Consider the following 51,460-nt stretch of genomic DNA (forward strand, 5'->3'; position numbering starts at 1 on the left):
CCCCGCCTCGTGCGACCAGAGCACCGTCCCGTCATCCACGTCCACCAGCGCGATCGAGGCCCGGTCCCCGATCCCCGCCGCGCGGACGAGCGCGTCGAGTTCCTCCCGTGCCCGGGGCCGCGCGGCCGGGGGCCCGTCCAGCGCCGACGCCGGCGTCGCCCCGGGGCGCACGGGCGGCCGCAGCGCCGTCGGCGCCCCCTGCGCCCAGGCCAGCCCGGCTACCGCCGATAGCCCGCCCGCCAGGAGCCCGCGCCGCGTGATCCCGCCCGATGTCGTCATGCCCGTCCTCCGCTCGGCCTCGGCGGCGGACCCTAGTCCGAGCCGGGGGCGACGCAAGACCCCCGCCACGTCTTCCGATCAAGGCTTCGGGACCTCAGCGCCGCCAGGCCCCCTGCGCCCGGATCGCCGTGGAGGACGCCGTGCTGAGCGGCAGGTTCAGCACCACCCAGGCCGGAGGCTCGCGCCGCGCCAGCCCCCGCGCCTCGCTCTCGTTGAGCTGAGCCCCCCGATAGGCCCGCGCCGCCGGGGCGAAGCGCGCGCTCAGCTTCTTCCCCGGCCGCGCCATCACCGCCACCGGCACGCCCTCCATGATGTGCCGCCAGTCCCGCCACTGGTGGAGTTGCGCGAGGTTGTCCGACCCCATGATCCACACGAAGCGCACGTCCGGCCGGAGCCGTCTCAGCCGCGCCAGGGTCTCGGCCGTGTAGCGCGTCCCGAACCGCGCCTCGATGTCGGTGACCTTGATCCTCGGGTTGCCGATCAGCGCCCGCGCCGCCGCGATGCGCCGGGCCAGCGGTGCCGGCCCCTCCTTCTTCAGTGGGTTCCCCGGGCTCACCACCCACCAGACCCAGTCGAGCCCGAGCCGTGCCATCGCCGCCTCGCTGATGCGGACGTGCCCCTCGTGCGGCGGATCGAAGGAGCCGCCGAGGAGGCCCACAGTCTGCCCTCGCCCGACCAGCGGCGTCACGGCACGAACCGCATGAAGGCGAAGCGCCGACCGTCCGGCGCCCAGCAGGGCACGTTGATCGTCCCCTGCCCGCCGAGCAGCCGCACCACCTCGCGGCTCTCGCCGCCCTCCTGCGGCAGCACCCGCAAGGACACGTCGAGGTTCGACGGATGCCCCCGCGTCCCTGGCGGATACGCGAGATACAGCACAAGCCGCCCGTCCGGCGAGGGATGCGGGAACCGGTCCAGCGTCTCGCCGCCCGTCATCCTCTCGCGCCCCGACCCGTCCGGCCGGATGCGCCAGAGGTCCACGCGGCCTTCCCGCTCGCCGTTGAACCAGATCCAGGCCCCGTCCGCCGAGTAGTCCGGCCCGTCGATATGGTCGAAGTCCTCGGCCACGCAGACCTCGTCCGACCCGTCCACCCGGCAGGTGAACAGCGACACGGGCCCCTCGTCGCGCCGCACGCCGGCATAGGCGATCCGGCTTCCGTCCGGCGACCACGAATGCCACCAAGACGGCACCCGTTCCGTGACCCGCCGGGGCTCCCCTCCCCGACCGGCATGACGTAGATGCAGGCCTTCTCCGTCTCGCTCTTGCCGCAGAAGGCGATCCACCGCCCGTCCGGCGAGATCCCGTGGTCGTTGTTGAGCCGCCCGATCCGCCCCGTGGACACCGGCTCCAGCGCGGGCCGGTCCAGCGGCACCCGCCAGAGCCGCCCCTCGCCGTTCACCAGCAGGAACCCGTCGGGATGCCAGTTCGGCGCCTCGATGATCCCGTCCTGCGACAGCACCACCGAGGTCTCCCCCGTCCCCAGGTCGTGCAGGCAGAGCTCGCTCCGCATCAGGCCCCCGGCCAATACCCGAACCGCGCGAACCTCGCCTCACGCCGCTGCCCGGTCAGGTCCATGGCGAACATCCCCACGAAGGCCCCGGTGAAGGAGCCGTGCTCCCCTCGCCCACCCTCGTCCGAGATGACCGAGGCGTCCAGCACCGGCCCGATCTGCCGCCACTCCCCGCCCTGCCGCCAGAGGAACCGCTGCGAGGCCCCGTCCACCTCGACCCGCATCTCCACCGGCCCGGGCCGCACCGGCACCGGCTCGGCGGGATAGGTGAGCCGCCCGTCCGGCCAGTCCCCCGGGCAGGAGGCGACCACGAGCGCCGGCCCGCCGTTCTCGTAGGACAGCCACAGACCATGCAGCTTGAATCGGTTGTAGTAGGTCACGAGGCCCGCCGCCTGCTGGTAGGTCTCGGGCTCGAAGGCCACCACCGCCTCGGCGGCGTAGGTCAGGTGCTCCTGTCGCCGCGCGACGAGGGCCTGCTCGAACCAGCTCCCGATGCTCTCCCGCCCGATCAGCACCAGCGCGTCGGGCTCGCAGCGGAAGATGCGCTCGGGCTGCGGTGTCCTCAGCCACTGGAAGTCCCCGGGCAGCGTCGCCCAGGAGCCGTGCACCGATGGCACGGGCGGCGCGGGCTCCACCTCCACCGGCGAGGGCACCTCCGCCCTTGGCACCGTCCCGCCGGCGGCGAGCCACAGCCAGCCGTCCCGCCAGACGACTTCCTCCAGCCCGGTCTCGCGCCCGAGCGGGCAGAACCGCCCCGCCCCGTCCGGCCCGGGGATCGGGCGGCCCATCAGGAAGCTGTGATAATGCCGCCCCAATGAGTCTCGACGTATTGCCCGTGCCCGGTCCGCTGGATCGGCCCGTCCGTCCCCTTGGCGGTGATGACGTGCTTCGCGGGATGCGTCTCGTAGGGCCCTCGGATGTCGCGTGCCCGCGCCATGGTCACGGCATGGTCGTAGCCCGTGCCCCCTTCGGCGGTGGTCAGGTAATACCAGCCGTCCCGCTTGAAGAGGTGCGGCGCCTCGGTCAGCCCTCGGTCGGTGCCGGGAAAGATGTTCGTGACCTCCCCGACCAGCCCCCTCTCCGGCGACCACTCCTGCAGGAGGATGCCGTCGAAGGCGTCATGCGCCGGGTTGCAGCCCGACCCCTTCCCCCGGTGGTTCCACCTCATGTTGACGAACCACTTGCGCCCGTCGTCATGGAACAGCGACGGGTCGAAGCCCGAGCTGTTCACGTGCCACGGGTCCGACCACGGCTCCTCCACCCTCTCGGCGCAGGTGATGTAGTTGGGCGCGTCCTTGAAGCTGCCGTCATAGCGCTTCACGTCCGTGTAGACGAGCCAGAACCGCTCCCCGTCATGGCTCAGGCAGGGCGCCCAGACGCCGCAGCTATCCGGCTCCCCCCGCATGTCGAGGAGCCCCGCCCGGTCCAGCGGTCGCGCCGCCAGCCTCCAGTTCACGAGGTCGCGCGAATGGTGGATCTGCACCCCCGGGAACCACTCGAAGGTCGAGGTGGCGAGATAGTAGTCCTCGCCCACGCGCAGGAAGGACGGGTCCGGGTTGAAGCCCGGCAGCACCGGGTTGCGGATCATCTCACATCACCGTCTCGGAGGACCGCGCCCAGAGGTTGATGTCCTCCTCGTTGGCGAAGCGGTCGATCTCCGCCAGCTCCTCGGCAGTGAACTCGAGGTTCTCCACTGCCTTGGCGCAGTCCTCGACCTGGCTCGCCCGCGACGCCCCGATCAGCGCCGAAGTGATCCCGCCGTCGCGCAGCACCCAGGCAAGCGCCATCTGCGCCAGCGTCTGCCCGCGCCGCTGCGCGATGGCGTCGAGGTTGCGCAGGTTCTCGATGGCCCCCGGGGACAGCATCCTGGGATCGAGGCTCTTGTGTTGCGCCGCGCGGCTGTCCTGCGGGATGCCGCTCAGGTATTTCGCGGTCAGCATCCCTTGGGCCAACGGCGTGAAGGCGATGCTCCCCACCCCCAGCCCTTTCAGCGTGTCCTTGAGCCCGTCCTTCTCCACCCAGCGGTTCAGCATATTGTAGGAGGGCTGGTGGATCACCAGCGGCGTCCCGAGATCCTTGAGGATCTTGTAGGCTTCCCGCGTCCGCTGGGAGTTGTAGCTCGAGATGCCGACATACAGCGCCTTCCCCGACCGCACGATCTGGTCGAGCGCCCCCATCGTCTCCTCGAGCGGCGTGTCGGGGTCGAAGCGGTGCGAATAGAAGATGTCCACGTAGTCGAGGCCCATCCGCTTCAGCGACTGATCGCAGGACGCGATCAGGTACTTGCGGCTGCCCCATTCGCCATAAGGCCCCTCCCACATGAGATACCCCGCCTTCGACGAGATGATGAGCTCGTCCCGGTAGCTTTTGAAGTCGGACCTGAGGATCTCTCCGAAGGCCTCCTCGGCGCTGCCCGGAGGCGGCCCGTAGTTGTTGGCGAGATCGAAGTGCGTGATCCCGTGGTCGAAGGCCGCGCGCAGGATGTCCCGCTTGGTCTGGTGCGGCGTGTCGTGCCCGAAGTTGTGCCAGAGCCCCAGCGAGATCGCCGGAAGCTGCAACCCGGAGGCTCCACAGCGCCGGTACTTCATGCGGGAATAGCGATCCTCGCGCGGGACATAGCTCATCGGGCATCTCCTCCTTCAGCCGTGGCGGGACTTTGGCCACAGCCAAGGGGGTCTGTCCAGCAAGCCCGCTCACGTCCCCGGCGTCACTCGGCCACGAGGGGCGTGACGTCCTTGCCGCCGGGCGCCTGGGTTGGGGGCGAGTCCTCTCGCGCCTCGGCCTGGGTGCGGAAGGGCGCGGTCTCCAGCGCCGGGCCGGTCGTGGCCTTCTGCGGCGTCTCGTCCTGCTTGGTGCCCGGATCGCCTGACAGGAAGCTCGACAGCGTCTGCAGGCTCTCGACGTTGTCGCAGACCGCCTTGACGACGACGAGGAACGGCACCGCCAGGATCGCCCCCGCGACGCCCCAGAGCCAGGTCCAGAACGCCAGCGTGATGAGCTGCGCGACCTGGTTCAGCTCGAGCCGGCGCCCGACCAGGAGAGGCGTCACGATGTTGCTCTCGATTCCCGACAGCACGATCAGCGCGAGCGGCGGCAGCGCCGCGTCCCAGAGGCTGTCGAAGGTGACGACCGACACCGCCCCGACCAGCGCCACGGTCAGGATGTTGCCGACGAAGGGGATGTAGTTCAGGAGGAACGTCATCAGCCCCCAGACCACCGCCATCGGCATCCCTAGCAGCCAGAGCGAGAGCCCCGCCAGCACGCCCAGCCCGATGTTGATGACGGTGATCGCCCCAGGTAGCGCGAGATCTGCCGCTCCACGTCGCGGATAATCGTCAGCGCCTTCTTCTTGTCGCGCAGGCGCGGCGCCGCCTCGACGATGCGGCGGTGATAGAAGTCGCCCGAGGCCAGCAGGAACAGCGTCAGCAGCAGCGCCGCGAAGAGCGAGCCCGAGGCCGAGGCGAGCCCGCTCACGGCGGACTGCACCATGCTTGGCTTGTCGTCCACCACGGCCACGACCTGAACGTCGTTCGGGCTCGCGGTGGCCTCGCCCCCGTTGCTCGCCGCCGCCGCGGCATCCGTCACCTCGGCCGTGGCCTCCTGGATCGAGGAGAACCGGTCCATGACGACGTCGAACTTCTCGCGCACCTCGGTCGCGACCTGCGGGGCATTGCTCACCATCTCCCCGATGGGGCCCGACAGGAAGTAGCCCGCCAGGACCAGCGCCAGTGTGATCCCCCCCACGACGCCCACGGCCGTGACGCCGCGCGGGATCTTCAGCCGCTCCCCCGCCCGGACCACCGGCAGCAGCGTCAGCGTCAGCACGACGGCGAGAACGATCGGCAGCAGCACGCTCCGCGCGAAGTAGACGGCGGTGAACAGCGCCATGAGGAAGGTCCAGGTCAGCACCCGCCGGATGCGCCGAAGCTCGACGTTGCTGTCCTCGGCGACCTCGAGCTGCTGCTCCTCGACGTCCTCCGCCACCTCGTCGGCCATGCCGCGACCTCCCCAAGCCTCCTGAGGCAACGCGACGCGCCGGGGCGGGTTCCGGGGCCGCCTCCGGGCTGATTGCGGCGCGGGGACGCCTCATGTAGGGGAGGGACAAATCCCGAACGCGCCGACCAGAGGAGGCCCGCCATGGCCAGCTATCAATACGTCTACCACATGGACCAGGTCTCCAAGACCTATCCGGGCGGCAAGAAGGTCTTCGAGAACATCCGCCTGAACTTCCTGCCCGGCGTGAAGATCGGCGTCGTCGGCGTCAACGGCGCGGGCAAGTCCACGCTGCTGCGCCTCATGGCCGGCTGGGACAAGGACTTCCAGGGCGAGGCCTGGGCCGCCGAGGGCGCCAAGGTCGGCTACCTGCCCCAGGAGCCGATCCTCGACGAGATGCTCAACGTGCGCGGCAACGTGATGGAGGGGGTCAAGGCCAAGCAGGCGATCCTCGACCGCTACAACGAGCTCGCCATGGAATACTCCGACGAGACGGCGGACGAGATGGCCGCGCTCCAGGACCAGATCGACGCCCAGAACCTCTGGGACCTCGACTCCCAGGTCGACGTCGCCATGGAAGCGCTCCGCTGCCCGCCCGACGACGCCGACGTTGCCTCGCTCTCGGGCGGGGAGCGTCGCCGCGTGGCGCTCTGCAAGCTGCTGCTTGAAGCCCCGGACATGCTCCTCCTCGACGAGCCCACGAACCACCTCGACGCCGAGACGATCGCCTGGCTCCAGAACCACCTGATCGAGTACAAGGGCACGATCCTGATCGTGACCCACGACCGCTACTTCCTCGACGACATCACCGGCTGGATCCTGGAGCTCGACCGCGGCCGGGGCGTCCCCTACGAGGGCAACTACTCCGCCTGGCTCGACCAGAAGGCCAAGCGCCTCCTCCAGGAGGCCCGCGAGGACAAGGCCAAGCAGAAGACCCTGGAGCGCGAGCTCGCCTGGATCCGCCAGGGCGCCAAGGCGCGCCAGGCCAAGCAGAAGGCCCGGATCAACAAGTACAACGAGATGGCCAACACCTCGGAGCGCGAGCGCGTCGGCACCGCCCAGATCGTGATCCCGAACGGCCCGCGCCTGGGCTCCAAGGTCATCGAGGTCGAGAACCTCGCCAAGCACATGGGCGACAAGCAACTGATCGAGGACCTGAGCTTCTCGATCCCGCCCGGCGCCATCGTCGGCGTCATCGGCCCCAACGGCGCCGGCAAGACCACGCTCTTCCGGATGCTCACCGGACAGGAGCAGCCCGACTCCGGCTCCGTCACCTTCGGGGACACGGTCAAGCTCGCCTATGTCGACCAGTCGCGCGACTCGCTCAACCCGGAGGCCAACGTCTGGGAGGAGATCTCGGGCGGCGCGGAGCTGATCGCGCTGGGCGACGCCACCGTGAACAGCCGCGTCTACTGCGGCGCCTTCAACTTCCGGGGCACCGACCAGCAGAAGAAGGTGGGCATCCTGTCGGGCGGCGAGCGCAACCGCGTCCACATGGCCAAGCTGCTCAAGTCCGGCGGCAACGTCATCCTTCTCGACGAGCCGACCAACGACCTCGACGTGGAGACCCTCCGCGCCCTGGAGGACGCGCTGATGGACTTCGCCGGCTGCGCGGTGGTGATCTCGCACGACCGCTTCTTCCTCGACCGCATCTGCACCCACATCCTCGCCTTCGAGGGCGACGCGCACGTGGAGTGGTTCGAGGGGGACTTCACGGCGTACGAGGAGGACAAGAAGCGGCGGCTGGGTCCGGACGCGGTGGAGCCGAAGCGGGTGAAGTTCAAGAAGTTCGTGAGGTGAAGTAAGGCCTGTTCATATGGCGAACAGTCAAGCTCAAGGGAACGCTCCTAATAGCCGTTCGCCGGAACAAGATGTGCCGTTCCGGCATCCTCAACTCAATGAGCCGATGCTCAACTTCTTTAGAAGTGAGGGGCTTCGGCTTATTGAGTCTACACTCTGGGTCTCAGATCTAGAATCTGAAGAACTCGACTATATTGCAGACTCCCTACCTATTCATCCGAGTTCGCAGTATCGCGTTTGCGTCATTCAACTTAACAATTTTACGACCTGCGTGCCCAATCTTCAAGTTATTCATGGCGAAGAATTTGCAATATCAAGGCATAATATAAACTTAACTTTGAACGGGCGGTATCTTTGGCTTGCAGCAGGATTTTCGAATGAGTCGGACCTCAATCAAACGATAGGTATCGTCGAGAGTTCCGTAATAATCGCGCTGAGAACATTGCTCGGGAACAACTCGGCAGTTCAGAAGGTTTACAGGTTTCGCTATGATTTGGAGACGAGATTGTCGCACCTCATGGGCAACATGTTACTTGCGTGGCCAGATCATATTTCCGGAGTTGGCGATCCAACCGCCTTAATTAGAAGCGGCGCGATCTTTCCATCTTTTCAACGACCCTCGTTCAATGCTGCAACGCAGATATTGTTGATGCAGGCCCTCGAAACACAAGATGTTGCCCAGCGCTTCATCTTTCTATGGTTTGCAGTAGAGTCCGAAATAGGAAGAGGCAAAGATCGCGAGAATTTCGCCAACAGGGTTGCAAAAAATTCAATTGAGAGGCTGATTCTATCGAAGGAAATGCTCGACCTGTTTGCTCTAAGAAATAAGTACGCTCACGAGGGTATTTCTGAAATCGAAATATCAGATGTCTACTCTCTACAGGGCATTCTGAAGCTCCGATCCCTAGAAGGGACCGGAGCAGCCGGGCAGTATCTGAAATACTTGACAAGTCATGTGTTCGGGAAGCGACGACCGAAGAAACCCTAAGGTGAGTGAACCTTGACTGTGCTGGGAGCCCCGCACCCGACGGCGCTGCGACACTCTAGGCAGTCAATTACCTGTTGCTTATCTTTCCTCCGACCCCACCCCGGAGGCCCCCATGTCCAGCTTCCTTGACTCCCTCGTCTCCCCCGCCCTCGCCGAGGCCCAGGCCAAGGGCGCGCTCGACAACCTCCCCGGCGCCGGGAAGCCCATCCCGCCCGAGACGCTCGCCCGCAGCGCCTGTGACGACCTCTACGCGCGCGCCCTGAGCGAGAGCGGCGCCGTCCATCCCCTGCCGAAATTCAGAGCCGGTTCGCCGTGGCTCGCTCCCCTTGGACTCAGGCCTTCTTGCGCTTCGCCCTCAGCTCTTCGTCCGCCTCTTCACCGCTGGCACCACCTCCGCCTCTCGCTTCAGCCGCGCCGCCTTCAGCCGAGCCACTTCGGCCTGCCTCTGCTCGGTCCGCGCTTCGGTGATCTCCCGCGCGACGCGGGTCGACTCCTCAGCGCGGCGCTCGGCAGGGGTGAGGACGCGGCGGTGGGGCGGGACGGCCTCGGCGGCCAGGGGGCGCCCACCCTGCGCGAGGGCGTCGGACATCATGATGTGGAGCGTGTCGGTGCGGGATGTCATGGCCAGGTCCTTTCAGGCACTGCCCCGTCGGAGCGGGGGCCCGAAGCCAAGATCGCCGTCGCGGGGGGATGCGCGGGATCTCGGACCCGCGCTCCGATCTGGACATAGCCCGACGCCCCTGCCCTGCAACCTGCCGCTGTCTTGACCTAGGGTCATGCGGCTTTCCCCCGGTTAGAGCTTGCCGGACCGGGGCCGCGCCTCCATATGCGTCGGGCGAACGTTATACTCCCTCGATCCGCTGTCTCCCTCACCGGCTGCAGTTCCTCGTTGCGACACTGACCAAGCCGGGCTGCCGCATGTCGCGGGCAGCGACCACACAGGAGACTTCACGATGGCCACTGGCACCGTGAAATGGTTCAACGCCACCAAGGGCTTCGGCTTCATCGCCCCCGAGGGCGGCCGCAAGGACGTGTTCGTCCACATCTCCGCCGTCGAGCGGGCAGGCCTCACCGGCCTTCAGGACAACCAGAAGGTGACCTTCGACATCGAATCCGGCCGCGACGGCCGCGAATCGGCGACGAACCTCCAGCTCGCCTGATCCAGGCCAGCCGAGGGCGCGCTTCGGCGCGCCCTCTCCGGCGGCTTCCCCCGCCGGCCCCTAGACCCTATCTCCCCTCCGACCGATCCCGGAGGCGCCCATGTCCAGCTTCCTCGATATCCTCGTCGAACGCGCCCTCGCCGAGGCCCGGGCCAAGGGCTCCGTCGACGACCTCCCTGGCACGGGCAAGCCCATCGACCCCGCCACGCTCGCCCGCAGCGCCTATGACGACCTCTACGCCCGCGCATTGTCGGAGAGCGGCGCCGTCCATCCTGTCGCCGAGATGCAGCAGAGGATCAACGAGGCCCAGGCCCGCCTGACGCAGGTGACCGACCCCGAGGTCCAGCGCGCCGTCCGCAAGGAGATCGCCGGCCTTCAGACCCGGCAGGCGGTCGAGATGGAGCAGCTCCGGCGCTACACCTGACGGCCGGGGTCAGGCGCCCACCCAGCCCTCGATTCCTGCCGCCTGCATCGCCCCGGCCTGCCGCTTGACCTCGCGCCCGCCTGCGAACTTCACCATCGTCGGGATGCCCCGGATGCCGTAGCGCCCGCCGGCGCCCGGCTCGGCCTCGGTGTTGAGCTTGACGAGCCGCGCCCGCCCCCTTGAGCCGCCCCGCCGCACGCTCGAACTCGGGTGCCATCATGCGACAAGGGGCGCACCAGGGTGCCCAGAAGTCCACCACCAGCGGCAAGTCGTCGCTGCGCGCCGCCTTCTCCAGCGTCGCGAGGTCCACCTCGACCGGCTTCTCGGGCAGCAGCCCCGCCCCGCAAACCGCGCATTTCGGACCCGCACCCAACCGTTCGGGCGGGAACCGGTTGACTTGGCCGCAGGACAGGCAGGTGAGCTTCATCCCCGTCATGGGCATCCTCCTTCCGTCACATGCGTCGATATAGGCAGGATTCCGCCATGTCGAAGCGAGCCCGGATCGGCCCCGCCCCGGCCTCATGACCGCCCATCTTCGGCCGCAGTCGCAACGCAAGGCTTCCGCAGGTCCGACGAGAAACGCTCGGGCACGAGGGACAGGTCGACGGCAGAGGAGGGCGCGCCGGAGCGCGCCCTACCTCCCTCCCCATGACCCTGCTCACGTCGCCTGACGAGATCGCTCGACGGCACGCCCTGCTGGCGCGGCCTGCGCACGCAGCCCTCGCCGCCTTCGTGACCGACCTGCGCGCGACGCTTCCCTGCCTCGTTCCCGACATGGACCCCCTCGACGGCGGCACCAACGCCCGCGTGCTCCTCCTCCTGGAGAAGCCAGGCCCCGGCGCCGCGCGCACCGGCTTCGTCTCCCGTGACAACCCGAGCCCGACCTCCGCCGCGATCCGCGGGTTCCTCCGCAGGGCCCTCCTCCCGCGGGAGCAGACGCTGCTCTGGAACACGGTTCCCGCCTGGAATGGCACGATCCGGGTCACGGGTGCGGAGATGACGGCAGGCCTCGACCACCTCGATGCGCTCCTGCGACTCCTGCCCCGGCTCGACACCGTGATCCTCGCGGGTGCCCGCGCCGCGCGGGCCGAGGCGCTGCTGCACGGAACGGGACTGCGCCTTGTCCGCTCCGCCCATCCCTCTCCGCAGGTCCGCGCGGCCTTCCCTCAGCGCTGGGCCGAGATCCCCGACGCGTGGGCTCAGGCCCGGGAGGACTCCGCCGGCGGTTGACGAAGCCCCGAAGGACCTCCCGCTGTGACGGCTTTGCCAGAGGGAGCCGGACAGCGTCGACCCTGCGACATCTGGGTCGTTGCCTCGGAACGCCGTTCTGGCGAGGATGACCCTAGGGTAGGAGGAGGTGGCAACCATGCGCTCCGTGGTTGTATTCAATCTTGTCGGATTCTGCGTGGCGATCGCCGGCTTGACGTTCTTCGGAATGGCCTGGCCGACGGCAGTGGCCATCTGGCTGCTCAGCGGGCCGATCGGCGTCCTGGTCGGGATCGCCTGGGCCTTGACGCACTCGGCCGAGGGGACTATGGGGCCGGCGGCGTCTCCCGTCCGGTAGCGGAGCGGCGGACAGGTTCGGCTTGATTACGAACCAGGACTCGGGCATAAACGTCACTGCGACGTTACCTGCCTCGACCACTGTCTCCTTTACGGCCCAGGGCATCGACCAGCACTGACGAGCCGGTCCGCTGCATCCCGCGAGCGGAAACTACCAAATGGAGAACAGGATGCCCGTCGGCACCGTCAAATGGTTCAACACCACCAAGGGCTACGGCTTCATCGCCCCCGAAGGCGGCAAGAAGGACGTCTTCGTCCACATCTCGGCCGTCGAGCGTTCGGGCCTGACCGGCCTCAAGGACAACCAGAAGGTTACCTTCGACATCGAATCCGGCCGTGACGGCCGCGAGTCGGCCATCAACCTTCAACTGGCCTGACCGGGAGGCGGCAGGCGCCCATGACGCGCCTCGCCGCGTTCTCGATTCTGGCGCTGGCGGCGCTGTCCGCCTGCGTCGAGCCGCCAGTCGGGGCTTCGGGCCCTTTCGATAGCGGCGCCCGGCAGGTCCTCACCACGCAACCCCGGCCCTATCCGTCGCGCGGGATCCCAGTGGCCGAGGCTACGGCCAGTGGCGCCGAGCTCCGCTACGTGGGCGGCATCCTCACCCGCCTCCAGCGTCAGTCCTTCGCAGAGAACCGGGAATACTGCGGCTACATCGGGCTTGACCCGACAGGGCACTGGATGACCACACCCACCATGCAGGGGAACGAGGCCTCCTGCCCTCTGCCCAGCATCCCTGCTGGGATGCGGCTCGTGGCATCCTATCACACGCATGGGACCTACAGCCCCTACTATGCCTCCGAATGGCCGACCACGCAGGACATGGCCACGGATGCCTCGGACGACATCGACGGGTACATCTCGACGCCCGGCGGGCGGCTCTGGCACGTGGACACCGACACGATGAGCGTGCACGAGCTTTGCGGACGCGGCTGCCTTCCGCAGGACCCCAACTACGTCGCCGCCGAGGATGGGCCGCTCCGCCGCGTCATGAGCTATCAGGAGCTCCTCATCTGGGAGAATACCCCGGTCGCGGTCTACTACTGAGCCAGCAGCTCCAGCACCCGGGGCCCGATCCTCTCCACGATCCGCTCCACCCCTTCGGCATTCGGGTGGATCCCATCGGCCTGCATGTCTCGCGTCATCGCCGCAGGGAGATCTCCGCCTTCCTTCAGCGCCGCGAAGAAGTCGGGCTCCAGCAGCGTCCCGAACTCCTCGGACAGCGCCGGATACATCTCGTCGAATGCCGTCTCGTAGTCCGGCCCGAACTGGCCCGAGGCGTCGATGCCGACCAGCAGCACCGGCAGCCCTAGCGCCTTCACCTTCTCCAGGATGGCGTGGAGGTTCGTGCGGCTCACCTCCGGGTCGATCCCCCGCAGGAAGTCGTTGCCCCCCAGCTCGACGATCACCGCATCGGCCTCCGGCGACAGAGCCCAGTCCGTGCGGGTCAGCCCGTCCGCCGTGGTGTTGCCCGAGACGCCCGCGTTCTGCACCACCACGTCCGCTCCATGCGCGTCGAGCCAAGCCTGGAGCCGGGGCACGAAGCCCTGGTCCGTCGCCAGCCCATAGCCCGCCGTCAGGCTGTCCCCGAGTGCCACGACCGTCGCGGGCTCGGCCGCGGAAAGCGCCGGCCCTGCCATCACGACAGCGAGCAGGACGTTGCGCAGCCTCCGGCTCCAACCATATCCCCGGGCAAGCTCCGACCGAGGATTCCCGATGCCCGACCCCGCCCTGTCGCTCTCCGACGCGCGCCTCACGCTGCGCGGCAACGCCGGGCCCGTGGAGATCCTGAGGGGCATCACGCTCTCGGTCGCGATGGGCGAAAGCGTCGGGCTCGTGGGGCCAAGCGGGTCGGGCAAGTCGTCTCTCCTGATGCTCATGGGGGGGCTCGAGCAGGCCACGCGGGGCGAGGTCCGCGCGCTGGGCCAGGACCTCACGCGGATGGACGAGGACGCCCTTGCCCGCTTCCGTCGCGACAACATGGGGGTGGTGTTCCAGTCTTTCCACCTCATCCCGACGATGACCGCGCTGGAGAACGTGGCGACGCCGCTGGAGCTCGCGGGCCAGCGCGACGCCTTCCCCCGCGCCCGGGCCGAGCTGGAGGACGTGGGCCTGGGCCCTCGCGTCGACCACTACCCCAGCCAGATGTCCGGCGGCGAGCAGCAGCGCGTGGCGCTCGCCCGGGCGCTGGCGCCCCGCCCGCGCCTCCTGCTGGCCGACGAACCCACCGGCAACCTTGACGAGGCCAACGGGCAGGCCATCGTGGATCTCCTCTTCGGCCTTGGCCGCCGGACCGGCGCGACCCTGGTCCTCGTCACCCACGACGAGAAGCTTGCCCGCCGCTGCGACCGCGTGGTCCGCCTCCGGGACGGCCGCCTCGACGACAGCCTCGTCCGGGCCGCCGAATGACCATCGCCGCCCGCCTCGCCTGGCGCGAGCTGCGCGGCGGCCTCAAGGGAGGCCTGCGCGGCTTCCGCATCTTCCTCCTCTGCCTCGCGCTGGGCGTCGGCGCCATCGCCGCCGTCGGCACCATCCGCGCCGCCATCGAGGCCGGGATCACGCAGGAGGGCGCCCGCCTCCTCGGCGGCGACGCCGAGGCCGAGCTCACCTACCGCTTCGCCACCGAGGACGAACGCGCCTGGATGACGCGCCACGCCACCCGCGTCTCCGAGGTCGTGGACTTCCGCTCCCTCGCCGTCGCCAACCCCGAAGGCCGCGCCGAGCGTGCCCTGACCCAGGTCCGCGCGGTGGACGACCTCTATCCCCTGATCGGAGAGGTCACGCTCGACCCGCCCATCCCCCTCCCCCGGGCGCTCGACGGCGGTCGCCTCCCCGGCCTCGTGATGGAGCGCGCCCTCGCCGACCGCCTCGCCCTCGAGGTCGGCGACACCGTGCGCCTCGGGACGCAGGACTTCACCCTGAGCGCGATCCTCCTCCGCTACCCCGACAACTCCAACGCGGGCTTCGGTCTCGGCCCCCGCACCATCGTCCGCACCAGCGCCCTCGCCAATTCCGGCCTCCTCGCCCCCGGCACGCTCTTCGACACGCTTTACCGCCTCGATCTGCCTCCGGGCACCGACCTCGACGCCCTCGCGCGCGAGGCGCAGGTCCAGTGGCGCGACAAGGGCGGGCGCTGGCGCGACGCCCGCGACGGCGCCGGCGGCACGCAGGACGTGGTCGAGCACCTCGGTCGCTTCCTCGTCCTCGTGGGCCTCTCGGGCCTCGCGGTGGGCGGCGTGGGCGTCTCGGCCGCCGTGGGCGCCTACGTCGCCGCCAAGGCCGAGGTCATCGCCACCCTCCGCACTCTGGGCGCCTCCCGCCGCACCATCTTCGCGAGCTACCTCCTGCAGGTCGGCGCCCTGGGCCTCTTGGGCGTGCTCCTCGGCCTCGTCCTCGGCGCCGGGCTGCCGCTGCTCCTCGCCCCCTGGATCGGGGCGCGGCTCCCCATCCCCGCCGCCTTCGCCCTCTACCCCGGCCCGCTGTTCGAGGCGCTGGTCTACGGCACCCTCGCGATGCTCCTCTTCACCCTCTGGCCGCTCGCCCGCGCCGGTGACATCCGCGCCGCGACCCTGTTCCGCGACGCCCTCGCCGGGGGCCGCCGGTTCCCGCGCCCGCCCTATCTCCTCGCCACCGCGCTGATCCTCGCGGCCCTCCTCGGCACGGCGTCGTACTACTCCGGCGCGTGGCAACTCACCCTCTGGACCGCCACCGGGATCGGCGGGGCGCTGGCTCTCCTCACCCTCGCCGCGCTCCTCGCCCGCACCCTCGCCCGTCGCCTCTCCGGCCGCACCCGGGGCCGCCCCGCCCTCCGCCTCGCCCTTGGCGCCATCGGCACGCGCGGCGGCGAGGCCGTGCCCGTCGTGCTCTCGCTCGGCCTCGGCCTCTCGGTCCTGGCCTGCGTGGGCCAGATCGACGGCAACCTCCGCCGCGCCATCACTGGCGACCTGCCCGAGGTCGCGCCGTCCTATTTCGTCCTCGACATCCAGCCCGACCAGATCGACGACTTCCGCACCCGCCTCGCCGCGAACGCCGCCGTGGACCGCGTCGAGGCCGCCCCCATGCTCCGGGGTCTCATCACGAGGATCAACGGCCGCCCCGCGCGCGAGATCGCGGGCGACCACTGGGTCCTCCAGGGCGACCGGGGCATCACCACCTCGGCCGAGCCGCCCCCCGGCACCACCATCACCGCTGGCAAGTGGTGGCTCCCGGACTACGCCGGCCCGCCCCTCGTCAGCTTCGCGGCCGAGGCCGGCGCCGAGATGGGCCTGAAGCTCGGCGACACCCTCACCGTCAACGTGCTCGGCCGCGACATCGACGCGAAGATCGCCAACTTCCGCGAGGTGGACTTCCAGCGCGCGGGCCTGGGCTTCATCCTCAGCCTGAGCCCCTCGGCGCTGGCCGGCGCCCCCTATAGCTGGATCGCCACCATCTACACGCACGAGGACGCCGAAGGCCCGCTTCTCCGCGACCTCTCCACCGCCTATCCCAACATCACCGCCGTCCGTGTCCGTGACGCCGTGCAGGAGGCGCAGCGCATCATCGAGGGCGTCGCCGCCGCCATCCGCGTGGCCGCCCTCGCGACGCTGGTCACCGGCGTCCTCGTCCTCATCGGAGCCGCCGCCGCCGGAGAGCGCGCCCGCGCCTGGGAGGCCGCGATCCTCAAGACCCTCGGCGCCGAGCGCCGCCTCATCCTCGGAAGCTTCGCCCTCCGCGCCGCGCTCCTGGGCCTCGCGGCGGGGGTCGTGGCGCTGGCCGCCGGCCTCCTCGGCGCCTGGGCCGTGATGGTCCTCGTCATGGAGGCCGACTTCCGGGTGGTCTGGAGCAACGCCCTCGCCATCGTCGCGGGCGGCTCGCTGGCCACGCTCCTCGCCGGCCTCCTCTTCGCGCTGAGGCCACTGGCTGTCCGCCCGGCCCGCATCCTACGCGCCCGCGAGTGAGCCTCACAGCGCCCGGTCGAGGTGCGTATAGCCCCCATCCGGAAAGACCCACTGCCCCGTCGTGTGGCTCGATCGTTCCGAGAGCAGGAAGACCACGGTCTCCGCGATCTCCCGCGGCGTCGTGAAGCGGTGGCCCAGCGGGATAAGGGAGGTCAGGCGTCGTTCCTCTCCGCGCGGGTCGGCATGAGCGTCCAGCAGGCGCCGGTAGAGCGCCGTCATCACCTCCGCCGGCACGACCGCGTTGACCCGCACCCCGAAGGGCGCCAGCTCCGCCGCCCACTCGCGCGTAAGGCCAAGCTGCGCCGCCTTGGCCGCCACGTAGGCCGAGGTCCCCGTCTGCCCTGTCAGCGCGGTCTTGGAGCTTACATTCACCACTGCTCCCTTCGCGGCCTTCAGATCGGGGAGCAGCAGGTGGACCAGCGTATAGTAATGCACGAGGTTCTGGTCGAGGCTCGCCCGGAACGCCAGTGGCCCCGCCTCCAGGCCCACCCGGTCGTTGGACCCGGCGTTGTTCACCAGGCCATCCACCCGGCCCCAGCGCGCACGCACGTCCTCCACCGCCCGGACGCAGTCCTCGTCGCGGGCCAGATCCGCGCGGACCCATCCGGCCCGAGAGGACCTCGCCACCAACCTTGCAAGGAACTCGTCATCCGGCGTCCGGCGGGCGAGGACCACCGGCACCGCCCCTTCCTCCGCCAGCACCTCGCTGACCGCCGCGCCGATTCCCGACGCACCTCCGGTGACGATGACCACCTTGCCCGAAAGCCCCAGATCCATCCCGTTCCTCCCTCTTCGGCCGCAAGGGAGGCCACGAGGCCAGGCCCTGTCAACGGTAGGGGCTCACAAATCCGCCGCCAAAACATCTTGAGCGGTCCAGGGATAGCGTGGTGGGCAAGCCGGCCGAACCCGTCCTGGGCCGCATCCTCGACGGGAACGATTCTCATGCCTGTCCTCCGTCCGATGCCCTCGGCCGCCATCGCCACGTTGGCCCTTGCCGCCGCACCCGCCGTCGCGCCGCGACCACACCGGTCCACCTCCATGCCGGCGCCCGGCCTCTGCCGCTTCTGTGCCCCTGGCGGTTGTGGCAGGCTCTCCGGGCCTGGAGACTCGGAGGCACGGGGGACAGCATGACGATCAGGAACTCGATGGCGCGCCTGGGCGTGGCGCTCGCGCTGGTATCGGTGGCGCTGCCACTCCAAGCCCAGATGCGGCCCCTGGCACGGCCCGCCGACCTCGCCATCCCCTCCCCCGAGGAGGTTGTCACCCCAGCCTCGGCCACGCCCGCCGTCGCTCCCGCCGCTCCGACCGTGGGGCCCGAGACGAACCTCCCCATCCCCCGATTCGTGTCGCTCAAGACCGACGAAGGGAACGCGCGCCGGGGCCCGGCGCTCGACCAGCGCATCGACTGGGTCTTCGTGCGCGAGGACATGCCCCTCCTCATCACCGCCGAATACGGCCATTGGCGGCGGGTCGAGGACCGCGACGGCGAGGGCGGCTGGGTCCACTACTCGCTCCTTTCGGGCACCCGCACCGTGATCGTGGACGAGGACCGCATGCCGCTCCGGTCGCGCCCGGAGGACAACGCCCCCGAGGTCGCGCTCCTCGAGCAGAACGTCATCGCACGGCTCGAGACCTGCGAGGTGGACTGGTGCCGCGTCAGCGCCGGCGGTTACGGCGGCTGGGCGCCCAAGACTTCGCTATGGGGCGTGGGCGCGGACGAGGTTCTCGACTAGGGCCTGTCGCCGGGCTAGAGCGCCGCGCATGAGCGCCGTCCCTCACCACGACTCCCTGTCGGATACCCGCCTGAACCTCTCCGCCGGCGTCGCCTCCGTGACGGTGGCGCTGATCCTGGTGGCCCTGAAGCTCTGGGCCCTGGCCGAGACGGGCGCCCTGTCGATCGCCGCGACCCTGGTCGACTCCGCGCTCGACCTCCTGATGTCGGCCACGGGCCTCGCGGCCATCGTCTATGCCGCCAAGCCTGCCGACGAGGACCACGCGTTCGGACACACCTCGGCCGAGGATCTCGCCGCCTTGGCCCAGTCGGCCTTCATCCTGGTTTCGTCGAGCGTCATCGCCGTAGCGGCGCTCCGCCGGCTCTTCGCCGAGACCCCTCCCGAGATTGCCTCCGAAGGCATGGGCGCGGCGGTGCTCGGCGCCACGATCGCGCTCACCATTGCCCTGGTGCTGTGGCAGCGTCGCGTGGCCCGGGCCACCGGCAATGCCGTGGTGGCCGCGGACTCGCTCCACTACCTCGGCGACCTCCTCCCCAACCTCGGTGGCCTCTTCGCGCTCTGGGCCTCGGCGGCCCTTGGCCTCACGCAGGTCGACTCGGTCGTCGGCCTCGCGGCTGCGGCCTTCATGGCGGTGGGCGCCGGCGGCATCGGCAAGCGCGCCTTCGACGCGCTCATGGACCGCCGCGCCGACCCCGATGTCATCGCCGGAATCGCCGCGATCGCCGCGAGCTTTCCCGGCGTGCGGGGCTTCCACGACCTCAAGACCCGCACCGCCGGAAGCCGGGTCTTCGTGAACCTCCATATCGAGCTCGACGGCGACCAGACCCTGGACGAAGCCCATGCCATCGGTGCCGCTCTCCGGCGGGAAATCGTCAAGGCTTATCCGCGCGCCGACGTCCTCATCCACAAGGACCCCGTCGGAGTGGAGCGCCATCCGGAGGATCCCCGGACCTAATGGACCGGCTGCTGATGCTGGGGCCCGGAGTTGTGCGATCCGGCCACCTCGCGCCGCCAGCCCGGCAGCCAAGGCACCTGCGGGGCGACGCCCCCTTGGTTACGCTCGGGGCTCCACCGCGGGGAGGCCGGTCGACGTCCTTCGGCGCCGCTTCCTTCCATCTCGACGCCGAAAGCTCGACCGGGGTCGACCGCGCCTTCGCCGCTCTAACGAGTGGCAGAAGCTCTCCCATCACTATCATCCTCCTGTCGCGTGGCGACGACGCCAAGGCGCTGGCCGCGCTCGTCCGCTTCCAGCCCGACGGCACCACACACATCCAGGGCCCGATGGCGTGGCCGAGCGCGCCGTCCCCGTTTGGCTCCAGGCCGGTTCGCGCATTGCTGTTCCCGTTTGCGCCAACCCCGAAGGCTCGGGCCCGAGCCTCGCCGAGAGCATCGAGTTCCGGAGCCCGCTCGCGTTCGTCACCGTGGGCGACGCGGCGCTCACGAGGAGATCAACCGCTTCTTGGCCGAGGAGGCGGTCGCGCCGAGCCGCCGCAAGCCCAGCGATCGCCTGCCCATCGAGGCCACCATCGGCCGCGAAGGCTCGCGAGGCTACCCGCCGTGCGCCGACTCTGCTGAAGGACGTTTCGAATGCCCTTCCCCACTCGCTCGGGCGGCATCGCCGCGTCGTCGACCTCACCAAGGGGTCATCCAGCGTTTCCGGCCCGAGCCCCCCTGCGGAGGCACTCCGCCCAACGGGTTCGAGGTCACGTCCCTTAGTCCGGGCGGCCCCATGGACCCTCGCCGTTCCGACTTCGTCCTGATCCTTCATGGCGAGGGAGCGCTTTTCGCCCAGGCCCACATCTTCCCCGTTTGGCTGGGACTCTCCGGCCAGTTCACTGCGGCCATGGAGCGGCGCCGGCACGAGATCCCGACGGTCCTCGTCTCTGGTTTCCCCGACCTTCTCGACGACGCGCCGCGAACTCCCACCGGTGACAACGCCTGGCAAACCACCGAGACGATGCAAGAGGCTGCGCTCGAAGCACTCCCGTCCTGGTTCCCTGGAACCGGCCGAACCTCGTGGACCCGTCATTCAGGCGGGAGGACGCGCGCTCCTGTGGGTCAGCCGGAACGGAGCCGCCGAGTCATGGTCACCGTCCCGGGTCGGAGCGGCGGCCCGGGCATCCCGGTATGAGCGGCTTCCCGCCACGGCCTTTGTCGTCCGCTGGGCCGGAACCGAGCCGCGCGCTAGCTGACCTCCTCGGACTGCGATCTCCCAAATCCGGAGGAACGCACGATGGTCCTCGGCTGTGCGTGGCCCCTTGGGCCTTCGGCCCCGGTCACCAGAGACAGGCCCCGACGGCCGTGGTGCCGCTCCGTGTCGCGCGGCGTCGCGATAGGCATGGCTCTGCTGGGACTTGCAGCCTCGGCACAGGATCGGTCCAATGCCCGCGCCGCACTGGTCGAGGGCCGTGCGGCCGCCACGGCTCCCATCGCCGTCCTCCAACCCGGGACGGCCCAACCGACCTTGGCCCCGCCATCCCGAATCCAAGGACCTGCGGCCTTTCGAGGGGAGGCTCTTCCGCGTCCCAGGCTTCGGCCCTTCGCGGCACAGGGGCCTCTCCTCGCGCGGGTCTCGGACGAAGCTTTCCGCCCGAGAGCCAGGCCCGTCGAAGCCCTGTTCCGCCCCCAAGCCCGACCGGGTGACCTCCTGCTTCCCGATCCCCCAAGGACGCTCGCGGGGGCCAGCGACCTCGTCTGCATCGCCGTCGCGATCTACCACGAGGCCCGCGACCAGCCCCTGGACGGGCAACTTGCCGTGGCCTCGGTGATCCTGAACCGGGCCGCACTGCCGGACCGCTGGGGCGGCAGTCCCTGCGCCGTCATCACTCCCGGCCAGTTCTCCTTCCTCACCGGATGGGGCACCTTCCCTCCCATCGAGGACCGGGAGGCCTGGGCCATCGCCGTCGAGATGGCCCGCGAGGCCCTCGAGCGAGGCCCCAGCCCCCTTGTCGGTCGAGCCGACCACTATCACACGCCCGCCGTGCACCCGCGCTGGGGCCGCGACATGGTCCGCGTGATCCAGATCGACGACCATATCTTCTATGCCGAGCCCACGGGGCGCGGTTGAGGCCGCTCCGGCCATGGCGCAGTCCACTCCTCCGGGAACCATCACGAGAATCCGGGCACCTGCTCCTGTGAGGTCGTCAAAATAGTATCGGTAAGGCGTCGAAAACGTAGTGGCGGTGCAGTCGCCGAGTGCCTAGCCTGACTCCATGGCCGAGGCGGGGCCAACTCGCCCGGCCGTGAACGTTGCAGGCCCAGGCACCCAGCACCTGGCCTGCCCGGGGAGGAGGCCGACGTGAAACCGGACCTTGAGGTCGTCCAGATCGGACGGGGCGAGTCCTTCCGGGCCTGGAGTCACGGCTACCCCTTCCACACGGTCCGGTGGCATTTCCACCCGGAGTGCGAGATCCACTATGTCGCCGCCACGACGGGGCGCTACTTCGTGGGCGACTTCATCGGCGAGTTCGGCCCCGGCAACCTCGTCATGACCGGCCCGAACCTGCCTCACAACTGGATCAGCCATGTAGCGCCCGAGGCGTCGGTGCCGCTCCGCAGCCATGTCGTGCAGTTCCCCGAGGGCTTCGTCGTCGAAGCCGCGCGGATCTTCCCTGAGCTTGCAGCCTTCATGCCGGTCCTCGAGCTCAGCCGCCGCGGCGCCCTCTTCGGACCCCGCTGCTCGGCCTTGGTGGCGCCCATGCTGGCGGAGCTGACGGGAACCCAGGGCATCCGGCGGGTCGAGCTCTTCGTCGGGGTCCTGAGAGCCCTGGGCACCGACGCCGATGCGAGTCCCCTCGCCAGCCCGGGCTACCTGCCCGACCCCTCGGGCTTCATGTCGGCCGGGGTCAACGAGGCCCTGGCCTACCTCAACGAGCACCTGACCGAGCCCTTCACCGAAGGTGACCTTGCGGCGATCGCGGGCCGAAGCCCCAGCGCCTTTTCCCGCAGCTTTCGGCGTCACACCGGCATGGGGGTCGTGCAGTACGTGAACCGCCTGCGGATCAACCTCGCCTGTCAACTCCTGATGAGCGAGCCCCGCCGACCCGTCACCGAAATCTGCTTCGCGACAGGCTTCAATAACCTGTCCAACTTCAATCGCCAGTTCCTGGCCCAGAAGGGCGTGTCGCCATCGCGCTTCCGGACCCTGCTGGCCGAGAACGTCCAGGCGGCCTGACCGCCGAAGAAGGGAGGACCGGGCAGACGAGACGCGGCGCGGCCCCGCCGAACCGGACACGCTCGACCAGGGACCCCGGTCGTTTCGACACGCGCCGAGGGCACCAGAGCAACGACAAAACCAAAGGGAGGATACCACATGACCCACTTCGCACGCCGGCTGGCCGGCACGGCGACGCTTCTCGGGACGCTGCTTGGCGGGACCGTCGTACTGGCTCAGGCCGATGGCGCCACCGTGGCGTTCCTGATGCCGGACCAGGGCTCCACGCGCTACGAGGAGCACGACTTCCCCGGCTTCCAGGCCCGCATGACCGAGCTCTGCCCGACCTGCACCGTGGTCTACCAGAACGCCAACGCCGACGCCTCGCTCCAGCAGCAGCAGTTCAACTCGGTGCTGGCGCAGGGCGCGACCGTCGTCGTCCTCGACCCCGTCGACTCGGCGGCGGCGGCCTCGCTCGTGCAGATCGCCCATTCGCAGGGGGCCAAGGTCATCGCCTACGACCGGCCGATCCCCGACACACCGGCGGACTTCTACGTCTCCTTCGACAACCAGGGCATCGGCGCCGCCATCGCCCAGTCCCTCGTCGACCATCTCAAGGCCGAGGGCGTCCCCGAAGGCTCGGGCCTCCTGCAGATCAACGGCTCGCCCACCGACGCGGCGGCCGGGCTGATCCGCGACGGCGTGCATTCCGTCCTGGAGACGTCGGGCTACGAGACGCTCGCCGAGTTCGACACGCCCAACTGGGCGCCGCCCGAGGCGCAGCAGTGGACGGCCGGGCAGGTCACCCGCTTCGGCGACCAGATCAAGGGCGTCGTCGCTGCCAACGACGGCACCGGCGGCGCGGCCATCGCCGCCTTCAAGGCGGCGGGCGTCGACCCGGTGCCGCCTGTGACTGGCAACGACGCCACCATCGCGGCGCTCCAGCTCGTGATCTCGGGCGACCAGTACAACACGATCTCCAAGCCCTCCGAGATCGTGGGCGGCGCGGCCGCCGACGTGGCCGTGGCGCTCCTCAACGGCACCGACCCCGGCGCCACGACGACGCTCTACGACACGCCGTCGCAGCTCTTCGTCCCGGCCGTGATTACCCGCGAGAACATCAAGGCCGAGATCTTCGACAAGGGCATCGCCACGCCCGAGGAGGTCTGCACCGGCGAATACGCCGCCGGCTGCCAGGAGCTCGGCATCACCCAGTGACGCCTTCTTGACCCCGGCGCCCGGCCCTCCACCTTCCGGCCGGGCGCCCCTTTCCCGACAGGCGGACCATGACCGACATCACCGGCTCAGGGCCGACGCGGGGAGAGCCGGTTCTCTCCCTTCGCAACGTGTCCAAGAACTTCGGCGCGGTCTCCGCGCTCACCGACATCGAGCTCGACGTCCACGCGGGCGAGGTGGTGGCCCTCGTGGGCGACAACGGCGCGGGCAAGTCCACGCTGGTCAAGATACTCGCGGGGGTCCACCAGGCCTCATCGGGGACGATCCGCTTCATGGGCCGGGAGGTCGCGATGACCGACCCCGGCGCCGCGCTCGACCTCGGGATCGCCACCGTATTCCAGGACCTCGCGCTCTGCGAGAACCTCGACGTGGTTGCCAACATCTTCCTCGGGCGCGAGCTCGACCCCTGGCGCCTCGACGAGGTCGCCATGGAGGTGAAGGCCTGGACCCTCCTCAACGAGCTGGCCGCCCGCATCCCCTCGGTGCGCGAGCCCGTGGCCTCGCTCTCGGGCGGGCAGCGCCAGACCGTCGCCATCGCCCGCTCGCTGCTCCTCGAGCCCAAGCTCATCATGCTGGACGAGCCCACCGCCGCGCTGGGCGTCGCGCAGACCGCCGAGGTCCTGAACCTGATCGAGCGCGTCCGCGACCGGGGCCTCGGCGTCATCGTCATCTCGCACAACATGGAGGACGTGCGCGCGGTCGCCGACCGCATCGTCGTCCTTCGGCTCGGACGGAACAACGGCGTCTTCACGCCCGAATCCTCGAACCACGAGCTGATCGCCGCCATCACCGGCGCCACCGAGAACGCGGTCTCGCGGCGCGCCGCCGCCCACGCCGCCGCGCAGGAAGGGGGCCTCGCATGAGCCAGAACCCGAACTCGGTCGCGGGCCGCAGCCTCGACCGCGCCGACGCCCGCCTCCGCCAGGACGAAGGCCTCGGCGGCGCGCTCCGGGGCTTCATCGACCGCGTGCGGTCGGGGGACCTCGGGATGCTGCCCGTCGCGGTGGGGCTCGTCCTCATCTCGGTGGTGTTCACCTCGCTGAACCCGGTCTTCGTCGCGCCCAACAACCTCGTGAACCTGCTCTTCGACTGCGCGACCGTGGGCATCATCTCGCTCGGCATCGTCTGCGTGCTGATGGTGGGCGAGATCGACCTGTCCGTGGGCTCCATGTCGGGCTTCGCCTCGGCGATGACGGGGACGCTCTGGGTCCAGCAGGGCTGGCCGCTGCCGGGGGCGATCCTCGCCGCGCTCGCGGTGGGCGCGCTGATCGGGGCGCTCTACGCCGTCCTCTTCAACCGGCTCGGGATGCCGTCCTTCGTGGCCACCCTCTCGGGGCTGCTCGCGATCCTGGGGATGCAGCTCTACGTCTTGGGGGCGCAGGGCTCGATCAACCTCCCCTACGACAGCCCGCTGGTGAAGTTCGGCCAGACGCTCATCATGCCCGACTGGTTCGCCTACCTGGTGGCGCTGATCCCCGGCATCCTCATCATCGCCAACGGCCTGAGCGCCATGCGCCGCCGCCGCGCGGCGGGCCTCTCGGGCGGGAGCCTCAGCCTCGTCGTCATCAAGGCCCTGGTCCTCACCGTCGCGCTCGAGGTCGTCGTCTGGTACCTGAACCTCGGCCGGGGCGTGCCGTGGATGTTCGGGCTCTTCGTGCTGCTGGTGGTGGGCATGAACTACGCCCTCACCCGTACGCAATGGGGCCGCTCCATGACTGCCGTCGGCGGCAACCGCGAGGCGGCGCGGCGGGCGGGCATCAACGTCCGGCGCATCTACGCCTCGGCCTTCGTCCTCTGCTCCACCTTCGCGGCCCTAGGCGGCATCCTCTCGGCCGCCCGCCTCGCCTCGGCGAGCCAGCAGGCCGGCACGGGCGACGTGAACCTCAACGCCATCGCGGCGGCGGTGATCGGCGGCACGAGCCTCTTCGGCGGGCGCGGGTCGGCCTACTCGGCCCTCCTCGGCATCATTGTCATCCAGGCCATCGCCAGCGGCCTGACCCTCCTCAACCTCAGCTCCTCGCTCCGCTACATGATCACCGGGGGCGTCCTCGCCGTCGCCGTGATCGTGGACTCGCTGGCGCGGCGGTCCCGCGTCTCGCACGGGCGGGCCTAAGGGGGCGCAACAGGGAACCTCGCCATGAGCAACGAACTGAACGGCAAGGTCGCCGCCGTGACCGGCGCGGCTTCGGGGATCGGTCTTGCCTGCGCCAGGGCCATGCTGGACGTGGGCGCCACCGTCGCCCTGGTGGACCGCGCCGAGGACAAGCTGGAGAGCCTCTGCGCCGAGCTCGGCCCCAACGCGTTTCCGGTCGTGGTGGACCTCCTCGACCCGGCCAGCGTCTCGGGGATGCTGTCCGCGATCCTCCAGAGGGCTGGCCAGCTCGACATCTTCCACGCCAACGCGGGCGCCTACATCGGCGGCGACGTGCTGGAGGGCGACCCGGACGCCTGGGACCGGATGCTGAACCTCAACGTCAACGCCGCCTTCCGCACGATCCACGCCGTCCTGCCGCACATGGTGGAACGCAGGACCGGCGACGTGATCGTCACGTCCTCCGTCGCCGGCGTCGTCCCTGTGGTCTGGGAGCCGATCTACACCGCCTCCAAGTTCGCAGTGCAGGCCTTCGTCCACACCGTCCGGCGGCAGGTCTCCAAGCACGGCGTCCGCATCGGCGCCGTCCTCCCCGGCCCGGTGGTCACGGCCCTCCTCGACGACTGGCCCAAGGCCAAGATGGAGGAGGCCCTCGCCAACGGCAGCCTCATGCAGCCCAAGGAGGTCGCCGACGCGGTCCTCTTCATGCTGACCCGGCCGCGCAACGTCGTCGTCCGGGACCTCGTCCTCCTGCCCAACAGCGTGGACCTCTGACTCCTGGGAAAGGCCCGCCCCCTGTTGCCTCCCCGCGTCCCGTCATGCAGGCTCGCCCCGCGACGAGGAGCACCGAATATGACCCGTTCCGCGAGACTTCGTACTCCGATCTGCGACCTCCTCGGCTGCGAGGTCCCAATTCTTCAGGCCGGGATGGGCGGTCCTGCCCGGCATGAACTCGCGGCCGCCGTGGCCCGGGCGGGTGGCTTCGGGATGCTGGGGATGGTTCGCGAGAGCCCCGACCTCATCGAACGGGAGGTGGCGGCGCTGCGCACCCAGACGAACCGCCCCTTCGCGGTGAACCTGATCCCCGCTGCCACCGACCGTACGCTGCTTCGCGCCGAGATGGACGCCTGCCTCGACCTCGACGTCCCGGCCTTCACCTTCTTCTGGGACCCGGTCCCTGAGGCCATCGCTCGCGCCAAGGCCGCGGGCGCCCTGGTCCTGCATCAGGTGGGTTCCCTCCAGGCGGCACGGGAGGCGGAGGCCGCCGGCGCCGATGTCCTCATCGCCCAGGGCGTCGAGGCCGGGGGTCATGTCCATGGTACCAGCGGCGCCCTCGTCCTGACCGAGCAGGTCGCGCGTGAGGCTAAGGTCCCGGTCGTCGCCTCCGGCGGCTTTGCCACGGGGGCGGGCCTCGTCGCGGCGCTCGCGCTCGGCGCGCAGGGAATCCAGTGCGGGACCGCCTTCCTCGCCACGCGCGAATCCTACGCCCACGACTACCACAAGCAGCGCCTCGTCGGAGCCGGGGCCGAGGACACCGTCTTCACCGACGCCTATGTCATCAACTGGCCCAAGGGCGCGCCTGTCCGGGTCCTCCGCAACAGCGTGATCGATGCCCTCGGTCATCGCCTCACGGGCCACGATCCGGCCGACCTCCCGCGCGAGGTCGTCGCCACCGACGACGGGCGTCCGCTCCTTCGACAAGGGACCGACTCCCCCCTGCGCGGTACCGAGGGCGACCTCGAGGCCATGGCCCTCTACGCTGGCCAAAGCACCGCCTTCGTGGATGCCATCCCCTCGGCCGAGGAGGTGATCGACCGCATCGTGGCCGAAGCCGAGGCCGCGCTGGACCGGCTGGCCAGCCTCACCAGAATGACGGAGCAGACGGAATGACCAGCAAGGACGACGAGCCCGAGGCCCCTGCCTCCTCCGTCTGCTACCTGGGCGAGCCGACCGATCCCGACCCCCGCGACCCTCAAGCCGTCGCGCTTTGGCGCCGGGGCGAGCGGGCGCGCCTCAGGGCCGAGCGCATGGCCTTGAGCGTCGAGGTCCGCCAGGCCAAAGCCGAGGCGCTGACCCGACACCTCGACACCTTCGTGGCCTCGCGCCTGGGCGACCTCACCGGTCGCGTGGTGTCCGGCTACTGGCCGATCAAGGGCGAGCTCGACCTGCGCCCCTGGATGACGGCCCTCCACGAACGGGGGGCCATGCTGGCGCTCCCGGTTGTCGAGGTGCCTGGGACCCCGCTCATCTTCCGCCGCTGGTCCCCCGGCCTCAAGATGGAGCGCGGGCATTGGGGTATTCCCGTGCCGCCAGCAGAGTCCCTGCAGATGACGCCCGAGGTCAGCCTGGCCCCGGTGATGGGCTGGGACGGAGAGGGTTACCGGCTGGGCTACGGCGGAGGTTACTTCGACCGGACGCTCGCGTCGCTATCGCCCGTGCCGTTGGCGATCGGTGTGGGTGTCCAGGCGGCTCGGATCTCCTCCATCCATCCCCAACCCCACGACATCGCCTTGTCGGCCATCGTGACAGAGGCAGGTCTCCAGTTCGCAAGGGCCTGACCGCGCGGCGCTCCGATGGAAACCGTGCCTCGGAACTGGGGCATGGATCATTGCGGCCGATCGGCTCGCCATCCATCCGCAGACTTGGCCCCTTTCATACTGCCGCGAACGCGGGATGCCTGCACCAGCCGATCAGGCCTCGACGGCGCCGGACCGCTTGACGCGGGGAGGTCAAGCTCCGACGATCCCTTCGGCAAAGCCCTTGAGCCCAGGAGTCGGTCGAGAGTTCCACGGAGGGGCCCAGATGTGAGCATCCGAACCCGCCTGATCGCCGCTCTGCCTGTCGTCGTCGTCACGGAGACGGTTCTGGCCGAGGATCGTGCGCTCGTGGTGGGCATCGACGGCTACGCCACCCTCGATCAGGAAGCGGCGCTGGGCGGGGCCGTCGCCGATGCATGGCGATTCCGTGATTTCCTGATCTCTCATCGGGGCTTCACGGCCGATCAGGTGACGCTGCTCACCAATGACGAGGCGAACGCGGAGGCCATTACCTCGGCCGTGATCGACGAACTCATTGGCAAGACCCTTCCGGGCGAGAGAGCGGTCTTCTACTTCGCGGGGATGGGCACGCGGACCCAAGGAGACGACGGGCCGGTGCTGACTCTGCTGGCGCATGATACGGAGTCGTTGCTGGGCCACATTTCCGAGGATTTCCTGGGGGATCTTCTGGACCTGATCCCAGACCGGATGGTCACGGTCGTGGTGGATGCCTCGTTCGACGGCCTGCCCGGGCTCTCCGGGCGACGGGCGACACGGGGGTTGCCGTCGGACTCCCCTGATCCCGCAGAGGAGCTCTACGGGACAGGGACCGCCGAGCGCGATGTCTGGAATGCCGCCGCGCCAGGCGGTCTCGCCTGGGAGGAGAGCGGGGCCGGACTTTTCACGAGCGCCTTCATCGCCGGGCTGGCCACGCAGGCAGCGGACGGAAACGGAGACGGACACACAACGAATGGAGAGCTCCTGGACTTCCTGCGCGACTGGACGGCAGGCTGGTGCGGTGTCACGCCCGACTGCGCCGCAGCAGGAAGGGAGACCGGACCGGGCTTTGCCGGCCGGACCGAGGAGGCTGTGCTCCCGCCGGAGGCCCTGGCCGCGCCGGATGCCGAACGGCTGGCGGCGGAAGCGCTCACCTGGAGGAACCCGGCCCATCTTGACCTCTCCTTCGGGGACAGTGGGGTCATGCACGTCGGTGACACACGGAGCCTCCGCATCGGTGTGCAACGTGCGGGATGGCTCGAACTCCTCGATGTGAATCCGCAGGGCGAGCTGGTGCGACTGGGTGAGGGGTTCCCGATCAGCCCATCGGACGGCGGCGCCTATGAGTTCCGCTTCCGGGTCACCGAGCCGACCGGTCGAGGCCTGCTCATCGCTATCCTGGTCGAGAACGGAACTATGGAAGGCGGGACCATGCTGTCGGGGGTGCTTGAGGACGGACCAGCGCGGGATGAGATCGAACGACTACAGGCTATCGCTCGAATCCTGCTCCGTCAGCAGACCGGACCAAACGGAGCCGAAATCATCGACTGGTCGTCGGCCGCACTTCCCTACGAGATCGGGCGTTAGCCGGAGATGGCTGGAGCGGGCAAGCCTCGATGGCAGGTCATCGACAAGGCGCCTGCCCGGCGCCATGGCCTGTCCAGCCAGATCGCCCATGCCTGGACCTGGAGTTGAGTTGATACGCCGGACGCGGCGGCCTGACCTGGAATCTCGACGCCGTAGGGCATCCCTGCTCCGAATTTACTTTTTCAGAGGCCCTCGGATTGTGTAGCCTTTGCCTGCGATATCCAGGGCAAACGGGCGGGCGGAGGGCCCGGGGCGGCCCCAACGAGACAAGGGCATGAACTGGAACAGGCCGGTCCTGAACAGCAAAGTGCTCCGGCTCCATGCCGAGAACGCCGCGTTCTTGGCAAGGCAGGTCGAATTGGCCCGGGACGGCCCGGTTGAGCGGCTCGTCGACCTTTACAACTTCGAGGGCCGGCTGAACGGTCACCTCACCGCGCTCTCCCTCGCCGGCGGCGCGGGTCTCGATATGGCCCTCGAGGCTCTCGATGAGGGGCAGGGCTTCGGGGAGATACTCGTGGCGCTGCATCTGTCTCTGAGGCTCCGCCCGAACGGCGATCTCGTGGCCCACTTGCCGGCCAACGTCCTTACCGCCTCGAACGCCCCGGCCCTGGGTGCCGCCGTCGCGCTGCTTGCGCCCATGGTCATCGGCGGCCGGCTCCGACGATGGATGGGAAGCGCGGACCCGCTCGCGAACCTCGTCGCCATCGAGGTTTGCGGACGGCTTCGGGTCGACCCCAGGGACTATCTGGGTCCCCTCCTGACTCATGGCGGAGACGTCACGGCAGCGCGCGCGGCACGTCTGGCGGGCGAGATCGGACGGATCGACCTGCTGCCGTCCTTGCTGGACGTCCTTCGTCACTCCGCGAGTGGCCTGCTGCGGTTCGACGCGGCGCGGGCGGCCACACTCCTCGGCGATCGGAGCGATGCGCCCTCGGCTCTCGCGGAACTGCCCCCCGAGGCGCCTGCCTGGATGTGGCGCGAGATGGCTGAACTCCTGCCGCTCGTCATGCCGAGCGACAAGGTCCGTGCGGTGATCGCCCGGCTGCTCGGACAGGAGGCCACTCAGAGATGGGCCGTGGTCGCGGCCGGAGCGCTCGGAGCCCCGGACACGCTCGATTGGCTGATCCGCCAGATGGAAGTTCCCCAGCTGGCTCGTGTGGCCGGTCTGGCCTTCGGCCTCGTCACGGGCGCCCGCCTAGGGCCCGAGAACCTTGAGCTCGCCGAATTCCCCGAGGACCCGGACGACCCTGCCGTGGAAGCCAGCCCCGTCGAGACCTTCATCGAGTCCCACACATATTGGCCCGATCCCGAAAAGGTCAGCGCCTGGCTTCGCCACCGGCGGGACCGCTTGGTCGGGGGGGAGCGGTATCTCCTCGGCGCAGCGGCCTGGACGCACCCGTCGCCGCCCGAATCGGCCGATCGCACTCAGATCGCGCTCCGCGCGCTGTCTCTCGAGATCGCCATCCGAAGCCCAAGGGCGCCCCTACCCAACTGGCGAAGCCCGGTCTTCATGCATGACAGGGGGTTCGATCGGACATGGTGAGGCAGGAGGCTCCAGCATCCTTCGCGAGCCGCTGCTGCCGAGGCGGTCCGACATGAACCTGCAGAACGGAACGCCTTGGCCCGCGAACCTCACGATCGCCTTCGACAAGAACGGCCACGAGCAGGTCGTCGTGGTCACGAAGGCCACCTTCGAGCTCCCGGTGGTGCAGGGCAACACCTGTCGGCCGAGTTCCGCGCCCTTGCCTCTTACCGAGGCGGATGTCTTCGGCCCGGATCCCGGCCAGGACGCAGTGCGGATGGAGAACGACTTCGCACCACACAAGCCGCTTTGCGATATCGTCTGCTATGGGGATGCCTTTGCCCCGGACGGTCGACCGGTGACCGAACTGGGCGTTGGCCTCCGGCTCGGGAATTGGTCGAAGGTGTTCACCGTGCATGGGTCCCGCATCTGGCTGAAGACCGCCGGTGGCTACCGGGTGTCCGACAAACGGCCATTCGTGCGGCAACCGATCGGCTATGACCACGCATTCGGGGGCACTGACCCGGATCCTGATGATCCGTCGCGCTCAACCGCCTTGGACGAGAACCCGGCAGGGCTCGGCTACTATCCGAACCTGCGTAACCGCGAAGGTGCGGCGCTGGCCCATACTTCGGAATTCCGGGGCGACGCCACCGATCCGACCGGACGCTTCCCGCCCAGGGCCCTGGGCCCGGTGGGACGCAATTGGTTGCCCCGGCGGCGCCACGTCGGAACCTATGACGAAGCCTGGACGGAGAGCCGGATGCCGTTCCTGCCGGAGGACTTCGATTACCGCTATTTTCAGACAACGGCCGAGGACCAACAGATACCCTATCCTCAAGGCGGCGAGCCGATCGAGATCGTCAACCTGTCCCCCTCGGGCCGTATCGCCACGCAACTTCCAACGATGGAGGTCGTCGTCGTCTTCGAGCGAAAGTCCGGGAGGATAACTCAAAGGGTCGCCAATCTCGACACGGTCGCCTTCTTCCCCGAGCAGGGTCTCCTGACCATGGCCTATCGGACCAGGATCACGGCTGAGCGTGACATCTTCGAGTTCGCTCGCATCACCGTGTCCGCGCATGGGCCGGAGGGAGCGATAAGTGGCTAGCGTGGCCGCGCCGACGAACGGAGTCGTGCCAGGCCTCTCGGTCGTCGGTTACGGCATGTGGACGGCCCTCGGGCCGGACGGTCCCGCGACGGTGGCGGGCCTCGATGCGAGGCTGGTCGCCTCCGAGGTCGGCGGCCTGTGGGATCCCACCTCCGGGACCAACCTGCCGGCCTTCCGAGTGGCGGCTCACCAGTGGTGGACGGGCCCGACCTTCCTTCCCGAGCTGATCCTTCCCGTTCTTGAGGAGTGCTTCGCGCAAGTAGCCACCTTCGAGCCGAGCTCGCTTCGCCGTCCCGCCGCCGACGTCCCGGTCCTGCTCAACCTCGCCCCGAAGGATCGGCCCTCGCGGCCGGAGACCCTCGGAGCGGATGTGCTGCGAGCGCTTGCCGGCAAGCTCGGCCGGGCGCTGCCCGAGGGGAGCGCGGCCTTCGACGCAGGCAGGGTCGGCCTGCCTTTCCTGCTGTCCAGGGCCGCGCAGCAGGCGCAGCGCCATCCCGTCCAGATCCTGATCGGAGTGGAGAGCTTCGTGAGCCAATCCATCGTCGACCACTACATCGGCCGCAACCGCCTCCTCTGCGGCGCGAACAGTTCCGGCTTCATCGTGGGCGAGGCGGCGGCGGCCATCATCGTGGTACCCGCCGGCGCCTCGGCTGGCCCTGAACTGCTGATCGCGGGCATGGGCGCCGGGCGCGAGACCTCCCGAGATGGAGGCTCACGAGAGGCCCCCGTCACGGCGGAGGGCCTGACCCAAGCGATGCGAGCTGCGCTCGCCGCGGCGCGGACGCAATACTTCGACATCCCGAACCTCTTCGGCGACCTGAATGGCGAGCATTTCAAGTTCAAGGAGGCGGCGATCGCGACGATGCGGCTCGACCGGGTGCCCCCGGAGAACGCCTCGCGCCGGCCCCGCGGCCATGTCGAGCACTGGAACGCCATCGAAGGCCTGGGTGAGGTCGGGGCCGCGCTGATGCCCGCGCAACTTGGTTGGGCCTTTGAGGCGGGCCGCTCGGGTCGGCTGCCTCAGGGGCGGGCCGTGATGTTCGCGGGCGAGGATGATGGAATGAGGGTGGCCATGGTGACTGGAATGACGAGGGCCGCGTCGTGACGAACGTATTTGCCAACACCCGCGAGGTTTCGGGCAAGGCGACACCGAGCAAGACCATCGCCGCCTTCCCCGACGTCTGCCTTTCCCCTCCGTCCCCACCAGCGGGACCGATCCCGATCCCTTACCCGCTGACTGGGACAGCCTCGGATACGACCGAAGGGTGCAGTTCGGTCTATGTGAAGGGAAAGGAAGCCGGAAAGAAGAACGGCACCAAGTACTCCAAGACGACCGGCAACGAGCCGGCCACCAACAGCTTCGGCGCCAATGTCATCACGCATAGGCTCACCGGACCGCTGAAGTTCGCAGCCTACTCCTTCGACGTCATCTTCGAGGGCGGAGGTGCGGAGCGGTTCATGGATTTGACCACCCAGAACCACGTCAATGCGGACGGGGGGTCGGCAGGGTTCGACGTCGCCGGACTCGATGCCATCTCACAGACCGAAGGCAATCCCTGCGCGGCCTTGAAGTTAGCGAACCAAGATACCTTCAAGGCCATCGAGAAGAAATCCAATGCGAAGTCGACCGACCCCGAGGATGCCGAGAAGCTCAAGCGGTTCAAGAAGAGCGGCACAATCTCGCATTCGGTCCTCGACAACTGCGGAAGCCGGACGGCGCAGCGTGGCACCAGCAGCGGTCTCGTTCGACGATTCGACAGCTCTTTCTCTACACCGGCGGATTCCACCGACGACGTTCTTATCGACCATCCAGAAGGTGAGAAGAACAAGAGCGGAAAGGTCAAGAAACGCATTCCATCCAAGATCTGTGGGTCGGAATTCACCCACCCGCGCGGAGGGATGCACGCCCACAGCGAGCCCGGGATTCTAGAGAATATCGATTATGACAATCTCTGCCCGGGCGCAAAGCTCACTATGAACATCGAATGGCACCAAGCAGGTAACAATACTCCGCGCAATGACGCCTGCGGCAACTGCAAGAAGGTGCTCAAGGCGGCTTGCCAGTGCATGGCCATCGAACTCTGCAATGATGACGGGACCACGCGGGACGCCTGCGAGGAGGACGAGGAGATGCCAGATGCTTGACGTGACCCTTTTTCTTCCAGACATAGATCCTATGACCCCGGCAGACCTGGAGGCATTGAGCTGGAAAGGCGCGCTGGCACACATTGGCCCGCTTTCGGACTTCACTCCGCTTCAGGATACTCTGCAAGGCAAGACCAACTGCGCGCTATATCTCCTCTATATGGGAGCAATTGGCTTTTGCATCCGCCGCACTCATACAGTCTTTGAGCAGAAACTAACCCAGCGGCTTGTGGAGCAGATATTCTGCTATCAGTTTGACTGGCGCTATGCCAAGCGTTTCGGTATCACTGTCGACAGTATTGACGACCGCAAAGACCGCGTCAGAGCAATTCAGAGATCTCTGGCCTATTTCTTCTTTGAAATCCTCAAACGATCACCCTCGTTCTTCTTTCCGGGCCGACCAACCGCCGATATAAGCTTCATGCTCAACCTGACACGTCATCTCCTGGGAGGCACGAATGCTCCGATCTACGAGAATTGGCTGAAGCAGATCATCACGCGACTGGACCGCATCGCGCCTTTCGACGAATATCCCTCGCCGTCGGTCTACGACTACCCCGACCGGACCGAATGGGAGGTGGCCACACTGCGTACGCACGGCACTCCACTACCCCCTGAGGTCCTTTCACTTGAATTCGATCCATCCGCGGTCGATCTGCCGGCGCTGGCCGCCGACCATCTTCGTCAGATCGATCCGGCCGCCAACCCTCTCCTGACCCCGCCGGACCTGCTCATCGAGCAAGGATTCAAAGGCACGCCTTACCGAGCCGGCGGCTGACATCGTCATGGCCATCGTCCCAGCCGGAGTATTCGCCCCTCCCCATCCCGCGGACTTTGAGTGGGAGGAGACGAACTACCTCCAATACTTTCACTTCTTGCCAACGGTCTTGCACGATCGCTTGCTGAACCTGAGCCACAACGCCAACCTTGCGCTTGCCATTGGTTCAGCCAACTGGATTCTAGCGCGATTCGCGGCTTGGGACGACGATCGCAAAGCTTGGGACTTCGTCAACGCGGTCTGGGCGGAGATGAGCGAGGATTATGCCTGCACCCATTACTATCCTCCGGACGACGAATGGCGGGGTCCTATCCGCGGATCGATCGTGACGGCAATGACCATCCTCTTCGATGCTCTCGACGAGCGGGGAAACAACCCGACGATGGCGGATCGCTCGACGTGGATGGACAATTTCGCTCATCACGTCATTACGCCAATCGGCCCCTACGAGATCTGGTTCGAGCAGATTGTCCGGCGGTTCGAGCGGACCCATAGTTGGGAGGCGGAAGGCTGGCCAAAGCCGGACCTGTTCGACGACCGCTTCCCGCAGGGCCGTGTGCTGTCCCCCGAGGCGCTCGATCCTGAGATCGACTATCGTCCTGAGGCGGCGCCCGACGCCTTGCGCCGCTACGTCGACCGCCTTCGACGCGATGGCAACCTGTTCGTGCTTGATGCCGACGAAGTTGCAGACTCTCAGGGCCGCCGGCGCTAAGCCTCAGTTCAACTGCACGCTCGCTCCTTGCACCCGGTTCGCGCCCTCCGCCCGGCTCAGGACCTGGGTGCCCCGGATCGTGATACGGCCGTCCGCCGTCATCGTGATCGAGGCTTTGCCGCAGCGGAGCACCACCTCGCGGCGCGCCTCGATGGTGATGCGCCGAACGTCCGCCTCGATCTCTGACACCGGCTGCGCCGCTTGCAGGAGGCCGACCACCAGCACGCCGTCCCCGTCGATCGACGCGATCGCAGCGTCCCGACCGATGTCGGCCGGCGTCAGCGCCACGAGGGTCGAGGCCTCCGCCGTTGCCCCATCAGCGAACGTCACCTGAGGCTGCCCATTGAGACCAAAGCCTGTCAGGCGTGCGCGCAGCAGCCCCGAGAGGAAGGGTCCGAGAGTGCCGTCGTGCATCCTACCCTTCCTCGCCTCTGCGAACCCTTGCCCACCCCGCCCCGAAGCACCTGCCGCCGGCCGGGGCAGGCGCCAGAACTCGGCTCTGGGCGTAGCCAGCCGCCGCCGCGGCCCACGATCCCCATTCGAAGGTCAGCTCAACGCCTGGAACTCGACGCGGCGGTTCTCCGCGGCGTCGGGGTTCGACGGGTCGATCAGGAAGCGCTCACCCAAACCCACGGCCTCGAGCCGGTCGGGCGACAGGCCGCACGTGCTGACGAGGTAGCGCCGGACCTCCTGTGCCCGCAGGAACGAAAGCTGCTCGTTGTAGTCCTCGCTGCCGGCCGCGTCGGTGTAGCCGACGATCCGGAAGAGGTTGATGGGGCTACCCTTCATCACCCGGCAGAGCTGCTCGAGCTTCGGAAGCTGATCGTCGGCCAGGGCTGCGGAGTCGAAGGCGAACCCGATATGCACATCGACCCGGATACCCGTCGGGATGACGACCACCGCATCGGGCCCGAGGTTCGCGTCCAGAGTCGGAGGCGAGGCCGCAGCCACCACGACTTCTTCGCCCGCCGCCACGCCGCCCGAGCCCTCCGCATCGGGAACGCCATCGCTCTGGGGCTGAGCCGGTGCTTGGGCCTGGGTGGTGGGACCTTCGTCTTCGGACTCGGGGATAGACGCAGCGGATTCGTCGACCGGCGAGTCCGAGGTCGTCATGAGGTTCTGGACGTGGACGACCTCGATGCCTCGGGTGGCACCATCGGGATCGAGACTTCGGGAAGCGCCAAGGTCGACGGCAGCGTGAACGCCGTCGCGTTGCGCCAGCCAGCGACTACCGATTTCCTCGTCCGTCATCTCCTGGGCCCGGATCAGACCGGGTACCACGGAGAGGGCAACAAGTGCGAAGGATAAGGGAAGAGGCCGTCGCATTTCGCACCCACCTGGTAGCAAGAAACGCATTACCTTAACGTAAGACTAAGCTATACTTGGCATTGATGCAAACGACAACTTGGGTACGGCGTCCCATGTCAACCTTCGGGGCTGTGTCACCCGGCCAGGTCGCATCGTGACCTCGCCCGTCACACGGGTGCCTTCGGTGACCGCACCCGCGCCGCTTCCGGATGGTGCAGGTCTCACGCACCGAGGCTGTGTTCGGGAACGCAACGAGGATTCGATCCTCACCGACCCTGGCGGAACGCTCTGGGCGATTGCCGATGGCATGGGTGGGCACGGCCACGGCGACGTGGCCTCGGACATCGTCATCGAATGCCTCGCCTCCATCACCGATACTGAGGCCTGGAGCGACCCTGGCGGAAGCCTGGTGACCCAGTTCGAGCGGGCCAACTCGCGCGTGCGCGACCGAGCGCGACAGCTCGGGTCGCCAGGCATGGGTGCGACCGCCGTGGCGCTGGTCGTCCGGCAGGCACTCGCCAGCGTGGCCTGGGTTGGCGATTGCCGGGCCTATCTGTGCCGACGCGGCGCCCTGCGGCTCCTGACCCGTGACCATACGCTGGTGCAGGACCTCATGGATCAGGGCGAGATCAGCTCCGAGGAAGCGGCCCTCCACCCCGAGTCGCATGTCGTCACACGGGCCATCGGCGGCGGCCCTCGGGTCGAGGTGGACGTCGTCCGCGTGCCCCTCTTCGCCGAGGATTGGCTGCTCCTGTGCAGCGACGGGCTGACCGGATGCCTGTACGAGGAGCGCATGGTGATGGCTCTGACCACGCCGATGTCGCCTCAGGATGTCTGCCGGCAACTCCTGGCCGACGCCCTGGAGGTCGGCGCGCCCGACAACGTCTCGGTGATCGCGGTCCACATGCGGGGAGCTTGAGAGTGCGGCGGGGCAGCCTTACGGGGGCGGTTGTCATCGCCATAGGCCTCGTGGCCGCCGCCATCGCTTTCGGCATCCTGACCTCGCTCCTCGACAGCGCCGACTCCACGACGGACACTCGACTCCAGCGGATCGAGGACGCCCTGGCCGCCGCGGATCGGGAGCGGACCGGGCTGGTCGAGGGACTGGCGACGGCGCAGGCCGAGATCGCCCGACTGCGGGAGGATCTGAGCCTCGTGGCGAATGGGAACGCGACGACGTCCCGAGCCTCCGAGCGAGCCCCTGAGACAGCCCCGGAGACCGCCCCGGAGGGGAACAGCCTGCCCACCGCCTCGGATACGGACGCCAGTGGGAACCTTGAGGCGCCCAGCGAGACCGTCGAGCCTACCGAGCCCGTGAACGTGTCCAAGGATCGTTTCAACCGGGGAATCACGTCGCCCGGCAATTCGGTGCTGATCGATCTCCTCGGGCGTCCGAGGGAGAATCTCTCGTCCGACTGCCAGGAGGTGACGAACTCAAGGCTCGCTTCGCTGCTGAAGACCCGCGAGATCGGGCCGATCAGGGCCACCATGCTGCGTCCCGCCCTGGATAGCCTCGAACGCGTATTGGACAGGTTCAAGCAGAGCGACCCGGACCTCTACGCCAAGCTCGGCACGGCGGGAGGGTTGTGTCCCCGCTTCGTCCGCGGCTCGACCACTCGCATCTCGAACCACTCCTGGGGCACCGCCATCGACCTCACGCTAGAGGGCGTGACCGACAACATGGGCGACGACGACACCCAGTTCGGGTTGGTGCCCTTGGCGGAATACTTCAACGAAGAAGGCTGGTTCTGGGGTGCCGGGTACCAAAGCCGCGAGGACTCGATGCATTTCGAGGTGGGTGAGGAGACGCTCCGTGACTGGGCGGCCCAAGGCGAGTTCGACTAGGGCGGACGCCGTGACGCCGCTCGGGCAAGGTCGGACCGCCTACGACCAGGCCGCGCAACCCGTCCTGCTGTTCGCCGAGCACCTTGCGGAGGAGCGCCACGTCCTCGACCCGCCGCACCTGCTGCGAGAGGCGCGATCGCGACTCGATCGCTTTGCGGACGATCTCGGGGCCGCACGGGTGCCGCGCGCGACGATCGCGCCCGCTCGGCTCGCGCTTGGGCTCGTGCTCGACGAGGCGGCGCGCGGCAACCGCACCATACCACGTCGCGAATGGTCGGCCGGCGCTCACCGCCTTCTCTACGAGGGCGAGGACATGTCGCCCGGGCGAGTCCGGGACTTCGCGGCGCGGGCCGAGGCGGCAGGCCCCGCCTTCGCAGACGTCGCCATCTTTCTCAGGGCCTGCCTCGCACGGGTGGAGGAAGCGCGGACCCACCTTGAGCAGGCCGGGCCCGATGGCTGGGGCGGGCTGCTGGTTGCTGCGGTCCTCGGCTTCGCCTTCCTCGTGCTGGCCTGGACGCTTCATGCCGAATGGTCGTTCCATCGGGACACGGCTCGCGCCTTCGCGATCGAGGCCGTGCAGATCGGCCTCGACCGTAGCGGGTCGATCCCCGACTTGCCTGCCCGCCTCGACCGGCTTGCGGCCGCGGTGCGGCGAGTGGACGGCTCGCTGGAAAAGGCGCCGATCCATCTCTTCTCGGATCGCCTGGGGTTCGACGCCGGCAGGATGGCCCATGCTGCCGAGGCCGAGGCCATCGCGCGGCACGTCCCCCGCGGTGCTTGCCAAGGCCATCGACAGCGCCCTCGCGAGCGAGGGAGACAGTGCGGCGGTCTACGACACGGTCCGGGCTTGGGATATCCTTTCGGGTGCCGCGGGCTGGAACCCAGGCTTCCTTCAAGGCTGGCTGACCGCGCGACCCGACCTGCTCCCGGATCTGCAAGGGCTCGCACCGTACGTCGCGATGCTCACCCAACCCTCGGTCGCCCTGCCCCAGCCGGACGGGGAGTTGCTGGCCCAAGCGCGCGAATTGGCCGCCGAAGCTCCGGAGGTGGACCGAGCCTGGATCGAGCTGATCCGCTCGCCTGGCATGACGGCGCTAGCGCCGTGGCGGCCGACCGACGAGGTGCCCGACCTTTCGAGTCTCGCGGTGCGCCATTCGGGGCTGCCCATCGAAACGCCCATTTCCGGTGCCTTCACGATGCCGGGCTGGGTCTTCGCCCGCAATGGCGGCGCGGAGTCGGCCGTGGAGACGACCCGGAGCGAGGCCCGGCGGATGTTCGGGGCGAGCGACCCGCCAGACCCCCATATGGCGGACGCAGTGTTGGAGCGACTGCAACGGGAGACCCTGGTCACCTGGCGGCAGTTCCTCGCCGATCTGCGCGTTCGTCCCTTCGATCGGCCGGAGGCCGGCGTCCTCGTCTCGGGCCTGCTCGCGCGGGGGGACTCGCCGCTCAACGTGCTCCTGACCAAGGCTTGGGCCGAGGTGGGCGGCACGGATCGGAGTCGCCCCCAGCCTCTCCAGATCCGCATTGCCACTGAATTCGGCCCGACCATTCAGTATCTGGAGGAAGGCCGGCTTGACGAGGTGTCGTCGCTCTTCGCCGCGCTCAACGCGACGCTCGGCGCGCGCGATCTGGACCCTGACCTGCGCACCGAGCGCCTGATCAGCTTCCAGGACCGCGCCGCTTTGATCGTGGCGCCGAGGCAGGCTCCCCCGGTGGTGGTCCAGATGGTCGAGGACGTGCTCGCCCAGACCACGGTCCCCCGGGTCCAGCAGATCGCCAATCCGGTGACGCAGCAGTGGCAGAGAGAGGTTTTCGATCTCTGCCGACAGGTCACCGAAAGGCGCTTCCCCTTCGACCTGGCAGGCGAGGACGCCGATCCAGCCGCATTCGCGGCCCTGCTTGGACCCGATGGAGCCATCGAGCGCTTCTTCCACAGCAGGGTCGAGCCCGACATCGATACGTCCGTCTCCCCCTGGCGCTGGCGCCCCGAGGCGCGCTTCTCGGGCCTTTCGCCCGATAGCGTCGAGGTTTTCGAGAAGGCCCGAGCGGTGCGGGCCGCCTTCTTCGGCCCTTCCGGACGGCTGGGGACCGAGGTCACCCTGGCGGCCCTGGCCGAGAGAGGACAAGCAGTCGTGAGCCTGGGCGGGGCCAGCGCAGGGGTGGGGGCGAACCAAGAGGCCGCATCGCTTGGCTGGCCAGGCCCCGACCCCCAGGCCGGCATCGCCGTCGCCTTCCAGCAACAGGCCGCAGGTTCCAGCATCACCCAGCTCGGCCCCTGGGGCTTCCTCCGCCTGATGGGCGGGCTGCGGCTGCGCGAGCGTGATGGCGGCCAGCGGTTCCTCGTGGACCTCCGATCCGATGCGGGGCGGCTGTTCCTCGAGATGTCCTTTCCGTCGGCGGCCAACCCGGTCGCAGGCCTGAGCGCCGTGAAGGGCTTCTCGTGTCCGGCCGACCTGTGACTTTCCAGGGCCGAACCGGCTCGGCATGCGCTATCCTGCGTCCCATGCGTCCCCCTTGGGCAGCCGTCGTCGGAAGGAGTAACCCGTGACCGACCGCGAGATCATCCTCAAGTCCCCGCTCGACGCCGACAGGCTCCTCTTCGCGGCCCTCGATGGCCAGGACGAGATCAGCCGCTGCTTCGCCTTCGAACTCGAGATGGTGAGCCCGGACCCGGAGATCGAGGCGTCGGAGCTCCTTGGGAAGCCCGTCACCATCTCGATCGGCCGGGATGAGGCTCCGAAGCGGCACCTCAATGGCATCGTCTCGGACTTCGGCTTCGTGAGCCTGGCGGAAGGCTTCGCCCGCTACCGAGCCACGATCCGGCCGACCCTGTGGCTGTCGTCGCTGTCCACCGGCAACCGCATCTTCCAGAACAAGAGCGTGGTGCAGATCGTCGAGGACGTCCTCAAGGACTATCCGCAGGTGAAGTTCGAGAAGCGGCTTCGGAAATCCTATCCGCCGCGCGAATACTGCGTGCAATACGGAGAGAGCGATCTCGACTTCGTCCAGCGGCTCCTCGAGCACGAGGGGATCCTCTACTTCTTCGAGCATTCCGAAGGCGACCACCTGCTCGTGCTTGCGGACGAAAGCGGACGCCTCGAACCCGCCGAGGGACTCGACACGCTTCGCTGGCAGCCGGACGAGAGGGCGAACTTCCAGGATGGGGACTTCATCGTGCAATGGACGGCCACCGCCGCCGTCCGTACGCGGTACTATGCCCATACCGACTACGACTTCGAGAAGCCCTCGGCCAACCTCTTCACCAAGGCCACCGCACCCACGAGCATGGGGAACGACAAGACCGAAGCCTACCACTATCCCGGTAACTACCTGGAGTTCGGTCGCGGCGACAGCCTGAGCTCGGTCCGCCTGCAGGAGATCCAGGCCCCACGACAGACGGCCGAGGCTCGAGCGACCGCACCGGGGCTCTACGCGGGCGCGACCTTCACGCTCACCGACTTCCCCCGCGAGGCCGAGAACGACGCCTACCTGATCCTTCGGACGCGCTACCGGATGTGGGACGGCCAGTACCGGACCGGGATGCGGCAGGCCGGCATGAGCCGGGCCGACGTCGGATGCGAGATCGCGGTCGACCTCCAGCCGGCCTCCCTGCCCTTCCGGCCCGCGCGGCGAACGCCGCGGCCCCTCATGAAGGGCCCCCAGACCGCCGTCGTGGTCGGTCCCGCCGGCGAGGAGATCTTCACCGACAAGTATTCCCGCGTGAAGGTCCAGTTCCATTGGGACCGACTCGGGAAGAAGGACGAGAACTCGTCCTGCTTCGTGCGGGTCAGCTCCGTCTGGGCGGGATCGGGGTGGGGCTTCATCCAGATCCCGCGCATCGGCCAGGAGGTCATCGTCGACTTCCTCGAAGGGGACCCCGACCAGCCCATCATCACCGGGCGGGTCTACAACGCCGAGCAGATGCCGCCCTACGGCCTGCCCGCCAATGCCACCCAGTCGGGCTGGAAGTCGAACAGCTCCCTGGGCGGCGGCGGGTGGAACGAGTTGCGCTTCGAGGACAAGAAGGGATCGGAGGAGGTGTATTTCCAGGCCGAGAAGGATCACAACGAGCTCATCAAGAACGACGAGAGCCGCAACATCGGCCACGATTGGAAGGAGGACGTGGGCCACGACGCGACGCAGGCCGTGGGTCACGACCGGGCCGAGTCGGTCGGCAACGACAAGTCCACCAAGGTCGGCCGTCACCGGACGGTGGACATCGGCGCGAACGACACCGAGCACGTCCATGCGAACCGCTCGCTCACCGTGGATATCGACGAGACCATCCACGTCGTCGGCAACTCCACGGAGAACATCGACAAGCTGCACACCCAGATCGTCGGCATGGCGCAGACCGTTCTGGTCAAGGCCGCCCGCAGCGACACCGTGGCCCTCGAGGAAGCGCGAGTCGTCGGCATGGACCAGACCAACGCCATCGGCGTGAGCCGCAGCGTGACCGTCGGCACCAGCCAGTCGCACAGCATCGGAACCGACGACTCGACCACGGTGGGCGGGGGCCAGACCTTCCAGGTCGGCAAGGACCACGCCTCGGCCATCGGCGGCAACCAGAACCTGAACGTCGCGGGCGATCAGGCGACCCAGGTCGATGGCGGGCGAATGGTGAAGGTGGGCAAGGACCAGGGCCACGACGTGACCGGCAACATCGCGGTGAAGTCCGGCAAGAAGATCGTCATCGAGGCGACCGACGAGATCACCCTGAAGTGTGGTGACGCGACGCTCGTGATGAAGAAGGACGGCACCATCTCCACCAAGGGCAAGGACATCACGCTCGACGGCAGCGGCAAGATCACCGGCAAGGCCGGCGGCGACATGGTGCTCAAGGCGTCCAAGATCAACCAGAACTGAAAAGGACCGAAAGGGCGGGGTCCGGCTCGGTCGGGTCGGCGGCCCGTGGCGCCTGTCCTGCGGTCCAGAGAAGGAGTGGCGCGTCGGGCCCGAGCCGGACCATGCTTGGCCGTGGCAGGGCGTCCAGGGCGCGCCAGAGGTCATCGCCACCGACGGCTCCGCTCTTCGCTTCGATCAAGAGGGGAAGGACGCCGTCGCACCAGCGGTCGATGTCGACGGTCGAGGGCGCGAAGGGCAGCACGACCAGAGCAGTGAAGGGAAAGGACCGTCCGGCGGCGTCTCGACTTGGCGCCACCAGGCCCGAGGCGGTCTGGCCACCCGAAACGAGCCGGAACCGCAGCCCGCCTGCGGGCCAAGGCTCGGCCAACGCGGCGAGATGGCGCGTCACCCAGGCGTCCCAGCGGGCCCGGAAAGCATCGGGCAGGCCACGCGAGATGAAATCGCCCGTCGCGGGCAGCTTTCCCCAGAGGCCGACATAGCCCTCCCGGCTCAGAACCTCTCCGGGCACTGGAAGCCTGCGAACATCTGGAGGTCCAGCGGGTTCTCCACGCTGGACGCGCGAAGGTCGTAGGTCGCCGCATGGGCGCCGTGCGAGAGCCGCAGCCGAAAGACCTCCGGCAGCTCGGTGGGCGAGAGCTGGTTCTCGTGCACGAGGCGCAGGAAGGCCCAGGCCCCCCGTCTCCGTGGTGATCTCCTCGGTCGAGCCGTCGAGCGGGGTGAAGGAGAGCGAGACGAGGTTCGTCCCGTCCGTTCCGGGCCAAGTCATCGGCATGGGCCGCGTGGCCGCGTTGAAGTAGACGAGCAACTGGCCGTCGACGTTCAGCGTGACCCGGGCCGCGTTGGCGGACAGGTCCTTGGGCTCGAGCGTGAAGGCGATGACCGGGCCCAGGCCGCCCGGGAAGAGCGCATCGCGGATCGAGCGCGCCTTCTCGAAGGGCTGCAGGGTCTCGGGCGGCAGGCCAAAGTCCGCGCGCCACAGCCAAGGGCGCGTGGTGGTATTCACGTAAGGCAAGAGAAGGTTGTTCGTGAACTCGTCGAAGATGCCGCCGGGCCCGAAGAGGCGCTGGAAGTCCGCCACCGTCACGTCGATGGTGCTGGCCTGGTCGAACGGGTAGCGTCCATCCGTCGCCGAATGGCAGAACGGCAGCACATCCGCCTGGAGATGCGCGTTGAGCTCGGCCACCATGGCCTCGCGCGTGATCTCGCTGGTGTCCTGGGCGATCCCGGCGATCCAGTCGTCGATGGGGTCGGGCAGCCCCACCGCCACGTCGGCGACCGCGCCGACCAGCTCGCCCAATCCCCCACGTTCCTGCAACGTCTTGTTGGGATCGTCGCCCACCTTGACGGTCTGCAGCTCGTTGGCCAGCGCCGCCAGGGCGGCCACCACGTCGTCGATCAGCGGCGGCTGGTCGTCCACGGAGTCGATCACGCCCTTCAGGGGACGGAAATGCGTGGCCACCTCCTCACCCGGCTGGGGCGCCTCCGCATCGTCGCCCTCGCCGGCACGGGAACGAGGCGCGAGCCGGTCCGTGCCAGCCGCCCAATGGTGCCGAGACGCTTGATGGCAGGGCCAAGCACGCCCGAGGGCACGGCGGAACCCTCCTCACCCTCGGCCGCCTCGGCCTCGACGCGGGTGAGGTCGGTCTCGTCCACCACCGCGCGCAGCAGGCGCTTGAGGGCGCTGTTCTCGCTGGCCAGATCCTTGAGGTTCTCGGTCGCGACCGTCAGGTCCGTCAGGGGCGCGAGGCGGATGTCGCGCAGGAAGCCGTCCCATTGGGCGATGAAGTCCTGCTCGTAGAGCCGCAGCATCTCGGCCTGGAGCACGTCGGCGTCCGCCTCGGCGCTCTCCTCGCAGCCGCCGGCGAAGACCAGACGGTCGATCGCGGCCTGCGCCGCCACCTCGGGCAGCAGCGGCAGGATCGTCCCGTGGAATCCCTCATAGGTGTAGGCGCCCGCGAGGCCTGCGTTCAGGGATGCACCTGAAAGGCGAGTGAACACCTTGGCCCCATTGGGGCCCGTCACCTGCGCCGGCGTCCACTTCGGGAGCCTTGCGACGGCTGGGTCCGACATGAGCGCGTTGTAGGCTCGACGGGCAAGCGGAACCTGGCACAGGCTTTCGAGAGCGACGGCGACCAGCTTCTGGTCGGGTTCGATCTTGGTCTCCTCGCTCGCCAGGAGGTCGAGCGCGTCGAGCTGAAGCTCGAGGGCCGAGTCGGTGGGGAAGGGGTTGATCGGCGCCGCCTCCGGAAGGACGTCCTGCCACCAGGCCGCGGCGAAGTCGCGATCATAGGGTCCGAGGCCCGTCATCATGAAGTAGGTCTTGAGGGCATTCAGCAGGAACTCGGGATCGCGAATCCGCGCCCAGATGGTGGCCTCCAGAAGCGCCGCCATCCGGGGTTCCAGGATGTTGGAAAGGGCCCTCTCGTAGGCGATGCGCTCCGCCTGCTGAAGCTCGGGCTGGGCCGTCGGGCCCAAGGAGGTCAGCGGGTGCACGGGCACGGCGACGGAGGCTGCCTGGACCTTGCCCACGGCCTCGAGCGCGACGTCCAGGTCGAGCGGGTCGGTCGGAGCCTGTCGGACCGCGACGTCGGCCAAGCTCGCCTGGAGGCCGGTCAGCAGGCGCTTCTGCTCGTCGATGAAGGCCGAGTAGCGGCTGAACGAGAAGGCGAAGGCTGCGGCCAGGCAGGCCGTGACCAGCACCGCTCCGGCAAGCGTGCCACGCCACATCCACTTGCGCCGCTCCTCGGCCCGCAGGTCCAGGATGCCGAGGCCCGACTCGCGGAAGATGACGTCGGTCAGGACACGACGGAGGAAGAAGGACCTCTTGTCGCCCCGCCGCGCGGGGGCGGCCGCCTGGACGGGCAGGCCGAAGCCCTCGGCCAGCTCCGTCACCAGGCGGTCGATGGGCGAGCCTTCCTGGGTGGCCGAGGTCAGGTAGATCCCCCTGAGCCAAGGCGCCTCGTCGTAGCGCGTCTCGCCGAAGACGGCGTCGGTCAGGAGCTTGAGCGGCGCGTCGAGCCGCAGGAGCTGGGCCGGAAAGCGGAAGATCTCCGCCCGCTGCGCCAGGGGCACGTCGCTGGCCAAGCGCCCGGCGAGCCGTGCCTCGGCACGGGCGGCAAGGGCCTGGAGCTCCCGTTCGACGGTGACGCTGTCGACGCCGCCCTCCACGGGCAGCGTCGTGCCCCAGACCTGCTCGCGTTCCTCCGTCGTCATCTCCTCGAAGAAGGCTTCGAACCCCGGGACGAGGTCGAGCTTCGTCACGAGCAGATAGACCGGCAGATGCATCGCCAGTTGATCGCGCAGCTCGGCGAGGCGCTTGCGGATCTCCCGTCCATGGGCGCGCAGATCCTCCTTGGGGCCAAGCAGCTCGCGCACGGAGATCGCGACGATGACGCCGTTGAGCGCCCGGCGCCCGCGGTGCTTCTTGAGGAGGTTGAGAAAGCCCGCCCATTCCGCGGCGTCGGCTTCAGGGTCGCTCCCCTGCTCGGTGTAGCGGCCGGCCGTATCCACCAGGACCGCGTCGTCGGTGAAGAACCAGTCGCAGTTGCGCGTGCCGCCGACCCCCTTCAGGTCGTCCGAGAGGTCGACGGGGAAGTGCAGGCCCGACTGGCGGAGTGCCGTCGTCTTGCCGGTGCCGGGAGGCCCGATGATGATGTACCAAGGCATCTCCCGGAGGAAGCGGCGGCTGCCGAGCTTCGAGCGCTTCATCTCGTTCAGGATCGCCTGGAACTTCGTGTTGATCTCGCCCACCGCGCCCTCGCCGGGCTTTGGCGGGGTTGGCGCGGGGCGGGCCAACTCGGTCACGAAGACCTGGTTCGCCCGGGCCGCGCGGAGCTGCCCGATCAGGATCGAGAAGAGCCACAGGATCACCACGACGCCGATGGCGATCAGCCGTGCCGTCTCGGTCTCGAGGGGCACGAGATCCCCGATCTTCACGATCGCGCCGAACTGCCAGATCAGGAGGCAGAGCAGGACCACGCCGATGAACGTCCAGAGCCGACGGGAGAAGAGGAAGCGGAACACGGATTTCAGGAGCCGCATGTCAGAGCCTCTTCTCGATGCGGATCTCGACCCGGCGATTCTGGGCGCGCCCCTCGGCCGTCGCGTTGTCCGCGACCGGCTCCGTGTCCGCTAGCCCCTCCACATGCAGGAGCTCGGCTGGCACGCCTGCCTGGACCAGGAGATCGGCGATGGCTTGGGCCCGCGCCTCGGACAGGCCCTGGTTCGTCGCGAAGGGATTGCTCGACTGCACCGGCACCGAATCCGTGTGCCCGATCACGGTGACCCCGCCGATGACATCGACGTTCGCCGCGACGGTTCGGCCGATGGATGCCACCAGGGGCAGGTAGATGTCGTTGAGGTCGGCCCGCGCCGACCGGAACAGCGAGGGTTCCGTGCCGCGCAGGACGAGCACGGCCAGCGACACGTCCTCCCGCCCGGTGAGCGCCCCGGACAGGTCGGCCGGCGCCGCGGCCTGGAACTCGGGCCAGAGGTTCAGCATGACGGGCTGGACGACCGGAGGCGGCTCGACGATTTCGGCCTGCGGCGCGACCGGCGTCTCGCGGACGGGTCGGAAGATGCCGGCGCGCTCGGGCGGCGGGACGAGGCGGGCCAGGGTGTAGAGCTGCTCGGCCCTGTCGGAGAGGCGCATGCCCAGGCCGACATGTATGGCCGCGACGACCGCGACCGCCCCGAGGCCGATGGTCCAGAGCGGCACCGCGAAGCGGCGGGGCACGTCGGGGGCGTCCACCCCTTCCCAATGCGGCGACAGCGGCGCCCGCTCGGCATCCGCGCTGCGCAGGAGGCGGGCGGTGGCGGTGCGGGCTTGGAGGAGCGCGCCCTGCATCTGCGATCCCTCGACGCGGTAGCGGCCACGGAAGCCCAGGGCGAGGCACGCATGCGCCAGCTCCAAGAGCTGCGGATCGCGCTCGGGATAGCGCTGGAGCTCGGCCAGCTTCTCGAAGAAGCGGCTCCCGGCGTCGACCTCGCCGGACAGCGAGACGACGAGCGGCTGGCGCGGCCAGTCGCCGTGGCCTCCCCAGGGCGTGTTGATCGCGAGGTCGTCGATCAGCGCGGCCACGAACCAGGCTCCCTGGTCGGCCCGGGACAGCGGCACTCCCGCCGCCACGGCGGCATCGCGCGTCGTCGATCAGGTTGTCGAGGAGCCTGACCCGGAGCGTCTCCGCGCTGGGCGGCGGGGCGGCGCGCTCGAGCTCGGGGGCGATCTCGAGGAGCGGCGCGAAGGCGGCGATCAACGGGTTCGGGTGGGCCCTAGCATGGCGTACGGGCGGCGCCGTTCCGCTTTGGGAGCCGTAAGGCTCCGCCCTGGAGGGCGCGGAGTAGCTCCCCGACCGGGTAGGCTCGGTCCTCGCTGATGGCGTGGCGGGCTGGGCCCGTCGGCCGGTCGGGCGGATGCGGGTGCGCCCGGCGTCGTTCATCAGGCCGAAGGGATCATCCGCGTCGCTCATGTCGTCACTGGCTCACCGCGTAGCAGTCGATCTCGGGCTGGCGTTCGAGCTGCCCCGACACGCCGATGACGAAGCCCGGCGACTCGAGGATGTGGGCCCAATGCTCGGATTTCCGGTCCAGCTCCAGGCAGAGCCGATCGCCATCGTAGGGTATCTCCTTCGGCTGCGAGTGCAGCGGCCGGAGCGGGATGCCGGGGAGGCGCGAGCGCCAGAGCTTCTCGAACTCGTCGGCGGCGCCGACCGTGGCCTGGTCGACGAAGATGCGACGCAGCATCGCCTCGGACATGTCCGACCCCACCCGCAGGACGATCCGGCTGTTTCGCACGACGTCCGGGTTGTCGATGCGCACCTTCCAGATGTTCTGGGTATGGACCATGACCGGCAGCACGCGCGTCTTGGGCTCGACGTGGCGCAGCGACAGGATGAGCGAGCGCAGCGTGTCCGCGAGGGCTGCGAAGGCGGGCTCCGGATCCTCGTGGACATAGGGAGCGAGTTCCGAGAGCAGGCGGGACGAGGACCCATAGGTCGCCATCCGCCCCGCGATCCCAGCGAGCTCCATGTAGAGATCGGACGGATGGTAGAGGTCTTGCGCCGCCATGTGGGCCACGCGGGGCCGCGCCGCGTTGGCCAGATCCAGGACCAGAAGGTCCTCCAGGCTTCGGCCCGCGCCGCCCAGGATGAGCCGACTGCGTGCCTCGGCGATGCGCTCGAGGCCCAGGGCGACCTCGGCCGCGAAAGCCGCGTACCATGGCACCGCGCCGGTGCGCAGCGCCGGGGCCAGGAAGCCGGGCGCCAGCCGCACCGAGCCGTCGGCCGCGAGCCCCTCGACCCGGGCAACCGGCATCGTGACGTAGCCCGCGGCATCCTCGCCAGGCGGGAAGAGCCGGGGCACGAGGCGCGCCACCTCGATCTCGGCGGCCTCGGCGCCACCCTGGACCGCATCGCGCACGGTCACCAGTTCGCCTCGGTAACGGGCTCCGCCCGACGCGGCATGGGCTGGCTCGGTCGAGGGCGTGCCGGATGCCTCGACCGGGATGCCGATCCGGGCGAGGCCTACCGCCCCGTCGCGGCGGACCGCCACCACCTCGGGCGGGAGCGCGCCGGACGGGACGGCGAAGGGCGTGCCGTCGGGAAAGATCCCGCTCGCCTCAGCGATCCCGATGCGCCCCGCCTGGAGCGCGCCCTCGTCGAGCGAGAGCGCCGAGAAGCCCCAGCCCTGGAGGTGCGCCGCCCGCAATGCGCCGCGCACCTGACCCTCGGTGAAGCGGTCCTGCTGCTGGAAGTGCTGGGTGCGAAGGAACAGGCCCTCCGACCAGACGACCCTGTTGGCCTCGTCCATGCCGCCTCAGGCCGCGCTCACGGCCACGCCCGACGCGGTGACGGCAACCGCGAGGTTCGCGCTCTCGCCCGGCGTGACGGGCGTGACCACGCGGAACGCCTTGCCTGCGGGATCGCGGAAGCCGCCCAGGATGCCGAGCGCCGTGGTGGCCGGGTCAAGGGGGATCGTCGTCGATGCGGACGCGCCCGGCGCCAGCGTCACCTGGGTCGCGGACACCAGATCCCCGCCCAGCGCGGTCTCGGGCGCCTGGAGCGCGAAGAAGTCCGCTCCCTCGAAGGCGCCCGTGGCCCGCAGTTGAAGCACGGTCAGCGTGAGCGGCCGGTCCGCGCCGTCGGAACCCGGATTCATCCCGGTCGCACCGGTGGCCGTGATGGTGGCGAC

The 51,460-nt window shown here is 68.8% G+C and carries 47 protein-coding genes and 3 pseudogenes; 31 read left to right on the top strand and 19 right to left on the bottom strand.

The window, feature by feature from the left end:
* The 8 genes and pseudogenes from RUMESO_RS12115 to RUMESO_RS27825 all read right to left on the bottom strand — a co-directional run.
* Positions 1-279: pseudogene (locus tag RUMESO_RS12115) on the bottom strand (hypothetical protein); the annotation flags it as partial.
* Between the two features lie 94 nt (positions 280-373).
* On the bottom strand, positions 374-967 hold the full coding sequence (locus tag RUMESO_RS12120) for a nicotinate-nucleotide adenylyltransferase (RefSeq protein WP_037280541.1): 594 nt from the start codon (positions 965-967) through the stop codon (positions 374-376).
* Positions 964-1,389, bottom strand: a complete 426-nt coding sequence (locus tag RUMESO_RS27190) for a TolB family protein (RefSeq protein ID WP_245639254.1) — start codon at positions 1,387-1,389, stop codon at positions 964-966. Before RUMESO_RS27190 ends, RUMESO_RS12120 begins: the two co-directional genes overlap by 4 nt.
* 397 nt (positions 1,390-1,786) lie before the next feature.
* Complete coding sequence (locus tag RUMESO_RS27195) at positions 1,787-2,602, bottom strand: beta-xylosidase family glycoside hydrolase (RefSeq protein ID WP_245639255.1); 816 nt, start codon at positions 2,600-2,602, stop codon at positions 1,787-1,789.
* On the bottom strand, positions 2,575-3,375 hold the full coding sequence (locus RUMESO_RS27200) for a family 43 glycosylhydrolase (RefSeq protein WP_245639256.1): 801 nt from the start codon (positions 3,373-3,375) through the stop codon (positions 2,575-2,577). Before RUMESO_RS27200 ends, RUMESO_RS27195 begins: the two co-directional genes overlap by 28 nt.
* A gap of 1 nt (position 3,376) precedes the next feature.
* Entirely contained in the window at positions 3,377-4,411 is a 1,035-nt protein-coding gene (gene mgrA / locus RUMESO_RS12135; RefSeq protein ID WP_037280542.1) for an L-glyceraldehyde 3-phosphate reductase, read from the bottom strand.
* Positions 4,412-4,494: 83 nt separating this feature from the next.
* Positions 4,495-5,049 carry an AI-2E family transporter gene (locus tag RUMESO_RS27820; protein WP_051521276.1) on the bottom strand — a complete coding sequence of 185 codons (555 nt, stop codon included), beginning with the start codon at positions 5,047-5,049 and terminating at the stop codon, positions 4,495-4,497.
* Complete coding sequence (locus RUMESO_RS27825) at positions 5,019-5,783, bottom strand: AI-2E family transporter (protein WP_051521277.1); 765 nt, start codon at positions 5,781-5,783, stop codon at positions 5,019-5,021. Before RUMESO_RS27825 ends, RUMESO_RS27820 begins: the two co-directional genes overlap by 31 nt.
* Before the next feature lie 141 nt (positions 5,784-5,924).
* Here RUMESO_RS27825 and ettA point away from each other — a divergent pair, with 141 nt between their 5' ends.
* Both ettA and RUMESO_RS25175 read left to right on the top strand, forming a co-directional pair.
* On the top strand, positions 5,925-7,580 hold the full coding sequence (gene ettA, locus RUMESO_RS12150; protein WP_037280543.1) for an energy-dependent translational throttle protein EttA: 1,656 nt from the start codon (positions 5,925-5,927) through the stop codon (positions 7,578-7,580).
* A gap of 106 nt (positions 7,581-7,686) precedes the next feature.
* Positions 7,687-8,568 (top strand): hypothetical protein, encoded by an 882-nt coding sequence (locus tag RUMESO_RS25175; protein ID WP_156362924.1) that lies wholly within the window; start codon positions 7,687-7,689, stop codon positions 8,566-8,568.
* A 355-nt stretch (positions 8,569-8,923) separates the two neighbouring features.
* Here RUMESO_RS25175 and RUMESO_RS27210 read toward each other — a convergent pair whose 3' ends face one another.
* A complete protein-coding gene (locus RUMESO_RS27210) occupies positions 8,924-9,190 on the bottom strand; it encodes a hypothetical protein (RefSeq protein ID WP_037280544.1) in 267 nt (88 codons plus the stop codon).
* Positions 9,191-9,521: 331 nt separating this feature from the next.
* Here RUMESO_RS27210 and RUMESO_RS12160 point away from each other — a divergent pair, with 331 nt between their 5' ends.
* Together RUMESO_RS12160 and RUMESO_RS12165 are read left to right on the top strand one after the other, a co-directional pair.
* On the top strand, positions 9,522-9,728 hold the full coding sequence (locus RUMESO_RS12160; protein ID WP_037280545.1) for a cold-shock protein: 207 nt from the start codon (positions 9,522-9,524) through the stop codon (positions 9,726-9,728).
* A gap of 100 nt (positions 9,729-9,828) precedes the next feature.
* A complete protein-coding gene (locus tag RUMESO_RS12165) occupies positions 9,829-10,152 on the top strand; it encodes a DnaJ family domain-containing protein (RefSeq protein ID WP_037280548.1) in 324 nt (107 codons plus the stop codon).
* A 9-nt stretch (positions 10,153-10,161) separates the two neighbouring features.
* On the opposite strand, the pseudogene trxC reads toward RUMESO_RS12165, so the two are convergent.
* Positions 10,162-10,588 (bottom strand): annotated as a pseudogene (gene trxC / locus RUMESO_RS12170) (thioredoxin TrxC).
* A gap of 212 nt (positions 10,589-10,800) precedes the next feature.
* Between trxC and RUMESO_RS12175 the strand changes: the two are divergent.
* From RUMESO_RS12175 to RUMESO_RS12190, 3 genes are all read left to right on the top strand, one after another.
* Positions 10,801-11,382 (top strand): uracil-DNA glycosylase family protein, encoded by a 582-nt coding sequence (locus RUMESO_RS12175; protein WP_051521278.1) that lies wholly within the window; start codon positions 10,801-10,803, stop codon positions 11,380-11,382.
* Between the two features lie 503 nt (positions 11,383-11,885).
* On the top strand, positions 11,886-12,092 hold the full coding sequence (locus RUMESO_RS12185; RefSeq protein WP_037280551.1) for a cold-shock protein: 207 nt from the start codon (positions 11,886-11,888) through the stop codon (positions 12,090-12,092).
* A 20-nt stretch (positions 12,093-12,112) separates the two neighbouring features.
* Positions 12,113-12,760, top strand: coding sequence for a DUF4329 domain-containing protein (locus RUMESO_RS12190; protein WP_051521279.1), 648 nt, complete (start codon positions 12,113-12,115; stop codon positions 12,758-12,760).
* On the opposite strand, the gene RUMESO_RS12195 is transcribed toward RUMESO_RS12190, so the two are convergent.
* Positions 12,754-13,353, bottom strand: a complete 600-nt coding sequence (locus RUMESO_RS12195; protein ID WP_037280553.1) for an arylesterase — start codon at positions 13,351-13,353, stop codon at positions 12,754-12,756. The genes RUMESO_RS12190 and RUMESO_RS12195 overlap by 7 nt on opposite strands.
* A gap of 76 nt (positions 13,354-13,429) precedes the next feature.
* On the opposite strand from RUMESO_RS12195, the gene RUMESO_RS12200 reads away from it, so the two are divergent.
* Positions 13,430-14,122, top strand: coding sequence for an ABC transporter ATP-binding protein (locus RUMESO_RS12200; protein ID WP_037280554.1), 693 nt, complete (start codon positions 13,430-13,432; stop codon positions 14,120-14,122).
* Positions 14,119-16,650 (top strand): ABC transporter permease, encoded by a 2,532-nt coding sequence (locus RUMESO_RS12205; protein WP_037280557.1) that lies wholly within the window; start codon positions 14,119-14,121, stop codon positions 16,648-16,650. Before RUMESO_RS12200 ends, RUMESO_RS12205 begins: the two co-directional genes overlap by 4 nt.
* A 3-nt stretch (positions 16,651-16,653) precedes the next feature.
* Here the strand turns inward: RUMESO_RS12205 and RUMESO_RS12210 are convergent, their stop codons facing one another.
* Positions 16,654-17,427, bottom strand: a complete 774-nt coding sequence (locus tag RUMESO_RS12210; RefSeq protein WP_037280559.1) for an L-fucose dehydrogenase — start codon at positions 17,425-17,427, stop codon at positions 16,654-16,656.
* A 350-nt stretch (positions 17,428-17,777) separates the two neighbouring features.
* Here RUMESO_RS12210 and RUMESO_RS12215 point away from each other — a divergent pair, with 350 nt between their 5' ends.
* The 17 genes from RUMESO_RS12215 (at position 17,778) to RUMESO_RS12295 (ending at position 36,250) form a co-directional block, all read left to right on the top strand.
* The gene (locus RUMESO_RS12215) at positions 17,778-18,383 is read left to right on the top strand and encodes an SH3 domain-containing protein (RefSeq protein ID WP_037280561.1); all 606 of its coding nucleotides are present in this window, start codon (positions 17,778-17,780) and stop codon (positions 18,381-18,383) included.
* A gap of 28 nt (positions 18,384-18,411) precedes the next feature.
* Complete coding sequence (locus RUMESO_RS12220; RefSeq protein ID WP_037280563.1) at positions 18,412-19,338, top strand: cation diffusion facilitator family transporter; 927 nt, start codon at positions 18,412-18,414, stop codon at positions 19,336-19,338.
* A 1,383-nt stretch (positions 19,339-20,721) separates the two neighbouring features.
* A complete protein-coding gene (locus RUMESO_RS27830) occupies positions 20,722-21,450 on the top strand; it encodes a cell wall hydrolase (RefSeq protein WP_281177561.1) in 729 nt (242 codons plus the stop codon).
* Between the two features lie 231 nt (positions 21,451-21,681).
* Complete coding sequence (locus RUMESO_RS12230; RefSeq protein WP_037280565.1) at positions 21,682-22,557, top strand: AraC family transcriptional regulator; 876 nt, start codon at positions 21,682-21,684, stop codon at positions 22,555-22,557.
* 138 nt (positions 22,558-22,695) lie between these two features.
* Positions 22,696-23,754: an ABC transporter substrate-binding protein gene (locus tag RUMESO_RS12235; RefSeq protein ID WP_037280567.1), complete on the top strand. Its 1,059-nt coding sequence runs from the start codon at positions 22,696-22,698 to the stop codon at positions 23,752-23,754.
* A gap of 68 nt (positions 23,755-23,822) precedes the next feature.
* Entirely contained in the window at positions 23,823-24,635 is an 813-nt protein-coding gene (locus RUMESO_RS12240; protein WP_037280569.1) for an ATP-binding cassette domain-containing protein, read from the top strand.
* Positions 24,632-25,885: a sugar ABC transporter permease gene (locus tag RUMESO_RS12245; protein ID WP_037280571.1), complete on the top strand. Its 1,254-nt coding sequence runs from the start codon at positions 24,632-24,634 to the stop codon at positions 25,883-25,885. Before RUMESO_RS12240 ends, RUMESO_RS12245 begins: the two co-directional genes overlap by 4 nt.
* A gap of 24 nt (positions 25,886-25,909) precedes the next feature.
* On the top strand, positions 25,910-26,638 hold the full coding sequence (locus tag RUMESO_RS12250) for an SDR family oxidoreductase (protein WP_037280574.1): 729 nt from the start codon (positions 25,910-25,912) through the stop codon (positions 26,636-26,638).
* A gap of 78 nt (positions 26,639-26,716) precedes the next feature.
* Positions 26,717-27,754, top strand: coding sequence for an NAD(P)H-dependent flavin oxidoreductase (locus RUMESO_RS12255; RefSeq protein WP_037280575.1), 1,038 nt, complete (start codon positions 26,717-26,719; stop codon positions 27,752-27,754).
* Positions 27,751-28,422: a 5-formyltetrahydrofolate cyclo-ligase gene (locus RUMESO_RS12260; RefSeq protein ID WP_051521281.1), complete on the top strand. Its 672-nt coding sequence runs from the start codon at positions 27,751-27,753 to the stop codon at positions 28,420-28,422. Before RUMESO_RS12255 ends, RUMESO_RS12260 begins: the two co-directional genes overlap by 4 nt.
* A 246-nt stretch (positions 28,423-28,668) precedes the next feature.
* Positions 28,669-29,985 carry a caspase family protein gene (locus tag RUMESO_RS12265; protein ID WP_037280577.1) on the top strand — a complete coding sequence of 439 codons (1,317 nt, stop codon included), beginning with the start codon at positions 28,669-28,671 and terminating at the stop codon, positions 29,983-29,985.
* A gap of 274 nt (positions 29,986-30,259) precedes the next feature.
* Complete coding sequence (locus RUMESO_RS12270; protein WP_051521282.1) at positions 30,260-31,528, top strand: hypothetical protein; 1,269 nt, start codon at positions 30,260-30,262, stop codon at positions 31,526-31,528.
* Between the two features lie 52 nt (positions 31,529-31,580).
* Entirely contained in the window at positions 31,581-32,615 is a 1,035-nt protein-coding gene (locus tag RUMESO_RS12275) for a DUF2169 family type VI secretion system accessory protein (protein WP_037280579.1), read from the top strand.
* Entirely contained in the window at positions 32,608-33,720 is a 1,113-nt protein-coding gene (locus tag RUMESO_RS12280; RefSeq protein WP_245639257.1) for a 3-oxoacyl-ACP synthase, read from the top strand. Before RUMESO_RS12275 ends, RUMESO_RS12280 begins: the two co-directional genes overlap by 8 nt.
* Entirely contained in the window at positions 33,717-34,760 is a 1,044-nt protein-coding gene (locus RUMESO_RS12285) for a PAAR-like domain-containing protein (protein WP_037280583.1), read from the top strand. The genes RUMESO_RS12280 and RUMESO_RS12285 overlap by 4 nt, the downstream gene beginning before the upstream one ends.
* Positions 34,753-35,538, top strand: a complete 786-nt coding sequence (locus tag RUMESO_RS25180; RefSeq protein ID WP_156362926.1) for a hypothetical protein — start codon at positions 34,753-34,755, stop codon at positions 35,536-35,538. Before RUMESO_RS12285 ends, RUMESO_RS25180 begins: the two co-directional genes overlap by 8 nt.
* A gap of 7 nt (positions 35,539-35,545) precedes the next feature.
* A complete protein-coding gene (locus RUMESO_RS12295; RefSeq protein ID WP_037280587.1) occupies positions 35,546-36,250 on the top strand; it encodes a hypothetical protein in 705 nt (234 codons plus the stop codon).
* Positions 36,251-36,253: 3 nt separating this feature from the next.
* On the opposite strand, the gene RUMESO_RS12300 is transcribed toward RUMESO_RS12295, so the two are convergent.
* Together RUMESO_RS12300 and RUMESO_RS12305 are read right to left on the bottom strand one after the other, a co-directional pair.
* A complete protein-coding gene (locus RUMESO_RS12300; RefSeq protein WP_037280589.1) occupies positions 36,254-36,664 on the bottom strand; it encodes a DUF6484 domain-containing protein in 411 nt (136 codons plus the stop codon).
* A gap of 132 nt (positions 36,665-36,796) precedes the next feature.
* Positions 36,797-37,501, bottom strand: coding sequence for an OmpA family protein (locus RUMESO_RS12305; RefSeq protein ID WP_051521284.1), 705 nt, complete (start codon positions 37,499-37,501; stop codon positions 36,797-36,799).
* A gap of 241 nt (positions 37,502-37,742) precedes the next feature.
* On the opposite strand from RUMESO_RS12305, the gene RUMESO_RS12310 reads away from it, so the two are divergent.
* The 5 genes and pseudogenes from RUMESO_RS12310 (at position 37,743) to RUMESO_RS12325 (ending at position 44,272) form a co-directional block, all read left to right on the top strand.
* Positions 37,743-38,477: a PP2C family protein-serine/threonine phosphatase gene (locus tag RUMESO_RS12310; protein WP_245639261.1), complete on the top strand. Its 735-nt coding sequence runs from the start codon at positions 37,743-37,745 to the stop codon at positions 38,475-38,477.
* A gap of 2 nt (positions 38,478-38,479) precedes the next feature.
* On the top strand, positions 38,480-39,403 hold the full coding sequence (locus RUMESO_RS12315; RefSeq protein WP_037280593.1) for a M15 family metallopeptidase: 924 nt from the start codon (positions 38,480-38,482) through the stop codon (positions 39,401-39,403).
* Between the two features lie 10 nt (positions 39,404-39,413).
* Positions 39,414-39,797: pseudogene (locus tag RUMESO_RS28540) on the top strand (DotU family type IV/VI secretion system protein); the annotation flags it as partial.
* A 337-nt stretch (positions 39,798-40,134) separates the two neighbouring features.
* On the top strand, positions 40,135-41,865 hold the full coding sequence (locus tag RUMESO_RS12320) for an ImcF-related family protein (RefSeq protein WP_051521285.1): 1,731 nt from the start codon (positions 40,135-40,137) through the stop codon (positions 41,863-41,865).
* An 85-nt stretch (positions 41,866-41,950) separates the two neighbouring features.
* Entirely contained in the window at positions 41,951-44,272 is a 2,322-nt protein-coding gene (locus RUMESO_RS12325) for a type VI secretion system Vgr family protein (RefSeq protein WP_037280595.1), read from the top strand.
* On the opposite strand, the gene tagF is transcribed toward RUMESO_RS12325, so the two are convergent.
* From tagF to tssJ, 5 genes are all read right to left on the bottom strand, one after another.
* Positions 44,259-45,731, bottom strand: a complete 1,473-nt coding sequence (gene tagF, locus RUMESO_RS28545) for a type VI secretion system-associated protein TagF (protein ID WP_245639258.1) — start codon at positions 45,729-45,731, stop codon at positions 44,259-44,261. The two genes, RUMESO_RS12325 and tagF, sit on opposite strands and share 14 nt — an antisense overlap.
* A complete protein-coding gene (gene tssM, locus RUMESO_RS12335; RefSeq protein ID WP_245639259.1) occupies positions 45,707-48,313 on the bottom strand; it encodes a type VI secretion system membrane subunit TssM in 2,607 nt (868 codons plus the stop codon). The genes tagF and tssM overlap by 25 nt, the downstream gene beginning before the upstream one ends.
* Position 48,314: 1 nt before the next feature.
* Complete coding sequence (locus RUMESO_RS12340; RefSeq protein ID WP_342670774.1) at positions 48,315-49,400, bottom strand: DotU/TssL family secretion system protein; 1,086 nt, start codon at positions 49,398-49,400, stop codon at positions 48,315-48,317.
* A 344-nt stretch (positions 49,401-49,744) separates the two neighbouring features.
* Complete coding sequence (tssK, locus tag RUMESO_RS12345; protein WP_037280598.1) at positions 49,745-51,079, bottom strand: type VI secretion system baseplate subunit TssK; 1,335 nt, start codon at positions 51,077-51,079, stop codon at positions 49,745-49,747.
* A 6-nt stretch (positions 51,080-51,085) separates the two neighbouring features.
* Positions 51,086-51,460: type VI secretion system lipoprotein TssJ (tssJ, locus tag RUMESO_RS12350; RefSeq protein ID WP_037280611.1), on the bottom strand; the 375-nt coding region annotated here is incomplete at its 5' end.

The organism is Rubellimicrobium mesophilum DSM 19309, assembly GCF_000600335.2.
Classification (GTDB): Bacteria; Pseudomonadota; Alphaproteobacteria; order Rhodobacterales; family Rhodobacteraceae; genus Rubellimicrobium; species Rubellimicrobium mesophilum.

Bases quoted from the DNA above. Each gene is read 5' to 3' on its own strand.
- RUMESO_RS25180 (WP_156362926.1), top strand. From the start codon at position 34,753: ATGCTTGACGTGACCCTTTTTCTTCCAGACATAGATCCTATGACCCCG.
- RUMESO_RS12250 (WP_037280574.1), top strand. From the start codon at position 25,910: ATGAGCAACGAACTGAACGGCAAGGTCGCCGCCGTGACCGGCGCGGCT.
- ettA (WP_037280543.1), top strand. From the start codon at position 5,925: ATGGCCAGCTATCAATACGTCTACCACATGGACCAGGTCTCCAAGACC.
- RUMESO_RS12320 (WP_051521285.1), top strand. From the start codon at position 40,135: ATGCTGCCGAGGCCGAGGCCATCGCGCGGCACGTCCCCCGCGGTGCTT.
- RUMESO_RS12300 (WP_037280589.1), bottom strand. From the start codon at position 36,664: ATGCACGACGGCACTCTCGGACCCTTCCTCTCGGGGCTGCTGCGCGCA.
- RUMESO_RS27210 (WP_037280544.1), bottom strand. From the start codon at position 9,190: ATGACATCCCGCACCGACACGCTCCACATCATGATGTCCGACGCCCTC.
- tssM (WP_245639259.1), bottom strand. From the start codon at position 48,313: ATGCGGCTCCTGAAATCCGTGTTCCGCTTCCTCTTCTCCCGTCGGCTC.
- RUMESO_RS12190 (WP_051521279.1), top strand. From the start codon at position 12,113: ATGACGCGCCTCGCCGCGTTCTCGATTCTGGCGCTGGCGGCGCTGTCC.
- RUMESO_RS12175 (WP_051521278.1), top strand. From the start codon at position 10,801: ATGACCCTGCTCACGTCGCCTGACGAGATCGCTCGACGGCACGCCCTG.
- tssK (WP_037280598.1), bottom strand. From the start codon at position 51,079: ATGGACGAGGCCAACAGGGTCGTCTGGTCGGAGGGCCTGTTCCTTCGC.
- RUMESO_RS12205 (WP_037280557.1), top strand. From the start codon at position 14,119: ATGACCATCGCCGCCCGCCTCGCCTGGCGCGAGCTGCGCGGCGGCCTC.
- RUMESO_RS12260 (WP_051521281.1), top strand. From the start codon at position 27,751: ATGACCAGCAAGGACGACGAGCCCGAGGCCCCTGCCTCCTCCGTCTGC.
- RUMESO_RS12160 (WP_037280545.1), top strand. From the start codon at position 9,522: ATGGCCACTGGCACCGTGAAATGGTTCAACGCCACCAAGGGCTTCGGC.
- RUMESO_RS12220 (WP_037280563.1), top strand. From the start codon at position 18,412: ATGAGCGCCGTCCCTCACCACGACTCCCTGTCGGATACCCGCCTGAAC.
- RUMESO_RS12305 (WP_051521284.1), bottom strand. From the start codon at position 37,501: ATGACGGACGAGGAAATCGGTAGTCGCTGGCTGGCGCAACGCGACGGC.
- RUMESO_RS27200 (WP_245639256.1), bottom strand. From the start codon at position 3,375: ATGATCCGCAACCCGGTGCTGCCGGGCTTCAACCCGGACCCGTCCTTC.
- RUMESO_RS12200 (WP_037280554.1), top strand. From the start codon at position 13,430: ATGCCCGACCCCGCCCTGTCGCTCTCCGACGCGCGCCTCACGCTGCGC.
- RUMESO_RS25175 (WP_156362924.1), top strand. From the start codon at position 7,687: ATGCTCAACTTCTTTAGAAGTGAGGGGCTTCGGCTTATTGAGTCTACA.
- RUMESO_RS12185 (WP_037280551.1), top strand. From the start codon at position 11,886: ATGCCCGTCGGCACCGTCAAATGGTTCAACACCACCAAGGGCTACGGC.
- RUMESO_RS12240 (WP_037280569.1), top strand. From the start codon at position 23,823: ATGACCGACATCACCGGCTCAGGGCCGACGCGGGGAGAGCCGGTTCTC.
- RUMESO_RS12235 (WP_037280567.1), top strand. From the start codon at position 22,696: ATGACCCACTTCGCACGCCGGCTGGCCGGCACGGCGACGCTTCTCGGG.
- RUMESO_RS12215 (WP_037280561.1), top strand. From the start codon at position 17,778: ATGACGATCAGGAACTCGATGGCGCGCCTGGGCGTGGCGCTCGCGCTG.
- mgrA (WP_037280542.1), bottom strand. From the start codon at position 4,411: ATGAGCTATGTCCCGCGCGAGGATCGCTATTCCCGCATGAAGTACCGG.
- RUMESO_RS12210 (WP_037280559.1), bottom strand. From the start codon at position 17,427: ATGGATCTGGGGCTTTCGGGCAAGGTGGTCATCGTCACCGGAGGTGCG.
- RUMESO_RS12270 (WP_051521282.1), top strand. From the start codon at position 30,260: ATGAACTGGAACAGGCCGGTCCTGAACAGCAAAGTGCTCCGGCTCCAT.
- RUMESO_RS12195 (WP_037280553.1), bottom strand. From the start codon at position 13,353: ATGGCAGGGCCGGCGCTTTCCGCGGCCGAGCCCGCGACGGTCGTGGCA.
- RUMESO_RS27825 (WP_051521277.1), bottom strand. From the start codon at position 5,783: ATGGCCGACGAGGTGGCGGAGGACGTCGAGGAGCAGCAGCTCGAGGTC.
- RUMESO_RS12255 (WP_037280575.1), top strand. From the start codon at position 26,717: ATGACCCGTTCCGCGAGACTTCGTACTCCGATCTGCGACCTCCTCGGC.
- RUMESO_RS27830 (WP_281177561.1), top strand. From the start codon at position 20,722: ATGGCTCTGCTGGGACTTGCAGCCTCGGCACAGGATCGGTCCAATGCC.
- RUMESO_RS12275 (WP_037280579.1), top strand. From the start codon at position 31,581: ATGAACCTGCAGAACGGAACGCCTTGGCCCGCGAACCTCACGATCGCC.
- RUMESO_RS12165 (WP_037280548.1), top strand. From the start codon at position 9,829: ATGTCCAGCTTCCTCGATATCCTCGTCGAACGCGCCCTCGCCGAGGCC.
- RUMESO_RS12245 (WP_037280571.1), top strand. From the start codon at position 24,632: ATGAGCCAGAACCCGAACTCGGTCGCGGGCCGCAGCCTCGACCGCGCC.
- RUMESO_RS12295 (WP_037280587.1), top strand. From the start codon at position 35,546: ATGGCCATCGTCCCAGCCGGAGTATTCGCCCCTCCCCATCCCGCGGAC.